Here is a 51,011-nt window from a genome sequence, read left to right as displayed (position 1 = left end):
AGGAAGTCCGGGGTCCTGCCGCCGAGATAGTGGTCGAAGGGCATCTGGGTGGTGTGGGTCAGCGGCACGCCCGCGCCGGCGCGTTTCCCGGCGTTGTCCGTGAGGGCGAGGGAGCCGAGGGACATGCCGTGGAAGGCGTTCGTGAAGGAGACGACCGTCTTCCGGCCCGTGACCTTGCGGGCGAGCTTCAGGGCCGCTTCGACGGCGTTGGTGCCGGTCGGGCCCGGGAACATCACCTTGTAGGGGAGGGCGCGCGGTTCGAGGACGGTGGAGCGGAAGGTCTCCAGGAAGCGGCGCTTGGCCGTCGTCGACATGTCGAGGCCGTGGGTGATGCCGTCACTGCCCAGGTAGTCGAGGAGCGGGCGCTTGAGGGCCGGGTTGTTGTGCCCGTAGTTGAGCGAGCCCGCGCCGGCGAAGAAGTCGAGGAAGGGGCGGCCGTGCTCGTCGAACAGGCGGCTGCCCGTGGCCCGTTCGAAGACCGTGGGCCAGGCGCGGCAGTAGCTGCGTACCTCCGACTCGACGGTCTCGAAGACGGTGGGCTCGGTCTCGGCGATGAGCGTCATGCGGGACTCCAGTACGTGGGGTGGTGAGGCGGGCGGCCGGGTCGCTCCGAAGCCGCGGCTCGAAGGGGCAGCGGCCCAGCGGCCCAGCGGCTCGAAGGATCAGCGGCTCGAAGGATCAGCGGCTCGAAGGCTCAGCGGCTCAGAAGGCCAGCGGTGCGATGCGGTGCAGCACTTCGGACGCGTGGCCGGGGGCCGGGAACGCGGCGGCCGGGAAGAGGACCGTGCGGCTCACCCGGGCCCCGTGCCGCCGGGCGTAGGCGCCGAACAGGCGCTCCGAGGCCTGGTTGTCCGGGGTGATCGTCGTCTCGACGGCGTCGAGCGGATGCGATCCCGCGACCCGCTCCGAGAGGTGGTCGAGGAGCGCCCCGGCGATCCCGAGACCCCGGTACGCCGCGTCGACGGCGATCTGCCAGACCAGCAGCGTCCCCGGCGCGTCCGGCCGGAGGTAGCCGGTCACGAAACCGACCGGGCGGCCGTCCGCGTCGCGGGCGACGGCGGACGTGTCGGCGAAGTCGCGGCACCACAGGAGGTAGCTGTAGGAGGAGTTGACGTCCAGGGTCTCGGACTCCCGGGCGAGCCGCCAGAGTTGGGCGCCGTCGCCGACCCTTGGCCGTCCGACGGTCCAATCCCGGGCGGAGACCGGCGCCGCGTCCCGGACGTGTTCCGGTGCTGTGTGAGCTGTGGTCATGGGCGCCGAAGTTACCCAGCGCAGCCGTGAACTTCCTCGTCACGAGGGGTTACGGAGAGGAGGGGGTCCATGTTATGGCGCGACGGCGGAGCATCGAAGACCGGACGATCACCTGGCGGATTCGAGGGTGCGAAAACGGAAGAAAGCGGGGCAAAAACTCGCTTTATAACGACGATGTAACACCTTCGGGCGGTCTCGTGTCGTCACCGGAGCGTTACCGCATCGTCCGGCGGAAGCCCGTTTGGCGGGGCCGTATCCGGTTAGGGATGCCTCGTATGGGCCCGTGTTCACGGAGCGTCACCGCGGCGGTGGCGCCACCCCGACGGCGGTCCGGACGGACCGCACCCGCAGGCGGAGCCGCCCGGGCCGGACTAGCGTGGTCAGAGTGAGCAGTCGGCTCCCCCGCACCCCGCCCCCCGCCACCGGCCGGGGCGCCCCAGGCGGCGACACCGCCCCCGCGGCGCTCCGCATCGCCGTCCAGGCCCTCGCCGCCGTGGTCGCCGGCTACGTCGCCATGGGAGTCACCGCCGGCCTCGGCCTCTGGGCCGCCGGCGCGGGCGACCTCCCCGGCGGCTTCACGGCCGTCCTCGCCGCCGTCGTGGTCATGGCCGCCGGCGGCCAGGTCGAGATCGCCGGCTCGGCCGGCTCCTTCGCCGGCACCCAGGGCGAACTCACCGCGATGCCCCTCACCGTCACCCTCGTCGGGGCGCTCGTCACCGGCGCGGTCTTCCTCCGCCCGCTCCGCCACCACGCCGTGGCCCGGGCCGGCGACCTCGCGGCCCGCGCCGCCGCCGTCACCGCCCTCTGGCTCGCCGCCCTCGCCGGACTCTGTGCCGTCGCCCGCCACGACTTCCCTCTGGCCCTCGACATCGGCGACCCCGAGGAGCCCCTCAGCGACCTCTTCGGCGAACTCCTCGACGCGGCCGACCCCACCGTCGGCTTCCGCACCCTCGTCGGCCCCACCCTCGGCTACGGCCTCCTGTGGATCCTCGGCGTCCTCCTCGTCGCCCTCCTCGTCTCCCGCCGAAGCCCCCTCCCCGCGCGCGTGCTCCGTCATCAGGAGGCCGTCAGGCCCGCCGCGTCGGCGATGCTCCTGCTGCTCCTCGCGTACGTGGCCGTCGGCCTCGTCATCGGCCTGGTCGTCGCCGCCACCAAGGGACACGCCGCCGAGACCTTCGCCGTGCTCCTCCTCGGCCTGCCCAACGTCAGCTGGCTCGCCCTCGGCGTCGGCATCGGCGGCTCCTGGGAGGGCCGCGTCGAAGGCCCCTTCGGCCTCCCCATGCCCCAGCTCCTCGACGCCGTCCTGCGCAGCGGCGGCGACAGCCCCGACCTGTCCACGGTGGACCTCTCCTCGCTCGCCGCCGTGGACGGGCGTGCCTGGTGGCTGCTGCCCATCGCCGCCGTCCTCGTCCTCGGCGCGGCCTTCGTCGCCGTCCTGCGCTCCCCGGCCCACGTCCGGCCGTGGCAGCACGCCCTGCACCTCGGCGTCGCCTTCGCCCTCACCATGCTCGCCGTCGCCCCCCTTACCCTCGTCGAGGCCCGCTTCGGCCTCTCCATCCTCGGCATCGGCGACCTGGCGGCCCTCGGCGGCGAGGTCGTGCTCCGCCCCGACCTCTGGCGCACCGTGGGCTTCGCCCTCCTGTGGGGCCTCGTCGCGGGCTTCCTGGCCGGCCTGCTCTCCGCCGGGGTACGACGCCGTGGACAGGTGTCACCGGAGGAGTGAGGAGTAGCGGTATCCGAAAGGGCCGGAAGGGCCGGAAGGGCCCGGTCGGCGTCAGGTGCGCCTGGCCCGGTGTCACGCCTCGCCCGGTGTCATGCCTCGCTCGGTGTCACGCCTCGCCCGGTGTGACGCCTCGCCCGGTGTCAGAGGCGCCGGAAGACCGGCCGCGCCCAGGCCGGAGGTTCCCGCGGGGGACCGGGCGTCCCGGGCGCGCCGTCGTCCGAACCTCCGGCCCCGGGCCCTCGTTCCGTCCCCCGCCCCGTGACCCCCACACCGCCCGGCACCCGCGCGAGGGCCCTGCGCAGCTCCGCGACGAACTCCAGGCACGTCCCGTACCGTTCCTCGGGTGCCTTCGCCAGCGCCCGCGCGAACACCGCGTCCGCCGCCTCCGGCAGCCCGGTTCGGTGCTCGGCCAGCGGCGGCGGAGGGTCGTACTGCTGGGCCCACAGCACCGCCCAGTCGGTCTCCCGGCGGAACGGCGGCACCCCGGCCAGCGTCTCGTAGACCACGCACGCGAGGCTGTACACGTCGCAGCGCCCGTCCACCGGCTTCCCGGAGATCTGCTCCGGCGCCACGTAGTCCAGCGTGCCGACGAACTCGCCGACCGTCGTGAACCCGGTCAGCGACAGCGACTTCTTCGTCAGCCCGAAGTCGGTCAGATAGACGTGCTCGGGGTGGTCGCGGTCCGTCCCCTCCGCGACGAGGATGTTGCCCGGCTTCACGTCCCGGTGCACCAGGTCGTGCGCGTGCGCCGCGTCCAGCGCCGAGGCGACCTGGGCGGCGATCCGGCCCGCCGTCGCGGGCGGCAGCGGGCCCTCCCGGGCCAGCAGCGCCACCAGGTCCTGGCCCGCGACGTACCGCATCGCGATGTACAGGACGCCCTCCGTCTCGCCCGCGTCGAAGACCGGCACGATGTGCGGGTGGTCGATCGACGCCGCCACCCGCGACTCGTGCGCGAACCGCTTCCGGAAGGTGTCGTTGCGGGCCAGCTCCGGTGCCAGCAGCTTCAGCGCCACCGTCCGGTCGAGCCCCAGGTCCCGAGCCCGGTACACGACGGCCATCCCGCCGCGCCCGATCTCCGCCTCCACCCGGTACCCCGCGATCTCCCTGCCGACCAGCCCCGAGGGCCGCCCGGCCGGGAATCCGGTGTCCCGCGCCCCGCCCGCCATCAGTCCTCATCCTCCTCGTCGCGCGGCCGGTTCACGATCCGCGTGCGCGGCGGACCGGAGGCCTTCGCCGGATCCACCTGCGGTACGACCTGTGTCGGCTCGTACGCGACGGGCTCCTCCGCCGGCCGCGCCTCCGACACACGCTCGGTGGACGTCGGCTCGGGCATCGGCTCGGGCGTCGGCTCGGGGCGCGGCTCGCCGGTGCGGGAGGGACCGGAGGCCGCCGCGTAGGTCGTCATCCCCGCCCCGTCGCAGTACACCCAGCGCTCGTGCTCCGCGTCGTACAGCCAGACGGACCCGCCGTCGACGACCATCCCGACCCGCAGCCCCCGCGTGCGCCACCGGAAGGTCTCCCCGTCGGCCCGCCCGGCCACCAGCTCCTCCACCGCCCGCCGGTAGCGTCCGAGGGCGTCCTCGGCGCGTGCGATGAGCGGGCGGGGGTCGGCCGTCCGCGAGAGCCCCGAGCCGGCCGCCGGAGGGTCCTCGGGGACCGCGACCAGGAGCCGCGCGTCCACCCAGGCCGACCAGCCGTTGGAGCAGAGCACCCGCCCCCAGTCGCCGGTCCGCTCCATGAGCCGCACCGGCAGGAAGGCGTCCAGGGGCACCGTCGGGAACGACGGGTCGGGCGCCTGCCAGGCGTCGAGGCCGTCGCGGGGGACGACGTGGGTGGGGCGGAAGTCGGCCGCGTACGAGGCGTCGGATCCAATATCCGACATGCTGGATCCAGGATCCGACATACGAGATCCAGGATTCTTCATGTTGGATCCAAGATCCGATGAGGGGTCGGGGACGCTCACAGCCTCACCTCCAGATCACACCGCCCACGCGCACGAGCACGCACCACGCACCCACGCTCAGCGACGCATCACGACCGGTTCGTGCCGCCGCAGCAGCCGGGACACGGCGACCGCGAGCACCACGCAGAGCACGACCATCATGCCCATGTCGAAGAGCCAGGCCGCCGCCGTGTGGTCCATCAGCGGATCCGCCGTCTTCTCGCTCGGCGAGACGGCCCCGATGTCGATGGTCGCGCCCATCGCGGCGAACGCCCACCGGGAGGGCACCAGCCACGCCAGCTGTTCGAGGACCGGGGTGCCGCGGACGTTCAGGAGCGCTCCGCAGAACACCACCTGGACGATCGCGAGGAGGACGAGCAGCGGCATCGTCACCTCCTCCTTGCGCACCAGCGCCGACACCAGCAGGCCGAGCATCATCGCGGTGAAGGCGAGGAGGGCGACGGCGAGCGTGATCTCGACGAGCGGGGGCATCAGCACGCCCTTGCCGTCGGGCACGTTGAGCGGCACGCCGATCAGGGCGACCAGGGTCAGCACCACGGCCTGCACGACGGTCACGGTGCCGAGGACGACGACCTTGGAGGCGAGATAGGCGGAACGGGACAGGCCGACGGCTCTCTCCCGGCGGTAGATCGACCGCTCCTTCACCAGTTCGCGGACGGCGTTGGCAGCGCCGGTGAGGACGCCGCCGACACACAGGATCAGCAGCACGTTCAGGGTGGACTCGGCGTTGAGGCTCCCTTCCGAGAGGGCCCGGGCCATGGCCCCCATCACGAACGGCAGCGCGATCATGATGGCGAGGAAGGTCCGGTCGGCGGCGAGCGCGGATGTGTAGCGCCGCACCAGGGTCCGCAACTGTCCGCCCCAGCTCTGCGCCTTGGGCGGCGGCGCGGGCACCGGCGCCCCCTGGGCGTCGCCGCCCGCCCCGCCCGCCACCGGCGCCAACGGCCGGACCGTGGCGTCCTCGATGTACCGCCGGTGGAAGCGCGAGCCCCGGTACTGCCCGGCCCAGTCGCGGTCCCGCTCGGTCTCGAACGCCTCGAAGGCCTCCGGCCACTGCGCGAAGCCGAAGAAGGACAGGGTGTCGTCGGGCGGCCCGTAGTAGGCGACCCGGCCGCCCGGGGCGAGCACCAGGAGCCGGTCGCAGACGTCCAGGCTGAGCACGCTGTGGGTGACGACGACGACGGTGCGGCCGTCGTCCGCGAGCCCGCGCAGCATGTGCATCACGGAGCGGTCCATGCCGGGGTCGAGCCCGGAGGTCGGTTCGTCGAGGAAGAGCAGCGAGGGTTTGGTCAGCAGTTCCAGGGCGACGCTGACGCGTTTGCGCTGGCCGCCGGAGAGGCTGTGGATGGGCTGGTCGGCGCGTTCGGCGAGCCCCAGTTCGCCGATGACCTCCTCCACGCGCGCGTGCCGCTCGGCGGGCGCGGTGTCCCCGGGGAAGCGCAGCTCGGCGGCGTACGAGAGGGCGCGCCTGACGGTCAGCTGGAGGTGCAGGATGTCGTCCTGCGGGACGAGCCCGATGCGCTGCCGCAGCTCGGCGAAGTCCCGGTACAGGTCGCGGCCGTCGTAGAGGACGGTGCCCCGGTCGGCGGGCCGCTGGCCGGTGAGCGCGCCGAGGAGCGTCGACTTCCCGGCCCCGGACGGCCCGACCACCGCGAGCAGCGTCTTCTCGCCGACGGGGAAGGAGACCTCGTCGAGCAGCGTCTTGCGCCCGTGGTCGACGGTGACGGCGAGACGCTGCACGTCGAGCGAGATCTCACCGGTGTCCGTGAACTCGACGAGCTGCCCGCCGGCCAGGCAGAACGCGCTGCGCCCGATGCCGACGATGTCGTCCGCCGTGACCCGTTCCGGCCCGACGACGGCCCGCCCGTTGAGGAAGGTGCCGTTGTGGCTGCCGAGATCATGGATCCAATAGGTGCCGTCCGATCGGGCGAGAAGTTCCGCGTGGTGCCGGGACACCACGAGATCCGCGACCACGACGTCGTTGTCCGGCGCCCGGCCGATCCGTACCCGGTGCTCCGGCAGCGGCCGCACCGCGGTGGGCCGCCGGAAGGTCCCCGTGGCCCCCGGCCGCGACACCCCCGCGGGCCGTGCCGCGTCATGTCCTCGTACGAGCTCCGCGTCGCCGGCGATCGCGGACGAGCCGGGTGGGGCGGCCCGATCCCCGTCGGCCGCGGGCCGTCGCTCCGAAGGCGGTGCGGGCGGCGGAGGGGCCGCCGCTTCGCCCGGGGGTGCGGCGAGGACCGCGCGGGGGCCGTCCTGAGGGTGGCCGAAGCGGAGGACGGAGCCCGGGCCGACGACCTGGGGGAGCCGGATCCGCACGCCGTTCGCGTACGTGCCGTTGGTGCTGTCCTCGTCGGCCAGCGTCCACCGGCCGCCGGCGGCGCGGAGCACCGCGTGGTGCCAGGACGCCCGGGCGTCCGTCAGCACGATGTCGCTGGTGGGGTCGCGCCCGACGCGGTAGACGCGGCTCGGGTCCATCCGCGTCGTGACCCCGTCGACGCGCAGGACCAGGCCGGGTGCGGCGGGCGCTACCGGCCGCTCTCCCATGCGTGAATCCTATCCGCCGGGGCCCCGGCCCGCCCGGCGCCGGGGCCTGGGGCGGGGCCGCCGGGCGCGGGTAGGGTGGGACCGGGCGGCGCGGGGAGCGGCGCCGGACGGACGACGGGGAGGCGGACGTGCCGAAGGGCGTCACGAGGCGGCGGCCGCGCACCCGGGCGGCGCTCCTGAAGGCCGCCCTGGAGGCCTTCGCGGAGCACGGTTTCCACGCCACCACCATCGAGCAGATCTGCGAGCGCGCCGGGTACACGCGGGGCGCGTACTACTCGAACTTCGCCAGCAAGGAAGAGCTCTTCCTCGCGCTCTTCGACGAGCACAGCGAGCGCACGGTGAGCCGGCTCGCGGCGTCGATCGACGCGCTCACGGCGGAGGAGTACACGCTCGCGCGGCTCGCGGAGCTGGCCGCCACGATCGAGCCGGACGAGCGCGACTGGTACCTGGTGACGACCGAGTTCACGCTGCACGCGATCCGTGACCCCCAGGCGGCCTGGGTGCTGGCGCGCCACGACGAACGGCTGCGGGCGGAGATCGCGCGCGGGCTGACCCTCGTGCTGCGCCGCGCGGGCCGCGAACTGACCGTGGACGCCGACCGGTTCGCCCGGCTGCTGATCGCCCTGCGCGAGGGGGGCCTCGCGCAGAGCTACGTGGAGCCGGCGGCGCTGCCGCCGGGCGACCTGGAGCGGGAGTTCCTGCCCCCGCTCCTGGAGGCCTCGACCCGGCCCGCGCGGCCGTCTCAGTCGAACAGGTCCGGGTCCGACGCCTCGATCTGATCCCACAGCGGCCGTGCCTGGAACCAGCCCGCCAGGTGGCCGCCGATCTGGCCGCGGGTGAGCAGCGCGGTCTCCCGGTCGATGAGGTGCGGGGTGCCGGCGGCCATGGCGAGCAGCTGCGCCTGGCAGGAGCGTTCCATGGTGACGAACCACCAGACGGCCTCGGCGACGGAGTGGCCCACGGTCAGCAGCCCGTGGTTCTTCAGGATGACCGCCTTGTGCTCGCCGAGCGCCTTGGCGACCCGCTCGCCCTCCTCGGTCTCGTTCACGACGCCGCGGTAGTCGTCGTAGACGCCGTGGTCCTCGAAGAACGCGCAGGCGTCCTGGGTGATCGGGTCGAGCGGGATCCCGAGGCTGGAGAAGGCCTTCCCGTGCAGCGAGTGCGCGTGCGCGGCGGCGATCGCGTCGGGGCGGGCCGCGTGGACGCGCGAGTGGATGACGAAGGCGGCCCGGTTCACCGGCCGGCGCCCCTCGAGGACCCGTCCCTCGTGGTCGACGAGGATCAGGTCGGAGGCCTTGATCTGGCTGAAACTCATGCCGAAGGGGTTGACCCAGAAGGCGCCGGGGTCACCCGGATCCCGCACGGTGATGTGCCCGGCGACCCCCTCCGAGAACCCGAACCGCCCGAAGATCCTGAATCCGGCGGCCAGCTGTTCCTTCCGGTACCGGCGCTCCTCCTCGACGCTCCCGAACGTCGGCGGCAGCGGCAGCTCCACCCCGTCGGGCAGCGGCCCCACGGCGGCGGCGAGGGCGGGCGGCACGGTGCTCATGGCGACTCCAGAGGGATGCGGCGGAGAGTGCGCGACGCCCGGAAAGATACCGGCGAGTATCCGATGCATCAATGCATCAATGCATCGAACGACTCCTCCCGTCCCCGACGCCCGCACTCGACGCCCGACGCCCGACGCCCGCACTCGACGCCTGATGCCTGATGCCTGACGCCCGCACCCGACCCCGACGCCCGCACCTCCCGCCCGCCGGAGGGCGCCGGTTCAGGAGGCGGGGGCGCCGAAGCGGGCCAGGTAGTGCCAGACCCTCTTGACGTCCTGGGGGTCGTACGCGCCCGAGAGGGAGGCGTCCTGGACGATGCGGGGGGTGAGGAGGCCGTCCTCGGCGATGCGGGTACCGAGGTCGACGTACTCGGGACCGCGGAAGGACGGGTGGCGGCGGAGTTCGGGGACGGTGAGGCGGAAGCCGGGGTGCCATTCGACGGGGCAGGGGAGGCGGCGGGCGGCCTCCTCCACCACGGTGCCCCGGTGGCTCGGGTCCAGGACCAGGGCCTCCACGTCCCGGGCGAGTTCGACCGGGCCGTGGACCTGCGCCTCGACGTAGTCGTCCAGCGCGTCCTGTTCGTCGGCCTCCGCGAGCGCCACCAGTGCCATCCGGGAGGCCACGCCGAAGTCCGTCGGCTCCAGGAAGCTGTCGGGGTAGCAGAAGCTCGTCCGGGCGGTGGCCTCCGGTGCGAGCCGCAGGTGGGCGGAGCCGAAGCGGGGCGCGGCGCCGTAGGACCGCCGGCGGAAGTCCAGGGCGCCGTACACGGGGCGTTCGTGCGCCGGTGCCCCGTCGTAGGCGCCGCCGAAGATCCGGCTCTCCCAGTTCCAGCGGTCGCCGCCGGGGCGGGCCGTCAGCCCGCCGTTGCCGGTGCCGGTCACGAACTGCGAGCGGTAGACGCCCTCGTCGGCCAGCCGGTCCAGGAAGTGCGGGTGGAAGTTGAGCGTGACCCGCAGGGCCGGGTCGACCGGGTCGCCCGACGAGCGGGCCTCCACGTGCGCCAGCGCCCGCCGTCCCGTGTCGTGGACCGGCGAAGCGGCGGGGCGGGGCGAGGAAGTCGTCGTCATGGGAGGAGTGTTCCCGAGGCCGCGGGCTTGCGGCACGCGGATTTCGCTGGCTACGGTCACCCCGCGACCAGATAGAAAGCGCTTGCTCGCCGGCTGTGGGCGGGACCCGTCCCCGCAGCCGTCCGCCCCACCCCAGGAGCCCCAGAGTGCCGCCCGCCCCCGACGTCCTCGTCTACACCCGCACCGCCGGCTACCGGCACGACTCCATCCCCGACGGCGCCGCCGCCCTGACCGAGCTCGCCGCCGCCCGCGGCCGCGCCGCCGAGACCACCGAGGACCCCGCCGCCTTCTCCGCCGAGGGGCTCGCGGGGCGCGCGCTCGTCGTGCTGCTCTCCACCACCGGCACCGTCCTCACCCCCACCGGCCGCACCGCCCTGGAGGCGTACCTGCGCGGCGGCGGCGCCCTCCTCGCCGTGCACGCCGCCGCCAACGCCGAACCCGACTGGCCCTTCTACGGCGAGCTCCTCGGCACCCGCTTCGCCGGCCACCCCCCGCTCCAGCCCGGCGCCGTCCTCGTCGAGGACCCCGCGCACCCGGCCTGCGCCCCGCTGCCGCCCCGCTGGGAGTGGACCGACGAGTGGTACGAGTACACCTCCCACCCGCGCGTGCCGGGCGCCCGCGTCCTGCTGCGCGCCGACGAGGCCGCGTACGAGGGCGGCACGCTCGGCGACGACCACCCGCTCGCCTGGTGCCGGACCGTCGACCGGGGCCGCTTCCTCTTCACCGCCCTCGGGCACACCCCGGAGGCGTACCGCGACCCCGCCTTCCGCGCCCACCTCGACGGCGCCCTCTCCTGGCTGCTCGGCTGACCCCCGCGCGCGTACGCCACCCCCGCGCGCGTACGCCACCCCCGCGCGCGTACGCCACCCACGCGGCGCCCCCGCCGCAGCCCCGCCGCACGCGCGCGTACGTCACCCCACCGCACCCGCCCCCCTTGCGCCCGCGCCCCGGAAGCGGGAGGTTTCCCGTGGGGGCCGAAGCAGGAGGAGAAGGCCATGGCCATCGCCACCGTGAACCCCGCCACCGGCGAGACGCTGCGCACCTACGACGCGCACGGACCGGAGGAGGTCGAGCGGCGGATCGCCGCCGCCCACGAGGCCTTCCGCCAGTGGCGTACGACCCCCTTCGCCGAGCGGGCCAGGCTGCTGCGCGCGGCCGCCACCCTCCTCGACGAGGACACCGAGGACATCGCCCGCACCATGACCCTGGAGATGGGCAAACCCCTCACCGCCTCCCGCGCCGAGGCCGGCAAGTGCGCCAAGGCCATGCGCTGGTACGCCAAGCACGCCGCGGAACTGCTCGCCGACGAGCATCCGGCCGAGAGCGACGTCCGCGACGCGGGCGCCGACCGCGCCCGCGTCCACTACCGGCCGCTCGGCCCCGTCCTCGCCGTCATGCCCTGGAACTTCCCCCTGTGGCAGGTGATCCGCTTCGCCGCCCCCGCGCTCATGGCCGGGAACACCGGCCTCCTCAAGCACGCCTCCAACGTGCCCAGGACCGCGCTCTACCTCGGCGACCTCTTCCGCCGCGCCGGCTACCCCGACGGCTGCTTCCAGACCCTCCTCATCGGCTCCGCCGAGGTCGAGGCCGTCCTCCGAGACCCGCGCGTGGCCGCCGCCACCCTCACCGGCAGCGAGCCGGCCGGCCGGGCCGTCGCCTCCGTCGCCGGCGACGTCGTCAAGAAGACCGTCCTGGAGCTCGGCGGCAGCGACCCGTACATCGTGATGCCCTCCGCGGACATCGTCCGGGCCGTGAAGACGGCCGTCACCGCGCGCGTGCAGAACAACGGCCAGTCCTGCATCGCCGCCAAGCGCTTCCTCGTCCACCAGGACGTGTACGAGGACTTCACCGAGCGCTTCACCGCCGCCATGAACGCCCTCACCGTCGGCGACCCCCTCGACGAGTCCACCGACGTCGGCCCGCTCGCCACCGAGAAGGGCCGCGCCGACCTGGAGGAGCTCGTCGACGACGCCGTCCGCAAGGGCGCCCACGTCCTGTGCGGCGGCGCCCGGCCCGACGGACCGGCGCTCGCCCGCGGCTGGTACTACCGCCCCACCGTCCTCACCGGCATCACCCCCGCCATGCGCATCCACCAGGAGGAGACCTTCGGCCCCGTCGCCACCGTCTACCCGGTCCGGGACGCGGAGGAGGCGGTGGCCGTCGCCAACGACTCGCCGTTCGGGCTGAGTTCCAACGTGTGGACGCGCCGCGACGAGGACGTCGACCTCTTCGTCCGCGACCTCCAGGCCGGCGGCGTCTTCGTCAACGGCATGACCGCCTCCCACCCCGCGCTCCCCTTCGGCGGCGTCAAGCGCTCCGGCTACGGGCGCGAGCTCTCCGGCCACGGCATCAAGGAGTTCTGCAACGCGACGACCGTCTGGCAGCGCGCCTGAACCCGCCGCCACGGGAACCGCCACCGGAACCGGCACCTCACGTCAGCGCCGCGTCCACGCCAGCAGCCGGTCCGCGTCCCAGGTGTTGACGACCCGTTCGGCCGGTACGCCGCACTCCTCGGCCCGGGCGCAGCCGAGGATCTGCCAGGCCAGCTGGCCGGGGGCGTGGGCGTCCGTGTCGACGGCGACGTACGCGCCCGCCTCCACCGCCTGCCGGAGCAGCCGGCGCGGCGGGTCGAGCCGCTCCGGGCGGCTGTTGATCTCGACGGCCGTGCCCGACTCCGCGCACGCCGCGAAGACCCGCTCCGCGTCGAACTCCGACTCGGGCCGCAGCCGCCCGCCCGCGACCAGCCGGCCGGTGCAGTGGCCGAGGACGTCCATCAGCGGGTCGCGCACCGCGGTCTCCATCCGCCGGGTCATCGCCCGCGCGTCCATCCGCAGCTTCGAGTGGACCGAGCCGACCACCAGGTCGAGCCGGTCGAGGAGTCCGGGTTCCTGGTCGAGGGAGCCGTCGTCGAGGATGTCGCACTCGATGCCGGTGAGGAGCCGGAAGGGCGCCCACCGCTCGTTCAGCTCCGCCACCACGTCCAGTTGCTCCCGCAGCCGGTCCGGCGACAGGCCGCGCGCCACCGTCAGGCGCGGCGAATGGTCCGTCAGGACCGCCCAGTCGTGGCCGAGCTCGATCGCCGCCCGGCCCATCGCCTCGATCGACGCCCCGCCGTCCGACCAGTCCGAGTGGAGGTGGCAGTCGCCGCGCAGCGCCGCCCGCAGCGCGCGCCCGAACTCCGGCCGCTCCGGCTCCACGTCCAGGGAGTCCTCCAACTCCCGCTCCAGGTCGGCGAGATAGTCCGGCACCCGGCCCTCAAGGGCCTCCCGCACCACGGCCGCCGTCTTCGGTCCCACGCCCTTCAGGGACTCCAGGGTGCCGGCCGCCGCCCGGCGCTCCGCCTCGCCCTCGGGCAGCGCCTCCACCGCCGTCGCGGCCGTACGGAAGGCCCGCGCCCGGTAGGCCGGGGCGCCGCCGCGCTCCAGGAGGAAGGCGATCCGGTTCAGCGCCGCCACGGGGTCCATGCCGGGCTCCTCAACCGCCCGGGCGCGCGGCGTCCGCGCCCACCCGCGCCGGCCCGATCTCGCACCACACCGCCTTGCCCTCGCCGCGCGGCTCCACGCCCCAGCGCGAGGCCAGCGCGTCCATCAGGAGCAGTCCCCGGCCCGAGGTCGCCGCCTCGCCCGGGGTGCGCCGCCGGGGCCAGGCGCTCGACCGGTCCTGCACCGAGAGCCGCACCCGCCGCACCGGCTCGGGCAGCACCTCCAGGGTGAGCACCGCGCCGCCCTCCGTGTGCAGCAGCACGTTCACGAGCAGTTCTCCGGTCAACAGCTCGGCGTCGTCGGAGAGCTCCGGCATGCCCCAGTCCCGCAGCGCCTGCCCCACCGCCGCCCGCGCGTCGGAGAGGCCCTGCGGGTCGGCCTGGTGGATGTACTGGTGGATGCGCGGCGCCCGCTGCGTACCGGGGTCGGGGCTCCGGCGCAGCACGAGCAGGGCCACGTCGTCGCCCGAGCCCCACCGCTCCCACAGCCGCTCCGACAGGTGGTCGGCCAGCGCCTCCGCCTGCGGCGGCCCGCTGCTCACCGCCTCCGACAGGGCGGCCAGCCCCGCCTCGATGTCGGTGCCCGGCTGCTCGACCAGCCCGTCCGTGCACAGCACCAGCGTCTCGCCCGGCACCAGGTCGAGCCGGGTCTCCGGGAACTCCTCCTCGCCGAACACGGTGGCGAGGCCCAGCGGCATCCCGCCGCGCAGCTTCGGCTGGCCGACCCGCCCGTCGGTGTGCCGGATCAGCGGCCCCAGATGCCCGGCCCGCACCGCCCGCACCGTGCCGCTCGCCAGGTCCACCTGTGCGTAGGTGCAGGTCGCGAAGCGGTTGGTGTCCAGCTCGGCGAGGAAGCGGGAGGCCCGGGCCAGCACCGTCGACGGGGCGTGGCCCTCGCCCGCGTACGCCCGCAGCGCGATCCGCAGCTGCCCCATGATCGCCGCCGCGTGGGTGTCGTGGCCCTGGACGTCGCCGACGACGATCCCGACCCGGCCGCGCGGCAGCGCGATCACGTCGTACCAGTCCCCGCCGACCTGCCGGCCGCTCCAGGCGGCATGGTACCGGACCGCGATCTCCCCGCCGGTGATCTCCGGGATCCTGCGGGGCAGCATCGTCTCCTGCAGCCCGGTGGCCAGCTCCCGCTCCTCGTCGAAGAGGGTGGCCCGCTGGAGCGACTGGGCGACGATCGCCGCCAGGCCGAGCGCCAGGTTCCGCTCGTCCGCCGTGAACGCCGTCCGGCCCCGGTAGAACAGCGCCATCCCGCCCAGCGAGCGCGCCTGCGCCACCAGCGGCAGATAGCAGGCCGCGCGGAACGGCAGCCGGTCCAGATACGGCGCAAGCTCCGGGAAGTCCCGGCCGAGCGCGGCGAACGAGGACGCGAACCTCGGCCGGCCGCTCAGCACGGCCTCCGCCAGCGGCAGCCCCGGGTCGAGGCGTCGCATCCGCAGCCCGTCGAGGACGTCCAGGGAGTCGCCACTGAGCGCGATCACGTTCAGCGAACCGTTCTCGACGAGACCGAGCGCGAGCCCGTCCGCGCCGAGCCGCGCGAGTCCGCCGGGACCGGTCAGCGCGGCCGTCACGTCGTCCACGGTCACCGCCCGCGACAGCGCGTGCGTGGTCCGCTCGACGATGCTCGTCTGCATCTCGCGGCGCTTCTCCAGCTGCTGCACGAAGGCCGCGTGCGACACCTCGGCCGTGGTGTCCCGCACCGCCCCGACGATCCGGTGCGCCCGCCCGTCCCCGTCCCGCAGGATCCGCGCGAGCACGTGCGTCCAATGGGGTGTCCCGTCGTCCTGCGGGATCGGGAAGTGGGTGCTGTACGAGGACTCCCCGCCGGTCACCGCCGCCCTCACGACGTGGTCGAGGCGCATCCGCTCCGCGGGTTCGAGCCGTGCCACCAGGGTCGTCGGCCGGCCGTCGAAGCCGTCCGGGGACACGCCGAAGACCAGCAGCCCGGACGCGTCGACATCGATGGTGCCCGTGTCGAGATCCCAGTCGAAACTGCCGGTCCGGTTCATGGCGAGCCACTCGGCGGGACCGATCCCGCCCTCGTGCGCCCGCGGATCGTCTTCGGTCATCCTCCCTATTGTCGAACCCGCGCCCCGCCGACGCCATGGCTGTGACACGGCGTGGCGCCCGGATGCGGGGCGGGGGAGGGGGCACCAGAATGGCCAGTGCCGGGACCCACCCGCAGAAGCATGGAGGAGACGGCATGAACGCTGAGCCCGACGAGATGTCCCGGGGGGACGTACCGACGCCCGACCGGCTGCTGCACTCCGGTTCGGAGGGCGAGTTCACGGCGGAGGACCTGGTGCTCGCCTCCGGCCGCGACGTGACGCCGGAGACCCTGGCCTGGGCCGAACGCCGGATGGCGGAGAAGGGCCGCGCCTCCCTGGACGAACTCCTTCCCTAGGTCGTCTCTCCCCGGTCCGGGAGAGACGCCCCGGCCGCACGAGGACGCACACGCGGGGCCCGGGCCGGTACGCACCCCGCCCCGGGCCTTCCGCATTTGTGGAACACGTTCTACCGTGACCGCCGTCGCGCCGGACACCGACACCGGCGCCGACAGCCGTCACGGGAGGCCGGGATGCACCTGCAGTACACGCCGGAACAGAACCGCCTGCGCGCCGAACTGCGCGCCTACTTCGCGGAACTCGTCCCCGAGGACGTGCACGGCCGGTACGGGGACCCGGCCGCCCAGAAGCGCTTCTACCGCGAGACGATCCGCCGCCTCGGGACGGACGGCTGGCTCGGCGTCGGCTGGCCCGTCGAGTACGGCGGCCGCGGCCTCACCCCGATGGAGCAGTTCATCTTCTTCGACGAGGCCGCCCAGGCGGGCGTACCGCTGCCGCTCATGGCCCTGAACACCGTCGGCCCGACCCTCATGCGGTTCGGCACGGAGGAACAGAAGGCGTACTTCCTGCCCCGGATCCTCTCCGGCGAGCTCGACTTCGCCATCGGCTACAGCGAACCCGACGCCGGCACCGACCTCGCCGCCCTGAAGACCCGCGCGGTGCGCGAGGGCGACACGTACGTCGTCGACGGACAGAAGATCTGGACGACCAACGGCGACACCGCCGACTGGGTCTGGCTCGCCGTCCGTACCGACCCGGACGCCGCCCCCCACAAGGGCATCACCATGCTCCTCGTCCCCACCACCGACCCCGGCTACTCGTGCACCGTCATCAACACCCTCGCCTCGCACGACACCACCGCCAGCTACTACGACGGCGTCCGCGTCCCCGTCTCGCGCCGGGTCGGCGAGGAGAACAAGGGCTGGCGGCTCATCACCAACCAGCTCAACCACGAACGCGTCACCCTCGCCGCCCACGGCACCATGGCCCTCCGCGCCCTCCACGACGTCCGCCGCTGGGCCGCCGACACCCTCCTCTCCGACGGCCGCTGCGTCCTCGACCTCCCCTGGGTCCGCCGCGCCCTCGCCCGCACCCACACCCGCCTCGACGCCATGCGCCTGCTCAATTGGCAGATGGTCAACGCCGTCCACCACGGCACCCTCACCCCCCAGGACGCCTCCGCCGTGAAGGTGTACGGCTCCGAGGCCCGCCGCGACGCGTACGCCGCCCTCATGGAGGTCGTCGGCGCGACCGGCGCACTCAAGGAGGGCTCCCCGGGCGCCGTCCTCCACGGCGAACTCGAACGCGGCTACCGCTCGGCCGTCATCTTCACCTTCGGCGGCGGCAACAACGAGATCCAGCGCGAGATCATCTCCTGGATCGGCCTCGGCATGCCCCGCGTCCGCCGCTGAGCCCCGCCCCGACCGGCCCCGCCCGGGATGCCCGCCGACGACGGCGCGGGCAGGCTGGTGCTTCGGCGTGGCTCGTGGGCGAGAGGGTCGGGTGAGGAAGCCATGGGTGGTGCGCACAGCGGCGGTACGGCCGGGGGCGCGGGGGCCGGCGGGACGGACCTCGGGGTCGCGCGGTTCTTCGCACGCCTCGCCCTGCTCGCGGCGGCCGGCTCGCTCGTCGTGCTCGTGCTCGCCTTCGGCGAGGGCGGTCTCCTCGTGGTCGGTGCCGGACTCCTCGGGCTGGTCCTCTGCGCCGTCGGCGTCTGGTGGTTCGTCGCCCACCGGGGCCCGCTGCGGCTGCTCGGGGCCCTCCTCGTCGTCCTCGCCCCGGTCGGGGTGGTGGTGCTCTTCGTCTGGGACGGGCTGTGGCTGACGGCGCTCGTCCTGTGCCTGTGCTGGGGGCTCGCCGTGTTCTGCGCGCGGGCCGCGCTGCGCCGCTCCCGGCCGGAGGAGCCGCAACGGGCGGTCCCGGCGGTCCGGCCGCGCGGCGCCGTGCTGATCATGAACCCGAAGTCGGGCGGCGGAAAGGTCGGACGCTTCGGGCTCGTCGAACGGGCGGAGGAGCTGGGCGCGCGGGTGATCCTCCTCGACCCGTCCGCCCCGGCCGACGTCGCCGCGCTGGCCCGGCAGGCCGTCGCCGACGGCGCCGACCTCCTCGGCGTCGCGGGCGGCGACGGAACCCAGGCGCTGGTCGCGGCGGTCGCCGCCGAGCACGACCTGCCGTTCCTGGTGGTCTCCGCCGGGACCCGGAACCACCTCGCCATGGACCTCGGGCTCGACCGCGACGACCCCGCGCGCTGCCTCGACGCCCTCACCGACGGCGAGGAGCTCCGGATCGACCTCGGCGACGTCTCGGGGCGGGCCTTCGTCAACACCGTCTCGTTCGGCGTGTACGCCGATGTCGTGCAGCGGCCCGAGTACCGCGACGACAAGGCCGGCACGGCGCTCAGCCTCATGCCGGACCTGCTCGTCGGCGACGGCGTACGACGGCTCGACTCCCTCGTCGACGGCGACCGGCTCGACGACCAGCAGGCGCTGCTCGTCAGCAACAACCCGTACTTCTCGCCCGACGAGGTCAGCGGCGCCGGCCGCCGCCCCCGGCTCGACGACGGCGAGCTGGGAGTGCTCGGGATCCGGGTGGAGGACGCCGCCCAGGCCGCCGACCTGGCCGTGCGCGGCTCCCAGTCCACCGGCCTCACCGTTCTGAGCGCCCACCGCGTGGAGGTGACCGCCGGCGACGCGACGGAACTCCCCGTGGCGGTCGACGGCGAGGCCCTCCGCATGCCCACCCCCGTCGTCTGCACCCTCCGCCCGGGCGCCCTCCGCGTCCAGGTCCCCCGCGACCGCCCGGGCGTCGTCCCGCCCCCGCCCGCCCTCGACTGGCGCCGCATCCGCGACCTCGCCCTCGGCCGCACCGAGCGCCCCCCGACCCGGTGACCGGACCCGGGGCCGGGGACAGGGCCGGGGACGGGGACGCGGACGGCCCCGGCGGGCAGGGAGCGGCCGTCCCGGCAGCCGGCGGGCGGGGCGCCGACGGTCCCGCCGTCCCGGCCGACGACGGAGCCACCGACCCCGCCACCGCCCCCGACCCCGCTGCCCACCCCGGCGCGCGCCCCACCGCGCGCCGCCACCGTCTGCCGTACGTCGGCCTCCCGGGCGCCTGGGGCGCGCTCGTGCTCGCCTGCCTGTCCTTCACGCCCTCCCTGCTGCCGCGCGGCGGGATCCTGCAGGGGGTCGTCACGGGGATCCTCGCCGCGATCGGATACGGGCTCGGCACGGTCGGCGCCTGGATCTGGCGGGCCTTCGCCGACCGGGAGGCCCGGCCCGCGAGCCGCCGGACCTGGCACACCTTCCTCATCACCGCGGTGGTGCTCCTCGCGGTCGCGTTCGGGCTCGGGCAGTACGGCCAGCACCGGATCCGCGCGCTGCTGGACGTGACGGAGTACGACCTCCTCCACTGGATCCTGTCGCCGCTCGTCGCGCTCCTGCTGTTCGCCCTGGTCCTCGCGGGCGCCCGAGGGGTCCGGTGGGTCTACCGCCGGGTCGCCGCGCGGCTGCGGCGCTGGATCGGCGCGCGGGCCGCGAAGGCCGTCGGCGGCATCCTCGTCGCCGTCACCGGAATGCTGCTCTTCAGCGGACTGCTCGTCGACGGCCTGGTCGAGGCGGCGAACCAGGCGTTCTCCCTGCGGGACACCGAGACCGAGGAGGGCGTCGAGCGGCCCACCAGCACCCTGCGCTCCGGTGGCCCCGAGTCGTACGTGCCCTGGGACTCGCTCGGCAGGACGGGGCGGACCTTCGTGGCCGGCGGGCCGTCGGCCGCCGAGATCGAGGACTTCACCGGCCGTGCCGCGCGGGAGCCCGTCCGGGCGTACGCGGGGCTCGACACCGCGCAGGACACCGAGGCGCGCGCCGCCCGCGCGGTGGCCGATCTGCGCCGGGCCGGCGGACTCGGGCGCGGCAACCTCCTCGTCGTGACGACGACGGGCAGCGGCTGGGTGGACCCCGCCGCGGTGGACAGCTTCGAGTACCTCACCGGCGGCGACGCCGCGACGGTCGCCCTGCAGTACTCGTACCTGCCCTCCTGGCTGTCGTACCTCGTCGACCAGTCGAAGGCGCGCGAGGCGGGCCGCGAGCTGTTCGACGCCGTCTACGAGGCCTGGTCGAAGCTGCCGCCGGACGCGCGCCCCCGGCTGTACGTGGCGGGGGAGAGCCTCGGTTCGTTCGGCGGGGAGACCGCCTTCAGCGGCGAGTACGACCTGCGCAACCGCACGGCCGGGACGCTCTTCGCGGGCCCGCCCCACTTCAACACGCTCTTCCGGCGCTTCAGCGACCACCGGGAGCCCGGCAGCCCCGAGATCGAGCCGGTCTACCGCGGCGGGCGCACCGTACGCTTCGCCAACGACGCCGGGGCCGGCATCCCGCCGCAGGACACGCCGTGGGAGGGGTCCCGCGTGCTGTATCTCCTGCACGCCTCGGACCCGATCGTCTGGTGGGGCCCGCAGCTCATCTACGACGAGCCGGACTGGATCGGCGAGACCCCCGGCGACGACGTGCTCGGGTCGATGTTCTGGGTGCCGTTCGTGACGTTCTGGCAGGTCACCGCCGACCTCCCGTTCGCCACCGGGGTGCCCGACGGGCACGGCCACACCTACCGCGCCGAGTACGTCGACGGCTGGAACGCCGTCCTGCGCCCCGAGGGCGTGACCGAACCGGACCTCGCCCGGCTGCGCACGCTCATGACGCGCGGCTGATCGGCTCCCTCCTCCAGGGAGCGCCTTCCGTTTGCGGAGCCGGAGCAACCGGGTTTCAGTGTGGATGACCCCCCCACGCCCTTTCAGGAGCACAGACATGTCGATGGCGTTCGGTTCCTCCTTCGGCCCCTCCGACCCGTTCGGCGACCTGCTGAACCGCTTCTTCGGAATGTCCCCGGCGTCGTCGCCACCGGCCGTGCAGCGGGTCCCCATCGGCCGTCTCCTCACCGAGTCGTCCCACGAACTCCTCAACACGGCGACCGCCAAGGCGGTCGCCGACGGCACGACCGACCTCGACACCGAACACCTCCTGTGGGCCACCACCCAGGTCGAACCCACCCGCCGGCTGCTCGCCCGCTCCGGCGTCGACCCCGACGCACTCGCCGACAAGATCGCCAAGGTGCTGCCGCGCGAGGCCGAGGAACCCTCCGCCGAGCCGGGGCTCACCCCCGCCGCCAAGCGGACCCTCGCGCTCGCCCACGCCACCTCGCAGGCCGCCGGCGTCTCGTACATCGGCCCCGAGCACATCCTCGGCGCCCTCCTCGGCGACGCGGACTCGGGCGCCTCCCGCTTCCTGCGCGCCGAGGACCTCGACGTCTCCAAGCTGCGCGGGATGACAGACCAGGCCGCCCGCGGCGGCGAGGCCACCGCGCCCGCCGCACCCAAGCAGCCCGCCACCACCCTCGACGAGTTCGGCCGCGACCTCACCGAGGAGGCGAAGGCCGGCAGGCTCGACCCGGTCGTCGGCCGCGCCGAGGAGATCGAGCAGACCATCGAGATCCTCTCCCGCCGCTCCAAGAACAACCCCGTCCTCATCGGCGAGCCCGGCGTCGGCAAGACCGCCATCGTCGAGGGCCTCGCCCAGCGGATCGTGGCCGGGGAGGTCCCCGACACCCTCAAGGACAAGCGGGTCGTCTCCCTCGACCTCTCCGGCATGGTCGCCGGCGCCCAGTACCGCGGCCAGTTCGAGGAACGCCTCAAGAAGGTCATCGAGGACGTCCAGAAGTCCGAGGGCGACATCATCCTCTTCATCGACGAGCTGCACACCGTCGTCGGCGCCGGCGCCACCGGCGAGGGCTCCATGGACGCCGGGAACATGCTGAAGCCCGCCCTCGCCCGCGGCGAGCTGCACGTCGTCGGCGCCACCACCATCGACGAGTACCGCAAGTACATCGAGAAGGACGCCGCACTCGAACGCCGCTTCCAGCCCGTCCTCATCCCCGAGCCGACCGTCGAGGAGACCGTCCAGATCCTCGAAGGCCTCCGCGACGCCTACGAGGCCCACCATCAGGTCCGGTTCGCCGACGGCGCCCTCGCGGCGGCCGCCGAACTCTCCGACCGGTACATCAGCGACCGCTTCCTCCCCGACAAGGCCATCGACCTCATGGACCAGGCCGGCGCCCGCGTACGGCTCCGCAGCGCGGGCCGCTCCACCGAGGTGATCGGCCGCGAGGACAGGCTGGCCAAGCTGCGCCGCGAGAAGGACCAGGCCGTCGCCGCCGAGGAGTTCGAGAAGGCCAAGCAGCTCAAGGAGGAGATCGCCGAGGTCGAGGGCGAGCTCGCCGGCATCGAGGAGCGCCGCGAGGGCGTCGTCTCCGTCACCGCCTCCGACATCGCCGACATCGTCGCCCGCCGCACCGGCATCCCCGTCAGCCAGCTCACCACCACCGAGAAGGACCGGCTGCTCAGACTGGAGCAGGAGATGCACGACCGGATCGTCGGCCAGGACGAGGCCGTCACCGCCGTCTCCGAGGCCGTCCGCCGCAACCGCGCCGGCATGGGCGACCCCGACCGGCCCGTCGGCTCCTTCCTCTTCCTCGGCCCCACCGGCGTCGGCAAGACGGAACTCGCCAAGACCCTCGCCGAGCTGCTCTTCGGCGACGAGGACCGGATGATCCGCTTCGACATGAGCGAGTTCCAGGAGAAGCACACCGTCGCCCGGCTCGTCGGAGCGCCTCCCGGGTACGTCGGCTACGAGGAGGCCGGGCAGCTCACCGAGAAGGTCCGCCGCCAGCCGTACAGCGTCGTCCTCTTCGACGAGGTGGAGAAGGCCCACCAGGACGTCTTCAGCACGCTGCTCCAGGTCCTCGACGACGGGCGCCTGACGGACGGCCAGGGCCGCACGGTCGACTTCCGCCACTGCGTCGTCATCATGACGTCCAACATCGGCGCGCACCGGATCCTCGCCCACGAGGGCGACGCGGCCGAGCTGAAGGACGAGCTGATGGAGGACCTGCGGGGCCGCTTCCTGCCCGAGTTCCTCAACCGCATCGACGACATCATCGTCTTCCACAGCCTCAACCAGAAGGACCTCACCGAGATCGTCGAGCACCTCCTCGACCGCAGCAAGCACCGCGTCCACGCCCAGGGGATGACCCTGGAGGTCACCGAGGCCGCGACGAAGCTCCTCGTCGCCCACGGCTATCAGCCGGAGTTCGGCGCCCGGCCGCTGCGCCGCACCATCCAGACCGAGCTCGACAACCGCGTCGCCTCCCTCCTCCTCGGCGGCGAGGCGGAGCCCGGCGACACGATCGTCGCCGACGTCGTCGACGACTCCCTGCACTGCACGATCCGCAAGGGCGAACCCGCGGCCGCGGAGACGGCCGCCGCCGCGGCCTGAACGGCGAACGGCCGGCCCCCGCCTCCCGGGAGAGGGAGGCGGGGGCCGTTCCACGTTTCACCCCGGTCAGCCCGTCGGCTCGATCACGACCTTGAGGTGCTTCATGATCGGCTGGTCGCTCTGGCTGCTGTAGTCGCCCAGGGCGCACAGCACGTTCATCTCCGGCATGTATCCCGCCGCGCAGCCGCGCGGGATGTCGTACGGCACCGCCAGATAGCCGTGCAGCGAGCGCCGGCTGCCGTCGCGGGCGGTCGCGGTGATGTCCACCGGGGCGAGTTCCGTGATGCCCCGCTCGCGCATGTCGGCACGGTTCATGAAGACCAGCGTGCGCAGCCCGCTCACGCCCCGGTAGCGGTCGTCGTCGGAGTAGATCGTGGTGTTCCACTGGTCGTGCGAGCGCATCGTGCCGAGCGCGAGCGTGCCCGGCTCGGGGACGACGTCCGGCAGCGGCGCGGCGGAGAACTCCGCCTTCCCCGACGGGGTGAGGAAGACCAGCTCGCGCGCGGGCTGCTTGATGCGGAAGCCGAGCGGCAGCCGCACCCGCCGGTTGAAGTCCTCGAAGCCGTCCAGGACGCGGGCCATCGTGTCCCGGATCCGGTCGTAGTCCTCCACGTACCAGGCCCACGGCGTCGCGCTGTCCGGGAGCGCGGCCCGCGCCATGCCCGCGACGATCGCCGGCTCGGAGAGCAGGTGCGGCGACGCGGGCTTCTTCATCCCGCGCGACAGATGGACCATGCTCATCGAGTCCTCGACCGAGGTGGCCTGTTCGCCCTTGCGCTGGTGGTCCTTCTCGGTGCGGCCCAGGCACGGCAGGATCAGCGCCCGCCGGCCGTGCACCACATGGCTGCGGTTGAGCTTGGTGCTCACCTGGACGGTCAGCTCGCAGTTCCGCAGCGCCTCGTACGTGACGGGCGTGTCGGGCGCGGCCAGCGCGAAGTTGCCGCCCATGCCGACGAAGACCTTGACGTCGCCCCGTCCCATCGCCTCGATGGTGTGCACGGTGTCGAGGCCGTGGGCGCGCGGCGGGTCGATCCCGCAGACCTCGCCGAGCCGGTCGAGGAAGGCCTCGGCGGGGCGGTGGTCGATGCCGCAGGTGCGGTTGCCCTGGACGTTGCTGTGGCCGCGCACGGGGGACGGGCCGGCGCCCTCGCGGCCCAGGTTGCCGCGCAGCAGCAGGAGGTTGACGATCTCGCGGACCGTGTCGACGCCGTGCTCGTGCTGGGTGACGCCGAGGCACCAGCTGACGATCGAGCGGTCCGCCTCCCGGTACACCCGGGCCGCCTCCAGGATCTCCTCGCGGGGGAGCCCCGACTGGAGCTCGATCTCCTCCCAGGGCGTGGCCTCGCACACGGCCCGGTACTCCTCGAAGCCGGCCGTGTGCCGCTCGACGAACTCCCGGTCGAGCGCCTTCGGATCGGACACCGACTGTTCCAGGATCGCCTTGGCCATGCCCCGCAGGAGGGCCATGTCGCCGCCGATCCGCGGCTGGAGGTTGAGCGTCGACGTCCTGGTGGAGTGGAAGGTCGCCATGTCCTTGAAGTCGTGCGGGATGATCGTCCGCGTGGCCGCGGCCTCCACCAGCGGGTTGACGTGCACGATCTGCGCGCCCCGGTGGTACGCCTCGGCGAGGGCGGTGAGCATCCGGGGCGCGTTGGACGCGGCGTTGACGCCGAGGATGAACAGCGCGTCGGCGGTCTCCCAGTCGGCGAGGTCCACCGTGCCCTTGCCGGTGCCGAGCGACGCCGTCAGGGCCCGCCCGCTCGCCTCGTGGCACATGTTGGAGCAGTCGGGGAGGTTGTTGGTGCCGAGCTCGCGGGCGAGCAGCTGGTAGAGGAAGGTCGCTTCGTTGCCGAGCCGGCCCGAGGTGTAGAACGACGCCTGGTTCGGGTCGTCGAGGCCCCGCAGGGCACTGCCGACCAGCTCGAAGGCGTCCTTCCAGTCGATCGGCACGTAGTGGTCGGTGTCGGGGTCGTACACCATCGGCTCGGTGAGCCGGCCCTCGTTCTCCAGCGCGTAGTCCGTCCATCCGGCCAGCTCGGTCACCGAGTGCGCGGCGAAGAAGTCCCGCCCGACCCGCTTCCGGGTCATCTCCCAGGTGACGTGCTTGATGCCGTTCTCGCAGATGTCCAGGTGGAGGCCCTTGGTGTCGTCGGGCCAGGCGCAGCCCGGACAGTCGAACCCGGTGCGCTCGTGGTTCATCTTCATGATCGCCCGGGGGCCGTCCACGGGGAGGGCGCCTTCCCGGACCATGAACCGGGTCACGCTCTTGGCGGCGCCCCAGCCGGCGGCCGGATGGTGGTACGGCCGGACCTCCGGCTCCCCGTCGGGGACGGGGCCCACCCGGGGTTCCAGGCCGTCCTGCTGCTGCTTGCGGTCGAGGCTCATGGCCTGCCACCTTTCCGGCGCACACGGGCGCGAGGGAACGCGTAGGACCCCCTCTCGGCAGGCTATGCCGGGCCGCACCTCGTCGCCATTCGGCCGCGCGGGGGAGCGGCGACGGGCTGCGGGGTCGCCCGACCCTGGATACGCTGGCGCCGATTTGCCCCTCTTCGACGGGAGTCGCATGGTCGCCCCCCAGCCCGTCCCCCAGCTCGTCCTCGGCCCGCCCACCAAGGCCGCTCTCTTCCTCACGCTCACCGTCGCGCCCGGCCGGGAGACCGACGTACGCGAAGCGCTCGGCGGCCTGTCCGGGCTCGCCCGCTCCGTCGCCTTCCGCGCCCGCGACGACGCCCTCGCCTGCGTCGCCGGCCTCTCCTCCGGCGCCTGGGACCGGCTCGTCGGCGGGCCCCGCCCCCGCGAACTGCATCCGTTCACCCCCCTCCAGGGCCCCCGGCACCACGCCCCCGCGACCCCCGGCGACCTGCTGCTCCACCTGCGGGCCCGCCGCGCCGACCTCTGCTTCGAACTGGCCCGGGTCGTCCTGGACGGCTTCGGCGACGCCGTCACCGTCGTCGACGAGGTCCACGGCTTCACCTACTTCGACGAACGCGACCTCCTCGGCTTCGTCGACGGCAGCGAGAACCCCACGGGGCCGTCCGCCGCCGGCGCCGTCCTCGTCGCCGACGAGGACCCCGGCTTCCGCGGCGGCAGCTACGTCGTCGTGCAGAAGTACCTCCACGACCTCGCCGCCTGGAACGCGCTCTCCACCGAGGAGCAGGAGCGGGTCATCGGCCGTTCCAAGGCCGACAACGTCGAACTCCCCGACGACGTCAAGCCGTCCGACTCGCACGTCGCCCTCAACACCGTCGAGGACGAGGACGGCGAGGAGCGGCAGATCGTCCGCCAGAACATGCCGTTCGGACGGCTCGGCGCGGGCGAGTTCGGCACGTACTTCATCGGGTACGCCCGCACGCCCGCCGTCACGGAACAGATGCTCCGCAACATGTTCCTCGGCGACCCGCCCGGCAACACCGACCGCATCCTCGACTTCTCCACCGCCGTCACCGGCGGCCTCTTCTTCGTCCCGAGCGCCGACCTCCTCGACGACCTCCCGGCCCCGGATACGGCCCTGGGCGCGGCCCGGGAATCCGCGGCGGAACCCGCGGCCGCGGCGGAACCCGCGACGGAAGCCGTGGCCGGATCCGAACCCGAACCCGAAGCCGTAGCCCCCGCTGCCGCCGCCGTGGGCCTGGGCATCGGCAGCCTGAAAGGAGTACCGGCGTCATGACCAGCCTCCCCGGCAACCCCACCCCCACCAGCAACCTGCACCGCGAACTCGCCCCCATCACCCCCGCCGCCTGGGCCGAGATCGAGGAGGAGGCCCGCCGCACCTTCCGCCGCACCGTCGCGGGACGCCGCGTCGTGGACGTCCCCGACCCCGGCGGCGCCACCCTCGCCGCCGTCGGCACCGGCCACCTCACCGACCTCGCCGCGCCCGCCGAAGGCGTCCGCGCCCGGCTGCGCGAGGCCCGCCCGCTGGTCGAGCTCCGCGTCCCCTTCACCGTCGACCGCTCCGCCGTCGACGACGTCGAACGCGGCGCCAAGGACTCCGACTGGCAGCCCGTCAAGGACGCCGCCCTCGCCCTCGCCCTCGCCGAGGACAGCGTCGTCTTCGACGGCTACGAGGCCGCCGGCGTGCGCGGCCTGCGCGCCGCCTCCTCCAACCCGGCCGTCGCGCTCCCCACCGAACCCCGCGACTACCCCGACGCCGTCAGCCGCGCCCTCACCGCCCTGCGGCTCGCCGGCGTGGACGGCCCCTACGCGCTGCTCCTCGGCGCCGAGGAGTACCGGGCCGTCAGCGAGACCTCCGACCACGGCTATCCGGTCGCCGCCCACCTCGGCCGGATGCTCGACGGACCGCCGATCTGGGCCCCCGCCGTCACCGGCGGCTTCGTGCTCTCCACGCGCGGCGGCGACTTCGAACTCCGCCTCGGCCAGGACGTCTCCATCGGCTACACCCGGCACGACGCCGACACCGTGGAGCTGTACCTCCACGAGACGCTCACCTACTTCACGTACACCGACGAGGCCGTCGTCGTCCTCGGCGGCGAGTGACCGGAGTGCACGCCTGGTCGTGGCGGTACGCGGTCCCCCGGCTGGCCGGCGCGGGCGTCGTCGGCGCCGCCGCCGGGGCGGTCACCGGCGCGCTCGCCGAGACCGCGCTCGGCATCCTCGCCGGGATCGCCGCCGCCGAGACCGTCTTCGTCGTCACCGGCTGGATCGTGCTGTGGCCGATGGACGCCACCGCGACCCGTCGCAACCTGCGGCGCGAGCAGTTCCGACCGGTCGTCGAGGAACTGGCGGTGGTCACGGCGGCCCTCTGCGGGCTCGTCGCCATCGTCGCGCTGCTCCTCGTCGACTCCGGCTACGACCGGGCCGCCGCCGCGACCGCCCTCTGGGGCGTCTTCATGGCCTGGGCCGCCCTCCACCTCATGTACGCGACCCGGTACGCGTACCTGTACTACGGGCCGCCCGAGGGCGGCATCGACTTCAACTCCGACGACCGGCCCCGCTACACCGACTTCCTGTACTTCTCCTACAACCTCGGCATGACGTACCAGGTCTCGGACACCAACGTCTCGGACTCCGGGATCCGGGCGGTCGTCCTGCGCCACTGCCTCCTCTCGTACGTCTTCGGCGCCAGCATCCTCGCCACCGCGATCAACCTCGTCGCCGGCATCGTCACCGGCTGACCCGGCGCGCGCCGGCCGACCGGGGCCCGGCCGACCGGGCCCGGCCGACCCGGTGTGCGCGGGCCCCGCGCGCCCCGGCAGACTCGCCCCATGAGCAGCACGCGTCAGCGCCCCGCCCGCCCCGCCGGTTCCACCCCGACCGCCGTCGTCGTCGGCGCCGGCCCCAACGGGCTCGCGGCCGGCGCCCTGCTCGCCGAGGCGGGCGTCGAGGTCACGGTCCTGGAGGCCGCGCCGACGATCGGCGGCGGCACCCGCACCGACGAGGCGATCCTGCCCGGGCTGCTCCACGACCACTGCTCGGCCGTCCACCCCCTGGCCGTCGCCTCGCCCGCCCTCCGGCACCTCCGCCTCGACCGGTACGGGCTGAACTGGCGGCTCCCCGAGATCGACTGCGCCCACCCCCTCGACGACGGCACCGCCGCCGTCCTGTACCGCTCGGTCACCGAGACCGCCGCCGGGCTCGGCGCCGACGCGGCCCGCTACCGGGCCCTGCTGGCCCCCTCGGTACGCCGCTGGGAGGCGCTCTCCGCCGACGTCATGGGCCCGCTCCTGCGCGTCCCCGACCACCCCCTCCTCCTGGCCCGCTTCGGCCTGCCGACCGTCCTGCCCGCCGCCGCCCTCGCCCGCCTCTTCCGCACCCCGGGCGCCCGCGCGCTGTGGGCGGGCGTCGCCGCACACGCCTACCGGCCGCTCACCGAACCCCTCAGCTCCGCGATCGGCCTCGGCATCCTGACCGCCGGGCACGCGGCCGGCTGGGCCGTCGCCGAGGGCGGCTCCCGCTCCATCACCGACGCCCTCGCGGCCGCCCTCCGCGCCCACGGCGGCCGGATCGAGACGGGCGTCAGGATCACCCACCGCTCCCAGCTGCCGCCCGCCGACCTCACGCTCCTCGACCTCGACCCGGCCCAGGCCGCGGCCGTGTACGGCGACGTCCTGCCGTCCCGTACGGCGGCCGCGTACCGCCGCTTCCGGCGCGGTCCCGGCGCCTTCAAGGTCGACCTGGCGGTGGAGGGCCGGGTGCCGTGGCGGGCGGAGGCCGCCCGCCGGGCCGGGACGGTCCACCTCGGCGGCCCGCTCGCCGAGGTCGTCCGCGCAGAGCGGGACGTCACGGACGGCCGGATGCCGGAGCGCCCCTTCGTCCTCGTCGGCCAGCAGTACCTCGCCGACCCCTCCCGCTCCGTCGGCGACGTCCACCCGGTGTGGACGTACGCGCACGTGCCGCACGGCTACGACGGCGACGCGACCGACGCGATCCTGGCCCGCCTGGAACAGTTCGCCCCCGGCGTCCGCGACCGCGTCGTCGGCCTGCGCGTCACCCGCCCCGCCGACTTCGCCGCCGCCAACCCCAACTTCGCCGGAGGCGACATCCTCACCGGCGCCAAGACCGTCCCCCAACTGGTCCTCGGCGCCCGCCCCGCCCTCGACCCCTACGCCACCGGCCTCCCCGGCGTCTACCTCTGCTCCGCCGCCACCCCGCCCGGCCCCGGCGCCCACGGCATGTCCGGCGCAGGCGCCGCCACGGCCGCCCTCCGCCACCTCGGCATCCGACCGCCCTGGCGGTAGGCGGGCGGCCCCGCCCCGGCCCGTCAGGGGCCCTCCCGCGGCTGCGCGGCGGGCACCGTGCCGGCGGGTTCCGTCAGGGAGTGCCGGTCCGGCCGAACGCCGGGCGCGCGTGGGCGAGGAAGGCGTGGACGGCCGGGTGGTGCGCGGGCTTCCAGACCAGGGCGAGGAGCGCCGGGACGTCCACGTCGTCCAGGGGGAGCGCGGTGAGACGGCCGGCGTAGGTGCCGGCCATCGAGGCGCTCAGCACGGCGACCCCGAGGCCCCGCGCGGCGAGGTCGGCGATCGAGTCGGCGGCCCCGGCCTCCAGGGCGATCGACGGCCGGAGGCCCTGCGCGTCGGACGCCTGGTCGAGCACCGCCCGCAGGCCGGTGCCGCGCGGCATGCAGATGACCGGATGGGCCGTCAGGTCGCGGAGGGCGAGGCGCTCCCGGCCGGCCAGGGGGTGCGTGGGCGGGACGGCCGCGACGAGCCGTTCGCTGACGATGATCATGGCGTCCAGGCCGTCGGGGGGCGCGCCGGCGGCGCCGACGAGCGCCAGGTCGACGGAGCCGTCGCGCACCCCCTCGACGAGCCGGTCCGAATCGTCCTCCCGCAGCAGGACGTCCACCCCGGGATGGGCCGTGCGGAAGGCGGCGAGGGCGTCGAAGAGCGGGGTGACCGTGCATCCGACGACCATGCCCAGGGTCAGCCGGCCGCGCACCAGCCCCGTCACCTCGTCGACCGCCCGGCCGACCGCCTCGGCCGACGCGAGCGCCGCACGCGCGGGTGCGAGGGCGGCCTCCCCGGCGACGGTCAGGGTGACCGCACGGGCCGAGCGGTCGAACAGCTCGGCGCCCAGCTCCTGTTCGAGCCGCCGGATCTGCGCGCTCACGCCGGACTGGCTGATGTGCACCCGCTCGGCGGCCCGGGTGAAGTTCCGCTCCTCGGCGACCGCGACGAAGTACTCCAACTGCCTGAGATCCATGACCATGGATTCTAGTAAGCAGAAGAACCATCTGTTGGACTTCTGATGCAGGGGGCCGCGAGGCTGGAGGAACGGAAACCGAGGACGCGTTCCCAGCCAGGAGGAACCCCATGCCGGAGTACGAGAAGGCCATGCGCCCCGAGGACATCACCCGTCTCTTCGTCGAGCGGTCCAACGCGGGCGACGCGGCGGGCGTCGCCGCGCTCTACGCCGAGGACGCAGTGCTCGCCTACCCGCCGGGCGAGGTGACGGTGGGACGGGAGGCGATCCGCGTCCTGTGGGAGAAGGTGCTGGTCCACCGGCCGCGCTTCGAGCCGGAGGAGCCGCTGCCCACCCTCCTGAACGGCGACATCGCCCTCACCTCCACCCCGCCGAAGGACGGCACCGGCGCCCGGGCCCAGGTCGTCAGGCGCCAGCCCGACGGAAGCTGGCTGCGCGTGCTCGACCAGCCCGAGTTCGTCCCATTCCCGGCACGCTGACAGGCGCGCGGGCGGGGGAGCCGGGGCCGGGCGGGGTGGCGTGCGCGGTCACCGGCGCCACCAGGGCTCCCGTACGTAACGGCTCTCTGTACCGGTACAGCCGAGGCCGTTGGAGATCTCCTCGGACTCCAGGTTCCAGCCCACCACGCCATTGCCCTTGCGGCTCAGCTCGATCAGGCGGGCGTCGGTGGTGCGGGTCCCGTCGGTCACCCGGCAGGCGACGATCGAGGTCCAGGCCTGGCCGTCGAGCGCGGAGACCAGGAACAGGAGCGGCAGGACGGCGGCGGTGAGGAGCAGGGCCACGCCCTGCTCCGCCGCCGCGGCCCGGCTCAGCCAGGCCGGCGGCCGGTAGTCCGGGTCGTGCGAGGGCCCGTCCGCGGTGCCGCGTCCGTGGTGCGCACGCCGCCGCCCCGTGCGGTACTCCACCACGACGCCCTTGCGGAGCGCGTACGCGGCGAGGGCCGTGCCCAGGCCCCACCAAGGGCCGAAGAGGCAGGCGTCGATGACGCCGACCGCCAGCGGATTGAGGACGGTGACCCCGACGCGGCGCAGGTGGGCGAGCCGGCCGCGGCCGGTCGGCACGGCGCCGCGCGCGGCGAAGACGGCGAAGACGACCCGTGAGATCACGACCGCGAGGACCGAGCCGAGCAGCGGGTCCGTGATCACCATGCCGAGCAGCACGTCCGGCCAGTTCCCCGGCTCCATGCCGACGAACACGTCCCGCACCGCGTCCCCGCCGCCCACCGTGTACGCGACCTTGGCCACGGGCACGGCCAGCGCCAGGGCGAGGAGCACGGTGTGCCCCGGGCCGCCCTTGCGGTCGGCCCGGCGCTCCTCCGCCAGGTCCGGGTCGGCGCGCGTCCCGGCCGAACCGGTCAGGAGCCGCCGCCCGGCGCGCCGACCGAGAGGACGATGGCGGTCGTACGGCCCAAGGGAGTGGCGTACGCGATGCTGTCACCGGCCGCGTGACCGAGCAGCGCCCGGCCGAGCGGACTGTCGGCGGTCACCAGGGCCGGATCGTCCGCGTCGGCCAGCTCGCCGACGTGCAGCGTCGACTCCGTGCCGTCGCCGAACCGCACCCCCACCGTGCTGCCCACGCCGATCGTGTCGGCCGACGGGGCGCCGGCGGCCGAGGCCTCCCGCAGCCGCCCCTCGATCTCCTCGATCCGCGAGTCCAGCCGGTCCGCCTCCGTGGCCCGCTGCAACTCGTCGGCCTGATCGGCCCGGTCGCCGGGCTCGTCGGCGTCGCCGAGCGTGGCGGCGACCTTCGCCCGTTCGGCGCGCAGCTCGGACAGTTCGCGGCTCAACGCCGCGCGGGCGGCCTCGCTGATGGGCTCCGGTCCAGCGGTCATGACTGCTCCCGTCGTGCGGTGGCGGGGACGAAGGACGACGTCTCCCATTCCGACATCACCGGAAAAGCCCGTCAAATCGCGCGAAACGTCCGTGGGGTCGCCGGGGAGGCGGGAAGACCGTCGACGGGGAGGCGAGAAGGCATGCGGTGGGGAAGCCGGGAGCACCCTCGACGGGGAGGCGAGAAGGCCTCCGACGGGGCAGTCGAGAAGACCTCCGGTGGGGAGGTCGAGTAGGCCTCCGACGGGGAGTCGGAAGGCCTCAGGGCCGGAACCCTGGAGGACCGACGTATGGCGCGGAGCCCTGAAGGCCGCGGTGCGGAGCCCTGGAGGCCTCCGGCGGGGGCGTTCGGAAGGTCTCCGGGACGGGGCCCGGAAATCCCCTGGCGTCCCCGGGGCCGGGCGCGTTAGCGTGCTCGTGATGATCACTCACTCCTCGTACCGATGGGGGGTCCTCACCGCGCACGGAGCGTCCTGATGGGCACGCCCGTGCGGGAGGACACCCGCCTTTCCCTCTGGCGGCGCGTGCGCGCCTACGCCGTGCCGCCCGCCATGATCGAGACCGCCACCGCCCGCCGCCTCGCCGGCGACTGGGCCGGTGCCTGCGCCGCCGCGCGCGTCGACCTCGACCTGACCCCCCGGACCCTGGCCCGGACCCACGGCACGGAACTCGCCGCACGCGTGCGTGCCGACCTCCGCCGCCTCGCCCCCGACCTGCTCCGCTGGCACCTCCCCAGAACCGCCCCCGACGGCCTGCTCCGCCCCGGAACGACCGTCACCCTGGCCGTCTACGCGGACCACGAGACACCCGGCGGGCGGGCACGGCGCCCGGCCCGCCCCGTCCACCTCGTGGCCCGCACCGCGCCCGCCTGGGCCGACGCCGGACAGCGGATCTCCCTCGCCCTGTGGGACGGGCCGCCCGCCGGCCCGCCGCCGCGCGCGTGGAGCGCGTACGCCCCCGCTGCCGCCGCGCACCCCCACCCGCACCCCAGCCGGCGCTTCCGGCTCGACCTCCACCGCCATCTGTGGGACGCCACCCGCGCCGGGGAGCTCCGCACCCGCTCCGGCGCCGACCTGCTGCCCGCCCTCCCGGCCTCGCCCGGCGAGCCGCCGGGCCCCGGCTGGGCCGTGGACCGCTGGGCCGCCGAGGCCCGCCTCCTGCTCGCCGCCGAAGGCCGGACCGCCGGTCCCGTCCTCGTACGCCTCGGATCCGGGCAGTGGCTCCTGCTCACCCCGGAACAGGACGGGCGGGCCAGGACCGAACCCGTACCGGCGGGGCGGGGACTTCACCGGCCCGGGGACGACCCGACCGGAGGCCCGCGGCCGGCCGTGCTCCCCGACGCGGCCACCTGGACCCCGCCCGATCTCGCCCTGCTCCGCGCCGGCCTCGTCACCCCCGGTGACCTGCACCCGCTCGTGGCCGAGGCACTGGCCCCAGGCGGCCGGGACGGCACGGGAACCCGATCCGGAAGCCCGGGGGACGGGGCGAGGTACGTGGACTGCCGGGGGAGCCGGCACCGCATCGGACTCGTCGACGGCGTCCTCGTGCCGCTCGACCACGACCCGGCCGAACTCCGCCGCGAGGAACTCCTCGTCGCCCTCTCCGGGACACCCCTGCCCTGCCTACGGGTGATCGACACGGCGCATCGCAGACCCGACAGCCTGACGGACGTGCGCGAGCGCCTCGCCCACGGCGACACGGCCGGCGCGTTCGCCGTCGTCGAAGGCCTCCTCGGAGCCGGCGCCGTCCTGCGCGACGGCCCGCTGCGCGACGCCCTCGAACGCGCCGCGGAACGGAAGGTCCTGCACGGTCTCTACCGCTCGGGGCTGCGCGCCACCGGCCCCGAGGGCGTCCCCGAACCCCCGCCCGCCCCCGCCCCCGACCCCGGCCGCGGCCCGGTCCACCGTCCCCGCGGCACCTGGTTCGGTGCCCGCGAGGCCCGCCGCGCCCTCGGCCACCGCGACCACCCCCGCCACGCGCTGGCCCGCTGACCCGCGCGCTTCCCCCATGGCCGTGCCGTCGACCGACGGCCCGCCGCCCTGCCCTTCCTCGCCCGTAGCCCTGCCCTTTCCCGCCCGCCGCCGTGCCCCGGCACGCCGTACCCACCCCAGGTGATGACACCCATGCGCACCCCTACGCCCACCCAGCCGACCGCGACCACCGCGACTGCTGCGGCCGCCGCGACCACTGCGACTGCCGCGACCACTGCGACTGCTGCGGCCGCCGCGACCACAGGGACCGCCGCAGCCGCGGCGGCCGGTATGCCCGCCGAACCCGGCACGCCCGCCGCGCCCGCCCGGCCCGTTCCCCACCCCGCAGGCCGGCTCGACGTCGCCGCCGAGCTCCTCACCCTCCTCGGCTCCACCCGCACCGAACCCCGCGCCGACGACCAGCTGGAAGCGCTGACGCTCGCGGTCGCCGCCGATCTGCCCGTCCTCCTGTGGGGCGAGCCCGGCATCGGCAAGACCGCGGCGCTCACCCAGCTCGCCGAAGAGCTCGACCTGCCGCTGACCACGGTCATAGCCAGCGTCCACGAACCCTCCGACTTCTCCGGCCTGCCCGTCCTCGGAGACGACCCGGCCGTACGCGGCGTGGCGATGGCCCCGCCCGACTGGGCCGTCCGCCTCGTGCGCGAGGGCCGGGGCCTGCTCTTCCTCGACGAACTGTCCACCGCCCCGCCCGCCGTGCAGGCCGCCCTCCTCCGGCTCGTCCTGGAGCGCAGGGTCGGCGCCCTCACCCTGCCGCCCGGGGTACGGATCGTGGCCGCCGCCAACCCGCGCGCGTCGGCGGCCGACGGCTGGGAGCTGAGCGCCCCGCTCGCCAACCGCTTCGTCCACCTCCGGTGGACGCACGAGCACGAGGTCGTCGTCCGCGGACTCGGCGGCACCTGGCCCCGCGCCACCCTGCCCCGCCTCGACCCCGGACGGCTCCCCGAAGCCGTCGACCACGCCCGGCGGGCCGTCTGCGGACTCCTCGGCAGCAGGCCGACGCTCGTCCACCGGCTGCCGGCGGAGGAGACCCGCCGGGGCGGGCCCTGGCCCTCGCCCCGCAGCTGGGACATGACGCTGCGGCTGCTCGCCTTCGCCACCGTCGCCGGCTCCTCCCGCGACGTCCTCTCCCTGCTCGTCCGCGGCACCGTCGGCGACGGCCCGGGCTTCGAACTCCTCGCCTGGCTCGACCGGATGGACCTCCCCGACCCCGAGGAACTGCTCGCCGACCCGGCCGGCGCCGTGCTCCCCGAACGCGGCGACCGCCGCCAGGCCGCCCTCGAAGCCGTCGTGACCGCCGTCCGCGAACGTCCCGCCAGGGACCGCTGGGACGCCGCCTGGGCCCTGCTCGCCCGGGCCGCCGAGACCGGCCCGCCGGACCTCGTCGTGGTGCCCGCCACCACACTCGCCGCCCTCCGCCGCGACGACTGGGACGTCCCCGCCGCCATCGAGCGCCTCGCGGGAGCCGTCGACCTCTCCCGGCGCGCCGCGACCGCCCGGGGACGCCGATGACCGCCCCGAACGCCTCGGCCTCCGCCACGGGTGCCTCCGCCGAGGCCGTGGTCCCGGCCGAGGAGGCGCTGGACCAGGACAAGCTGTACGCCGCCCGGCTCTACGCCGTCCGGGTCCGCCCGTACCTCGCCACCGCCCTCTTCGCCCTCCACGTCGTGCCCACCCGGGCCGTCCCCACCATGGCCGTCGACCGTCACTGGCGCCTGTACGTCTCCCCTGCCTTCGTCGACCGGACACCGATGAAGGACCTCGCCGGCGTCTGGGTCCACGAGGTCGCCCACCTGCTCCGCGACCACCACGGCCGGGGCGACCGCCTCGCCCGCGACCTCGGCCTCGAAGGCCCGGCCGAACGGCTCCGCCTCAACATCGCCGGCGACTTCGAGATCAACGACGACATCTACGACGACATCCACGGTGACTCCGACGACGGGCTCCCGCGCCCCGCCGACGCCATCCGGCCCGAGATGCTCGACCTCACGCCCGGCCGGCTCATGGAGGAGTACGTCCGCGCCGTACGCATCACCCCGCGCACCTCCGCGCTGGCCTGGCTCGACTGCGGCAGCGGCGCCGACGGCCACGCCCGCTCCTGGGAACTCGGCGCCGACGGAGCCGACGGCCTCACCCCGCAGGAGCGCGACGCGGTCGTGTACCGCGTCGCCCAGGGCATCAAGGGCCGCCCCGGCACCGCCCCCGAGGCCTGGCAGCGCTGGGCCGAACAGGTCTGCCACCCGCCCCAGCCCTGGCGCGAACTCCTCGGCGCCGCCCTCGCCGCCGCCGTCTCCGCGGCCGGCGCAGGCGAGGACTACACCTACCGCCGGCCCTCCCGCCGCTCCGCCGCCTTCCCCGGCGTCGTCCTGCCCAGCCTCCGCCGCGTCCCTCCGCACATCGGCGTCGTCATCGACACCTCGGGCTCCGTCTCCGACACCGAACTCGGCAGCGCCCTCCTGGAGGTCGCCGCCCTCACCCGCGCCGTCGACGGCCGCCGCGACCTCGTCACCGTCGTCGCCTGCGACGCCGCCGCCCACACCGCCCAACGCCTCTGCGCCGGCGCGGACATCCCCCTCGTGGGCGGCGGCGGCACCGACCTCCGCGCAGGCTTCGCCCGCGCCCTGCGCCTCAGCCCCCGCCCCGACGTCCTCGTCGTCTTCACCGACGGCCAGACCCCATGGCCCCGAACCGCCCCTCCCTGCCGCACGATCGTCGGCCTCTTCCCCCGCCCACCGGCCTCGGAGCCGGAGGACGAGGAGGTGGACGACCTGCTGCTCCGACCGCCGGGGTGGGCGCGGGTGGTGGAGATCGGTTGATGCCTCCAGGCAGTTGGATCCAACCTCCAGGATCCAACCTTCAGGATCTCGGATCCAACATCCGGGATCCAACATCCGGGATCCAGGGTCCGGGATCCAGGGTCCGGGATCCAGGGTCCGGGATCTTGGATCCAACATCCGACGTCCACCATGTTGGATCCAAGATCCAACGAGGTGGCTGGATCCGACATCCACCATGCTGGATCCAGCCGCGTAGCCTGAACCCCATGAGGCAGGACGCCGACCCCGGTCTCTTCGGACCCCGCTCCGTCACCTGGCAGCTGCACGCCGACCCCGTCATGTGGATCGCCGGCGTGCGAGCCCTCTACCTCCAGGCCCTCCACCCCGTGGCCGTACGCGGAGTCATGATCAACAGCAGCTTCCGGGAGGACCCCTGGGGGCGGCTGATGCGGACGGCGAGCTTCGTCGGCACGCTCAGCTACGGCACACGGGACGCCGCCGAGGCCGCCGGCGCGCGCGTCCGCCGGATCCACCGGCTCCTCAAGGTGGACGACCCCGCGCTGCTGCTCTGGGTGCACTGCGCCGAGATCGACTCGTACGTCTCCGTCGCCCACCGCTCCGGACTGCCGCTCACCGGGGAACCCGCCGACCGCTACGTGGACGAGCAGCGCACCTCCGCGCGGCTCGTCGGCCTCGACCCGGCCACCGTCCCCGGGAGCCGGGACGCCCTCGCCGCCTACTTCGACTCCGTACGCGGCGAACTCGCGGCGGGGGAGGACGCGCTCGCCGTCCTCGACTTCCTGCGCAAGCCGCCCGTACCGCCCGCGCTGCGCGCCGGACGGGCGCTGGTGTGGCGGCGGATCAGCTCCCTGGCGTACGACACCCTGCCGGACTGGGCCCATGCCCTCTACGGCCGGCCGGTACCGCCCGAGGCCGCCGTCACCCGGCGCCTCGTCACCACCGCACGCCTGCTGCGCGGCGTCCCCGCCGCCCTCCGCTGGCGGCTCCCACCCGGCCACATCCCGCGCGCCATGGACCGCCTCGGGCCCGACACCCGACCCGACCCGTACACACTGTCCGTGCCTGCGGCCATACTGGACGGGCCGGAGAGCGTGCACGAAGACGACGGGGGCGACGGCACACGATGGGGGACATCAGACTGATCCAGGGGCGCTACCGCCTGCACGAGGTCATCGGCCGCGGCGGCATGGGCGAGGTGTGGCGTTCCACGGACGAGGCGCTGGGCCGCGGGGTCGCGGTCAAGTGCCTCAAACCGCTCGGCCCGCACCAGGACGCGGGCGTGCAGACCGTGGTCCGCGAGCGGTTCCGCCGCGAGGCCCGGGTCGCGGCCGCGCTCCAGCACCGCGGCATCACCGTCGTCCACGACTTCGGCGAGTACGAAGGCGTGCTCTTCCTCGTCATGGAGCTCCTCGAAGGGCAGAACCTCAGCCAGCTCCTCGCCGCCAACGCCCGGAACCCGCTGCCCGTCCACGAGGTCGTCGACATCGCCGACCAGGTCGCCGACGCCCTCGAATACACCCACCGCATGGGCATCGTCCACCGCGACCTCAAGCCCGCCAACATCATGCGGCTGCGCGACGGCACGGTGAAGATCTGCGACTTCGGCATAGCGCGCCTCGGCGCCGACATGGGCTTCACCTCCCGTCTCACCGGCACCGGCATCGCCATGGGCACCCCGCACTACATGTCCCCGGAACAGATCGGCGGCGGCGACATCGACCACCGCAGCGACCTCTACTCGCTCGGCTGCGTCCTCTACGAACTCGCCACCGGCGCGCCGCCGTTCGACCTCGACGACTCCTGGGCCGTGCTCGTCGGCCACCGGGACACCGTGCCCAGCCCGCCGCGCGCCCTCCGCTCCGAGCTGCCCGACTACTTCGACCGGCTCGTCGTCGACCTCCTCGCCAAGGTGCCCGACCAGCGCCCGCGCGACGCCTCCGACCTGCGCCGCCGGATCGTCAGCGGCCGCACCCTCGGCGGCGACACCCGCCTCATGCCGCCCCTGCCGTACGAGCCGCCCCGCCCCGCCGACGGAGCCGTCGCCGTCCCCGTGGCGGAATCCGGCGCCACGCCCGCGTGGGCCCGGGCCCTCACCGGCGGGCCGAGCCCCGCCGCCCCCGGGGCGCCCCGCGTCGCCGGCCACGACCCCGCCGCCGCCGTGCTCACCACCGAGTGGACGACCGCCGGAGCCGGCGCCGACGGCCCCGCCCGCCCCGCGACGGACGCCACGCCCGAACTCCTCGCCGTACTCTCCGCCCGCCACCGGGCCGGCCTCGGCCTCGGCCGGCTCGGCCGCTGGGCGGAGGCCGAGGACCTGCACCGATCCGTCGCCGGCGACCGCACCCGGGTCCTCGGCCCCGACCACCCCGACACCCTCGCCAGCGCCTACGAGGTCGCCTTCGCGCTCGGCCGGCTCGGCCGCACCACCGAGGCCCTGGAAGCCTTCGAGAGGGTCGCCGACGCCCGCGCCCGCGTCCTGGGCCCCGACCACCCCGACACCCTGGCAGCCCGCCAGGAGCGCGCCTTCACCCTCGGCCGGCTCGGCCGCCACGCGGAGGCGCACGCCCTGTATGCCGACGTCCTCGCCGTCCGCGAGCGCACCGCGGGCGCCGACCACCCCGACACGCTGCGCTGCCGCCACAACCTCGCGTACACCCTCGCCCGGCTCGGCCGCCTGGAGGAGTCGTACCGCACGGCCCTGGCGGTCGCCGACACCCGCACCCGGCTGCTCGGCGCCGACCACCCCGACACCCTCGTCACCCGCCACGAACTCGCCCACACCCTGGGACGCCTCGGCCGCGCCGAGGAGGCCCTCGACCAGTACCGCGCGGTCGCCGAGGGACGGGCCTCCTCGCTCGGCCCCGACCACCCGGACACCCTCGCCGCCCGCTACGAGACCAGCGCCTGCCTCGGCCGGCTCGGCAGGGCCGCCGACGCGCTCGCCGTCTGCCGCGACCTGGTCGCCGTCCGCACCCGCACCCAGGGCGCCGACGCCCCCGAGACCCTGCGCGTGCGGCACGCCCTCGCCGTCCACCTCGCCCGCCTCGGCCGCTGGCAGGAGTCGCTCGACACCGCCCAGGCCGTCCACGCGGCCCGCCGGCGCGTCCTCGGCCCCGACCACCCCGACACCCTGCGCAGCCGCCGCGAGGCCGCCGTCGTCCTCGGCCGGCTCGGCCGCTGGGACGAGGCCCTCGCCCCGCTCCGCTCCCTCGCCGAGGCCCGGTCCCGGACCCTCGGCCCCCTGCACCCGGACACCCTCTCCGCCCTCGCCGACCTCACCCACTGCCTCGACCGCCTCGGCCGCCACACCGAGGCCGACGCCGTCCGCCGGGGCGGCACACCGACCCCCGACGGCCACGGCCCCGGCGGCCCCGGGGCGGGCGGGCTCGGCTCCGGCGGCCCAACTGCCGCCGGAACGTCCTGAGTCGGCACCCGTCCTGCTTGAATGACCATGTGATCACCGACCGCCACGACGAGCCCGTCCCCGGACCCCGCGCGCCCGCCCCCGACCCGGACACCGCCTCCGCCCGGGTCGACGTCGACCTGTGGCAGCTCCGGGTGGACCACCTCACCGAGGAGGACCTCGACCCCGCCGACCTGGACGCCGAGGAACGCGCCCGACTCGCCGTACTCCTCCGGGCGGCGGACCGGCTCCGGTATGGCATCGGCCACATCGCCCTGCGCCGCCTCCTGGCCCCCCGGCTGGGCGTGGCCCCCGCCGCGGTCGCGTACCGCCGCGAGCCCTGCCCGGGCTGCGGAGCCCTCCACGGCCGCCCGGCCGTCGAAGCCCCGCCCGGCTCCCCGCACTTCTCCCTCTCGCACAGCGGCGACGTCGTCCTCATCGGCATCGCCGCCCGGCCCGTCGGCGTCGACGTCGAGACCTTCCCCGAGACCGCTACCGTCCACGACGTCGCCTCGGCCCTCCACCCCCGGGAACGGGCCGAGATCGCCCGGGCCGGGCACGCGCCCGAGGCGTTCGCCCGCGTCTGGTGCCGCAAGGAGGCCTACCTCAAGGGCCTCGGCATCGGCGTGGCCCGCCCCCTCGACCTGGACTACCTCGGCGAGGACGACCCCTCCGCCCGCCCCGAGGGCTGGGCCGTCCAGGACGTGCCCACCGCCGGCGGACACGCGGCGGCCGTCGCGGTCGAGGGACCCCTGGGAATCGTCCGTTCGAGTTGGCTTCCGTCCTCCTTCGTGACCGCCTCCGCCACCGTCGAAGCCCCGGGCGGACGCCCCTGAACTGCGACGACGCCCCGGCGTGAAGCTGAACTGCGAGCGCGCTTAAGAAAACCTCGATGGACCGCGAGCCCCCGGTACGGAAGATTCGTCTCCGAGGATCTTGGGCACGCGCGCGTGCCTTGACCCGTACATCACAGGACACGCACGTCGGGAGCCGTGGCATTGAAGGCGTTGGTCAAGCTGAAGGCGGAGCCGGGACTCTGGCTCACGGACGTGCCCGAGCCGGAGACCGGCCCCGGGGACGTACTGATCAAGGTCAAGCGGACCGGGATCTGCGGTACCGACCTGCACATCCGTTCCTGGGACGGCTGGGCGCAGAAGACCATCGCGACCCCGATGACCATCGGCCACGAGTTCGTCGGCGAGGTCGTCTCCGTCGGCCGTGACGTCAGCGACATCGTCGTCGGGGACCTGGTCAGCGGCGAGGGCCACCTCGTCTGCGGCAAGTGCCGCAACTGTCTCGCCGGCCGCCGCCACCTCTGCCGCGCCACCGTCGGCCTCGGCGTCGGCCGCGACGGCGCCTTCGCCGAGTACGTGGCGCTGCCCGCCTCCAACGTGTGGGTGCACCGCGTCCCGGTCGACCTCGACGTCGCCGCGATCTTCGACCCGTTCGGCAACGCCGTCCACACCGCCCTCTCCTTCCCCCTGGTCGGCGAGGACGTCCTCGTCACCGGTGCGGGCCCGATCGGCATCATGGCCGCCGCCGTCGCCAAGCACGCCGGCGCCCGTAACGTCGTCATCACCGACGTCAGCGAGGAGCGCCTCGACCTGGCCCGCAAGACCGGCGTCTCGCTCGCCCTCAACGTGGCGGAGAAGACCATCGCCGACGGCCAGCGCACCCTCGGGCTGAAGGAGGGCTTCGACGTCGGCCTGGAGATGTCCGGCAACCCGCACGCCATGCGCGACATGATCGCCAACATGACCCACGGCGGAAAGATCGCCATGCTCGGCCTGCCGAGCGAGGACTTCGCCGTCGACTGGGCGAAGATCGTCACCTCGATGATCACCATCAAGGGCATCTACGGCCGCGAGATGTTCGAGACCTGGTACGCCATGTCGGTCCTCCTGGAGGGCGGGCTCGACCTGTCCCCGGTCATCACGGGCCGGTACGACTACACCGACTTCGAGGCCGCCTTCGACGACGCGGCCTCCGGCAAGAGCGGCAAGATCATCCTCGACTGGACTGCGGGAGCCTGACCCATGTTCGATTCCGTACGCGACGACATCCGCGCCACCCTCGACGAGATCCGGGCGGCCGGCCTCCACAAGCCCGAGCGGGTCATCGGCACGCCCCAGTCCGCGACCGTCGAGGTCACGGCCGGCGGCCGCCCCGGCGAGGTCCTCAACTTCTGCGCCAACAACTACCTCGGCCTCGCCGACCACCCCGACGTCGTCGCAGCCGCCCACGAGGCGCTCGACCGCTGGGGCTACGGCATGGCCTCGGTCCGCTTCATCTGCGGCACCCAGGAGGTGCACAAGGAGCTGGAGGCCCGCCTCTCGGCCTTCCTCGGCCAGGAGGACACGATCCTCTACTCCTCCTGCTTCGACGCCAACGGCGGCGTCTTCGAAACCCTCCTCGGCGCCGAGGACGCGGTCATCTCCGACGCCCTCAACCACGCCTCCATCATCGACGGCATCCGCCTCTCCAAGGCCCGCCGCTTCCGCTACGCCAACCGTGACATGGCCGACCTGGAGCAGCAGCTCAAGGAGGCCACCGAGAGCGGCGCCCGGCGCAAGCTGATCGTCACCGACGGCGTCTTCTCCATGGACGGCTACGTCGCCCCGCTCGCCGACATCTGTGACCTGGCCGAGCGCTACGACGCCATGGTCATGGTCGACGACTCGCACGCCGTCGGCTTCGTCGGCGCCGGCGGCCGCGGCACCCCCGAGCTCCACGGCGTCATGGACCGCGTCGACATCATCACCGGCACCCTCGGCAAGGCCCTCGGCGGCGCCTCCGGCGGCTACGTCGCCGCCCGCGCCGAGATCGTCGCCCTGCTGCGCCAGCGCTCCCGCCCGTACCTCTTCTCCAACACCCTCGCCCCGGTCATCGCCGCCGCCTCCCTCAAGGTCCTCGACCTCCTGGAGTCCGCCGGCGACCTGCGCGACAAGCTCAACGCCAACACCGCGCTCTTCCGCAGCCGCATGACCGAGGAGGGCTTCGACATCCTCCCCGGCGACCACGCCATCGCCCCCGTCATGATCGGCGACGCGGCCGTGGCCGGGAAGATGGCCGAGCTCCTCCTGGAGCGCGGCGTCTACGTGATCGGCTTCTCCTACCCGGTGGTCCCCCAGGGCCAGGCCCGCATCCGCGTCCAGCTCTCGGCCGCGCACTCCACGGAGGACGTGAACCGCGCGGTGGACGCGTTCGTGGCGGCCCGGGCGGAACTGGGCGCCTGAGTCTGGATCCGGGATCCAACCTCCGGGATCCATCCTCCGGGATCCAACCTCCGGGATCCCGGACATTGGATCCGATTTGCAGGATCCAATGTTCTGGATCCGATGTTTTGGATCCGAATGATTGGATCCAAGATCCCAGGCCACGGGCACAAGCCCCGCCCCCGGCCTGGGAGACTGGGCACATGATCGAAGCACGGCGGTTGCACATCCTCCGTGCGGTGGCCGACCACCGCACGGTCACCGCGGCGGCCGCCGCGCTCTACCTCACCCCCTCCGCGGTCTCCCAGCAGCTCGCCGCCCTGGAGCAGGAGACCGGCCACCGGCTCGTCGACCGCAGTGCCCGCGGCGTGAGGCTCACGTCGGCCGGCGAGATCCTCCTGAGCCACGCCAACGCGGTGCTGGCGCAGTTGGAACGGGCGGAGGCGGAGCTCGCCGCGTACGGCTCGGGGGAGGCGGGGACCGTCACGGTCGCGGCGTTCGCCACCGGCATCGGCCTCGTCGTCGCCCCCGCCATCGCGGACCTCGCCACCACGGCACCAGGCATCAGGGTCAGGGTGCGGGACGCCGAGGGCGACGCGAGCCTGCTGATGGTGCTCGACCGGCAGGTGGACGTGGCGGTGGCCGTCGAGTACCGGGGAGCGCCGGGCGAGGACGACGACAGGCTCACCCGGGTCCCGCTCTACGCGGAGCCCTTCGACGTGGTGCTCCCGCCCGGCCACGCCCTTGGCGGTACCGAAGGCGTCGCGCTCGCCGATCTCGCGAAGGACGCCTGGATCGGCCAGTCCATGGGCAACCCCTGCCACGACGTCACCGTCCTGGCCTGCGAATACGCGGGTTTCGAGCCCCGTTTCGAGCACGTCTCGGACGACTTCCGGGCCGTCGTCGCCCTCGCCGCCGCGGGTGCCGGTGCGGCCCTCGTGCCCCGCTCGGCCCTGCGCGGCATGGACCTCAGGGACGTCGCGGTCCGCCCCGTCGACGGCGTCGCCCCCACCCGCCGCGTCTTCGCCGCCGTACGCCGGGGCTCCGAGGACCATCCCCTCATCGCCCCCGTGCTCACCGCCCTCCACGCGGCCGCGGCCGTCGGCCTCGGCGCGCCCTAGGCGTATCGACCCGCAGGGTCGTCGACGCGGGGGTGGTGGTCGACGGCGGTGTGGACGGAGCGGGGCGGTGGAATCGCGTAGCAGCGGGCGGTGGCCTGCGGATACGGTCCTGGCTGTGGCGCGTTGAATCATGCACGCGTCACATCAGGGAGGGAATTCATGCGTATACCCCTGTTCCGGCGTCTGGCCTCCACGGCCGCCGCGCTGGGACTCACTTCGCTCGGCCTGCTCGGCGCGGGCGCCGCGCCCGCACAGGCCGCGGTGAGCGACTGCCCCACGGGGTACTTCTGTGCGTGGGCGAACACCGACAGCACGGGTTCGATGTTCACGACGCAGTCGAGCAAGGCGACACTGGGCACGTGGGACAACAAGTTCCGCCTGATCATCAACCGCACGCCGGGTTTCGCCTGCACCTTCGACGAGCCGAACTACGGTGACGCTGCCGGGCGGTACGGGAACGACGGCTATGCCACCGGCATCGCCAGCAGGTCCGTCAGTTCGGTGAAGATCGTCCGCACGATCCGGGAGTGCGAGGGGCCCGCGTACCCCTACTGGCTCACGGAGACCTCGCCCAAGGCCGCCGGCTTCGGCGACATGAACGGCGACCGGAGGGCGGACGTCCTCGTCCGCGACCTGGTCGGACGTCTGTGGTTCCTGCCCGGTGACGGCAGCGGCCGGCTGGTCGGTACGGGCGGGTGGAACGCCTTCAACGCCATGGTCCGGCACGGCGACTTCAGCCGGGACGGCCGCGAGGACGTGATCGTCCGCGAGGCGTCCACCGGCAGACTGTGGCTCTACCCCGGCACGGGGTCCGGTGGCCTCGGCACGCGCACGTTGATCGGTTCCGGTGGCTGGAACGCCATGAGCCGGATCGCCGCATTCGGCGATCTGACCGGCGACGCGCGGGCCGACCTGATCGCGGTGGAGAAGTCCACCGGCAGGCTGTGGCTGTACCCGGGCACCTCCACGGGCGCCCTGGGCGCACGGAAGCTGCTCGGCACCGGCGGCTGGAACGGCATGAACGCCTTGGCGGGCGTCGGCGACATGAACGGCGACGGCCGGGCCGACCTCTACGCCCGCGAGGCGTCGACCGGCAAGCTCTGGCTCTACCCGGGCAGGGCCGGAGCGCTCGGTTCGCGCGTGCTGGTCGGCAGCGGCGGCTGGAACGGCATGCCGACGCTCATCGCCAACGGCGACTGGTCGGGCGACGGCCGGCCGGACCTCGTCGCGACGAAGGCCGGCGACGGCATGCTGTACCGGTACGCGGGTACGGGCAGCGGCGGCCTCGGAGCCGGCGACTGGCTCGGCGGCGGCGACTGGTGGGACCTGAACGGCGCCTTCTGACCCTCGAAAGGGCCTTCGCCTCCGGGCGGGGCCCTTTCTCGCACCCGGCGAAGACCGTGCCGTACCCGGACGCGCATCGAAGCTATTTCCGGAATGGTTGCCGGGTCGCTTCGCTAGGGTGCGGCCATGGTGAACTACGTGCTGGTTGCAGGTGCGCGGCTCGGATCGTGGGCGTGGGACGAGGTGGTGCCGCAGCTGCGAGCGGCCGGCCACGGCGTCCACCCGCTGACGCTGTCCGGTCTCGCCGAGAAGCGGGGCGTGCCGGCCGGGCAGCAGACCCACGTCCAGGACATCGTCGACGAGGTGGAGCGCCGGGATCTGCGCGACGTCGTCCTGGTGGGCCACAGTTACTCGGGCATCCCGGTCGGTCAGGCCGCCGGGCGGGTCGGCGACCGGCTGGCAGGCGTGGTGTTCGTCGACTCCAGCGTTCCGGCCGATGGCGCATCGTTCCTCTCCGGCTGGCCGGACGGCGGGGCGATGGTGAGGGCGTCGATCGCCGAGAACGGAGGATTCTGGCCGGTCGCGCCCGCGGCCCACTTCGAGGGCCACGGCCTCGCCGACGAGCAGATCGCACGGATCGTGGACGGCGCGACGCCGCACCCGGGTGCCACGCTGACCGAACCCGCCGTGCTGGAACGGCCGCTCGGTGACCTCCCGGTCACGTACGTCAAGTGCACGCTCGGTGACCCGGAGCCGAGCGACGACGTGGCCGAGCTGCTGACCAGCGAGCACTGGCGGCTCGTCGACATGGACACCGGCCACTGGCCGATGTTCTCCCAGCCGCGCGAACTGGCGCGGATCCTCCTCGACGCAGCCGGGAAGTGACCGCAGTCTCGTGCCAGCGGACTCCTTGCCGGTGTGTACCGCGTGCGATCGTCACGGCCACTCGTTGATGTAGGTGCCGTCGACGAGCTGCGGCCTCGTCCACGCCGGCGGGCGTCCCGGCTCGCTCCCCGCCGCCGGGGATTGGCCAGTTCTGGTCTGCCGTGCACGGTGCCGCGGGCGCTTAATGGGGCTCCCGCGAGGCGCGGGGTGAGCGACGAGTGCGACGAGTGCATGGGGGAGCACATGGCCACCACCGGGAGTCCTGGACCGCCGCCGGGAACACCGCCCGCGGGCCCGCCGACCCCACCGCCCGCGCCGCCGGCCGGGCAGCCGCCCGTACCCCAGGCCGCACCACCGCCCGTACCGCCCGCCGCACCACCGCCCGTACCACCGCCCGTGCCGCCACCCGCACCGCTGGGTGCGCCCCCGGCCGGATCTCCGCACGCACCCCGACCCGCATTCCCACCCACGCCCCCGACCGGGTCGGCGGGGCCGCTGCTGGTGCCTCCGGCCGTCGTGGTGCCGCCGCGGTTCCCCGCGCCGCCGCGTCCGAAGGAGGACCTGGAGATCGCGGTGCGGCGTCGGATGCTCTGGGTGGGATCGGCGGCGTTCCCGTTGCGGAACATCACACGGGTCGAGGCGTCGAGGGCCAAGCCCTACCGTGACACGCCGTTCGTCGGCTTCCTGAAGTGGCTGGCGTTCGCCGTCCTCGCCTATCTCGTCCTCGGCGTGGTGGACGGCGGAAGGGCGTGGCGAGGGACGGAGGGTGACGCGTTCCTCCTCGCCGCCGTGATCGGTCTCGTCCTCCTCGTCCTCGGTGGACTGTTCAGACCGCCGCGGCCGGTGCTCGTCGTGGAGACGGCCGCCGGCTCCGTGACGGTCGTGACCCTGCCGAACATGGACCAGCTGCGGGTGATCGCCGGGCAGATCGTCCATGCGATCGACCATCCGGACGCCGACTTCGCGGCGTACGTACGCCGGTTGGACAACGCCAACGGGAACGTCGTCCACCAGCGTGGCGGGAACAACGGGAGGAACGGGTGGTGACCGCGCGGCCCGCGCCGGGCTAGACGGCCGCCGTCACCCGGTCTCCGGTGGCTCCCCGGAGCAGGAGAGGGGTGGCGAGCAGGAGGACGCCCGCGGCGGCGAGGGCGGTACGGGGGCCGGTGACGGCGGCGAGCAGGCCCCAGAGGGCCGTGAGGGCGGCGATGGAGAGGCTCGCGCTGACCGACCAGGCGGCGAGGGTGCGGGCGAGGCGCGTGGGGTCCGTGTGGCGGAGGCGGTGCGTGGCGAGCAGGGGGTTGAAGACGCCGCAGGACGCCACGAGCCCGAGCTGCACGCCCATCACCACCACCATGCCGGCGGCGCCGGACGGTACGAACGCGAGCCCCAGCGACCAGCAGCAGCGCAGCACCCCGGCGGTACGGAGCACCCGCGCGTCGCCGTACCGGGCCACCAGCCGGGGCGCGAGGCGCGAGCCCACGAGCCCGCCGACGCACGGGGCGGCGAAGACGAGACCGTACTGCCAGGGGGAGAGGCCGAGGTCGCGCAGGAGCAGGACGGCGAGGAGCGGCTCCGAGGCCATGATCAGGCCGTTGACGGCGATCGCGTTGAGGAAGAGCGGGCGCAGAACGGGGTGGCGCAGGATGTGGCGCCACCCCTCCGACAGCTCTTCCGCGCGCGGCCGTCCCTCCGGGCGCCGCGCGGGCTCCGGTTCCGAGCCGCCGACGGAGCGGATGCCGAGGGCGGAGAGGAGGTGACTGCAGGCGTCGGCGAGGATCGTCGCCACGGGCCCGAGGAGCGCGATCGCGGCCCCGCCGAGCGGGGGACCGGCCATGGACGCCGTCCAGTTCGTCGCCTCGAAGCGGCTGTTGGCGAGGAGGAGGTCCTCCGGCGGCAGGATCCCCTTCAGGAAGGCGCCGCTCGCGGCCCGGAACGCGATGTCCGCCGTCGCGACGACCACCGACACCACCAGCAGCTGGACGAATCCCAGCCACCCGAGGAGGTACGACACGGGGACGCTGGCCAGGGCCGCGAACCGGACCAGGTCCATCGCCACCATGACGGGCCGCTTCCGCCGGAACTCCACCCACGGCCCGAGCGGCGCCGCGAGCACCGCCCCGACCGCCCGCCCCGTCGCCGCCAGCGCGGCCACCTGGGCCGGGCCCGAGTCGAGCACGACCACCGCGAGCAGCGGAAAGGCGCCGAAGCCGAGCCAGGTGCCGTACGTGCTCACCGCGTACGCGGCCCACAGGCGCCCGAACCGCCGCCCCAGTGACCGCCGCGCCGCCATGACCCGTCCCACCGCCCTCTCCACACGTTCCCGGTCGCTCCGGTCGCTCCGACCGAGCCGCCGACTTTACCCCCGGGATCCTCTAGGTTCTCCTCATGCCGGAGACAGAGAAGACAGAGCCCATCAGGCCGCTGCGGTTCCACGAGACGCCCGGCCTCCAGGACTGGCGGGTCGTCGGGGAGGGGGCCTGCGCCTACTTCCGCACGGAGTCGTTCGCCGCCGGGGCCGCGTTCGTGGGCGCGCTCGCCGGGGCACTGCCGGGCGGGTCGGGGCCCGACGGGGCGGGGCCCGATGTGGACCTGCGGCCCGGCGGCGTCCTCGTCCGGCTGATCACGGTCACCGACGACTACTACGGCCTCACCGAGCGGCACCTTGAGGCGGCCCGCCGCGTCTCGGCGCTGGCCCGCGACCACGGCCTGACCGCCGATCCGTCGGGCATACGGACGGTTCAGGTGACGGTGGACGCGCTCGTACTGCCGGAGGTGCTGCCGTTCTGGCGCGCGGTGCTCGGCTACGAGAACCGCGCGGGCAGCGACGAGGACCTGATCGACCCGCTGCGCCGCGGCGCGCCCTTCTACTTCCAGCGGATGGACGCCCCGAGGAGCGGGCGGAACCGGATCCACGTCGACGTCTGGGTGCCGTACGACGAGGCCGACGCCCGGATCGCGGCGGCGCTCGCCGCCGGAGGCCGGATCGTGAACGACACCGACGCGCCCTCGAACGTGGTCCTCGCCGACCCCGAGGGCAACGAGGTCTGCGTCGGCGTCGCGGGCCCGCCGACAGCGTAGGCGGGGCGCCGGCCCCCGTGCTCAGTCCGCCGAGCGGTGCCAGCCCGCGGCGGCGACGCGGGAGGCGTCCGACGGGAGGGATTCGTCGAACAGGGCGCGGCCCGTGCCGTCCAGGACCCGGACCCCGGTCACGTACACCCCGCGTCCGACGGCGCGGCCGGCGGTGGAGTACCGGAAACGGAGCCGGAGGAAGGGCCGGGGGAGGGGCCCGGCGGGGGGCGCGGGCACGGGGGCCGGCGGGAGGACGGCCGTGAGGCGGTGCCAGCGACGGCCGGACCACCCGGAGGCCGTGCCGTCCGGGTGGTCGCGTTCGTCCTCGGTCCGGTCGAGCGGGGCGGTGCGGAAGGGGACGGGCCGCCAGGCCACGTCGCCGTCGGGCGCCGCCTCCAGGACCAGGGGGTCGGTGGCCGGCACGGTGTCCCACCAGAGGAGGCAGGTGAGACGGTCGGCGTCGGGGCCCGCCGCCGGGAGGGTGAGGGTCGCGCCGTCG

At 74.4% G+C, this 51,011-nt stretch carries 42 protein-coding genes (1 of these 42 running past the window's edge); 27 read left to right on the top strand and 15 right to left on the bottom strand.

The window, feature by feature from the left end; genetic code table 11:
• A partial coding sequence (locus tag AB0E19_RS16080; RefSeq protein WP_362179422.1) for an aminotransferase class III-fold pyridoxal phosphate-dependent enzyme occupies positions 1-563 on the bottom strand: 563 nt, incomplete at its 3' end.
• Positions 564-702: 139 nt separating this feature from the next.
• A complete protein-coding gene (ectA, locus tag AB0E19_RS16075; RefSeq protein ID WP_362179419.1) occupies positions 703-1,251 on the bottom strand; it encodes a diaminobutyrate acetyltransferase in 549 nt (182 codons plus the stop codon).
• Between the two features lie 376 nt (positions 1,252-1,627).
• On the opposite strand from ectA, the gene AB0E19_RS16070 reads away from it, so the two are divergent.
• Positions 1,628-2,974 (top strand): streptophobe family protein, encoded by a 1,347-nt coding sequence (locus AB0E19_RS16070; RefSeq protein ID WP_362179471.1) that lies wholly within the window; start codon positions 1,628-1,630, stop codon positions 2,972-2,974.
• A 140-nt stretch (positions 2,975-3,114) separates the two neighbouring features.
• On the opposite strand, the gene AB0E19_RS16065 is transcribed toward AB0E19_RS16070, so the two are convergent.
• From AB0E19_RS16065 to AB0E19_RS16055, 3 genes are all read right to left on the bottom strand, one after another.
• Positions 3,115-4,140 (bottom strand): serine/threonine-protein kinase, encoded by a 1,026-nt coding sequence (locus tag AB0E19_RS16065; protein WP_362179416.1) that lies wholly within the window; start codon positions 4,138-4,140, stop codon positions 3,115-3,117.
• Positions 4,140-4,877: a hypothetical protein gene (locus tag AB0E19_RS16060; protein ID WP_362179413.1), complete on the bottom strand. Its 738-nt coding sequence runs from the start codon at positions 4,875-4,877 to the stop codon at positions 4,140-4,142. The genes AB0E19_RS16065 and AB0E19_RS16060 overlap by 1 nt, the downstream gene beginning before the upstream one ends.
• Positions 4,878-4,994: 117 nt before the next feature.
• A complete protein-coding gene (locus AB0E19_RS16055) occupies positions 4,995-7,484 on the bottom strand; it encodes an FHA domain-containing protein (RefSeq protein ID WP_362179410.1) in 2,490 nt (829 codons plus the stop codon).
• A gap of 128 nt (positions 7,485-7,612) precedes the next feature.
• Here AB0E19_RS16055 and AB0E19_RS16050 point away from each other — a divergent pair, with 128 nt between their 5' ends.
• Entirely contained in the window at positions 7,613-8,263 is a 651-nt protein-coding gene (locus AB0E19_RS16050; RefSeq protein WP_360599070.1) for a TetR/AcrR family transcriptional regulator, read from the top strand.
• Here the strand turns inward: AB0E19_RS16050 and AB0E19_RS16045 are convergent.
• Complete coding sequence (locus AB0E19_RS16045; RefSeq protein ID WP_362179406.1) at positions 8,227-9,033, bottom strand: class II aldolase/adducin family protein; 807 nt, start codon at positions 9,031-9,033, stop codon at positions 8,227-8,229. The genes AB0E19_RS16050 and AB0E19_RS16045 overlap by 37 nt on opposite strands.
• A 222-nt stretch (positions 9,034-9,255) precedes the next feature.
• The gene (locus tag AB0E19_RS16040; RefSeq protein ID WP_362179403.1) at positions 9,256-10,101 is read right to left on the bottom strand and encodes a DUF3626 domain-containing protein; all 846 of its coding nucleotides are present in this window, start codon (positions 10,099-10,101) and stop codon (positions 9,256-9,258) included.
• Positions 10,102-10,247: 146 nt separating this feature from the next.
• Between AB0E19_RS16040 and AB0E19_RS16035 the strand changes: the two genes are divergently transcribed.
• Positions 10,248-10,910, top strand: a complete 663-nt coding sequence (locus tag AB0E19_RS16035) for a ThuA domain-containing protein (protein ID WP_362179400.1) — start codon at positions 10,248-10,250, stop codon at positions 10,908-10,910.
• A gap of 186 nt (positions 10,911-11,096) precedes the next feature.
• Positions 11,097-12,494: an NADP-dependent succinic semialdehyde dehydrogenase gene (locus AB0E19_RS16030; protein WP_362179397.1), complete on the top strand. Its 1,398-nt coding sequence runs from the start codon at positions 11,097-11,099 to the stop codon at positions 12,492-12,494.
• A 42-nt stretch (positions 12,495-12,536) separates the two neighbouring features.
• On the opposite strand, the gene AB0E19_RS16025 is transcribed toward AB0E19_RS16030, so the two are convergent.
• Complete coding sequence (locus AB0E19_RS16025) at positions 12,537-13,565, bottom strand: PHP domain-containing protein (protein WP_362179394.1); 1,029 nt, start codon at positions 13,563-13,565, stop codon at positions 12,537-12,539.
• A 10-nt stretch (positions 13,566-13,575) separates the two neighbouring features.
• On the bottom strand, positions 13,576-15,660 hold the full coding sequence (locus tag AB0E19_RS16020) for a SpoIIE family protein phosphatase (protein WP_362179391.1): 2,085 nt from the start codon (positions 15,658-15,660) through the stop codon (positions 13,576-13,578).
• Positions 15,661-15,794: 134 nt separating this feature from the next.
• Between AB0E19_RS16020 and AB0E19_RS16015 the strand changes: the two genes are divergently transcribed.
• From AB0E19_RS16015 to AB0E19_RS15995, 5 genes are all read left to right on the top strand, one after another.
• A complete protein-coding gene (locus AB0E19_RS16015) occupies positions 15,795-15,995 on the top strand; it encodes a hypothetical protein (protein ID WP_360599084.1) in 201 nt (66 codons plus the stop codon).
• A gap of 174 nt (positions 15,996-16,169) precedes the next feature.
• A complete protein-coding gene (locus AB0E19_RS16010) occupies positions 16,170-17,348 on the top strand; it encodes an acyl-CoA dehydrogenase family protein (RefSeq protein WP_362179386.1) in 1,179 nt (392 codons plus the stop codon).
• 102 nt (positions 17,349-17,450) lie between these two features.
• Entirely contained in the window at positions 17,451-18,824 is a 1,374-nt protein-coding gene (locus tag AB0E19_RS16005) for a diacylglycerol kinase family protein (protein ID WP_362179383.1), read from the top strand.
• Complete coding sequence (locus AB0E19_RS16000; RefSeq protein ID WP_362179379.1) at positions 18,821-20,638, top strand: alpha/beta-hydrolase family protein; 1,818 nt, start codon at positions 18,821-18,823, stop codon at positions 20,636-20,638. The genes AB0E19_RS16005 and AB0E19_RS16000 overlap by 4 nt, the downstream gene beginning before the upstream one ends.
• A 97-nt stretch (positions 20,639-20,735) precedes the next feature.
• Entirely contained in the window at positions 20,736-23,258 is a 2,523-nt protein-coding gene (locus AB0E19_RS15995) for an AAA family ATPase (RefSeq protein ID WP_362179376.1), read from the top strand.
• A gap of 66 nt (positions 23,259-23,324) precedes the next feature.
• Here the strand turns inward: AB0E19_RS15995 and AB0E19_RS15990 are convergent, their stop codons facing one another.
• Positions 23,325-25,643, bottom strand: coding sequence for an FdhF/YdeP family oxidoreductase (locus AB0E19_RS15990; RefSeq protein ID WP_362179372.1), 2,319 nt, complete (start codon positions 25,641-25,643; stop codon positions 23,325-23,327).
• Between the two features lie 178 nt (positions 25,644-25,821).
• Here AB0E19_RS15990 and AB0E19_RS15985 point away from each other — a divergent pair, with 178 nt between their 5' ends.
• From AB0E19_RS15985 to AB0E19_RS15970, 4 genes are all read left to right on the top strand, one after another.
• Positions 25,822-26,925, top strand: coding sequence for a Dyp-type peroxidase (locus AB0E19_RS15985; RefSeq protein WP_362179369.1), 1,104 nt, complete (start codon positions 25,822-25,824; stop codon positions 26,923-26,925).
• Complete coding sequence (locus AB0E19_RS15980) at positions 26,922-27,752, top strand: family 1 encapsulin nanocompartment shell protein (RefSeq protein WP_362179366.1); 831 nt, start codon at positions 26,922-26,924, stop codon at positions 27,750-27,752. The genes AB0E19_RS15985 and AB0E19_RS15980 overlap by 4 nt, the downstream gene beginning before the upstream one ends.
• The gene (locus AB0E19_RS15975; RefSeq protein WP_362179363.1) at positions 27,749-28,390 is read left to right on the top strand and encodes a DUF1345 domain-containing protein; all 642 of its coding nucleotides are present in this window, start codon (positions 27,749-27,751) and stop codon (positions 28,388-28,390) included. Before AB0E19_RS15980 ends, AB0E19_RS15975 begins: the two co-directional genes overlap by 4 nt.
• Positions 28,391-28,480: 90 nt before the next feature.
• Positions 28,481-29,953, top strand: a complete 1,473-nt coding sequence (locus AB0E19_RS15970; RefSeq protein ID WP_362179360.1) for an NAD(P)/FAD-dependent oxidoreductase — start codon at positions 28,481-28,483, stop codon at positions 29,951-29,953.
• Positions 29,954-30,026: 73 nt separating this feature from the next.
• On the opposite strand, the gene AB0E19_RS15965 is transcribed toward AB0E19_RS15970, so the two are convergent.
• The gene (locus AB0E19_RS15965; protein ID WP_362179358.1) at positions 30,027-30,917 is read right to left on the bottom strand and encodes a LysR family transcriptional regulator; all 891 of its coding nucleotides are present in this window, start codon (positions 30,915-30,917) and stop codon (positions 30,027-30,029) included.
• A gap of 110 nt (positions 30,918-31,027) precedes the next feature.
• Between AB0E19_RS15965 and AB0E19_RS15960 the strand changes: the two genes are divergently transcribed.
• A complete protein-coding gene (locus AB0E19_RS15960; RefSeq protein WP_362179355.1) occupies positions 31,028-31,396 on the top strand; it encodes a nuclear transport factor 2 family protein in 369 nt (122 codons plus the stop codon).
• Between the two features lie 48 nt (positions 31,397-31,444).
• On the opposite strand, the gene AB0E19_RS15955 is transcribed toward AB0E19_RS15960, so the two are convergent.
• Together AB0E19_RS15955 and AB0E19_RS15950 are read right to left on the bottom strand one after the other, a co-directional pair.
• The gene (locus tag AB0E19_RS15955) at positions 31,445-32,275 is read right to left on the bottom strand and encodes a hypothetical protein (RefSeq protein WP_362179468.1); all 831 of its coding nucleotides are present in this window, start codon (positions 32,273-32,275) and stop codon (positions 31,445-31,447) included.
• Positions 32,272-32,748, bottom strand: a complete 477-nt coding sequence (locus AB0E19_RS15950) for a GreA/GreB family elongation factor (RefSeq protein ID WP_362179352.1) — start codon at positions 32,746-32,748, stop codon at positions 32,272-32,274. Before AB0E19_RS15950 ends, AB0E19_RS15955 begins: the two co-directional genes overlap by 4 nt.
• A 474-nt stretch (positions 32,749-33,222) precedes the next feature.
• On the opposite strand from AB0E19_RS15950, the gene AB0E19_RS15945 reads away from it, so the two are divergent.
• From AB0E19_RS15945 to AB0E19_RS15890, 12 genes are all read left to right on the top strand, one after another.
• Entirely contained in the window at positions 33,223-34,737 is a 1,515-nt protein-coding gene (locus AB0E19_RS15945; protein WP_362179349.1) for a hypothetical protein, read from the top strand.
• Between the two features lie 270 nt (positions 34,738-35,007).
• Positions 35,008-36,246 carry an AAA family ATPase gene (locus AB0E19_RS15940; RefSeq protein ID WP_362179345.1) on the top strand — a complete coding sequence of 413 codons (1,239 nt, stop codon included), beginning with the start codon at positions 35,008-35,010 and terminating at the stop codon, positions 36,244-36,246.
• Complete coding sequence (locus AB0E19_RS15935) at positions 36,243-37,550, top strand: VWA-like domain-containing protein (protein WP_362179342.1); 1,308 nt, start codon at positions 36,243-36,245, stop codon at positions 37,548-37,550. The genes AB0E19_RS15940 and AB0E19_RS15935 overlap by 4 nt, the downstream gene beginning before the upstream one ends.
• A 227-nt stretch (positions 37,551-37,777) precedes the next feature.
• Entirely contained in the window at positions 37,778-38,674 is an 897-nt protein-coding gene (locus AB0E19_RS15930; RefSeq protein ID WP_362179339.1) for an oxygenase MpaB family protein, read from the top strand.
• A complete protein-coding gene (locus AB0E19_RS15925) occupies positions 38,656-40,956 on the top strand; it encodes a serine/threonine-protein kinase (protein ID WP_362179335.1) in 2,301 nt (766 codons plus the stop codon). Before AB0E19_RS15930 ends, AB0E19_RS15925 begins: the two co-directional genes overlap by 19 nt.
• Before the next feature lie 29 nt (positions 40,957-40,985).
• A complete protein-coding gene (locus AB0E19_RS15920; RefSeq protein WP_362179332.1) occupies positions 40,986-41,771 on the top strand; it encodes a 4'-phosphopantetheinyl transferase superfamily protein in 786 nt (261 codons plus the stop codon).
• Between the two features lie 162 nt (positions 41,772-41,933).
• Positions 41,934-42,968, top strand: a complete 1,035-nt coding sequence (tdh, locus tag AB0E19_RS15915; RefSeq protein ID WP_362179329.1) for an L-threonine 3-dehydrogenase — start codon at positions 41,934-41,936, stop codon at positions 42,966-42,968.
• A gap of 3 nt (positions 42,969-42,971) precedes the next feature.
• The gene (locus AB0E19_RS15910) at positions 42,972-44,171 is read left to right on the top strand and encodes a glycine C-acetyltransferase (RefSeq protein WP_362179326.1); all 1,200 of its coding nucleotides are present in this window, start codon (positions 42,972-42,974) and stop codon (positions 44,169-44,171) included.
• Between the two features lie 182 nt (positions 44,172-44,353).
• Positions 44,354-45,271: a LysR substrate-binding domain-containing protein gene (locus AB0E19_RS15905; RefSeq protein WP_362179322.1), complete on the top strand. Its 918-nt coding sequence runs from the start codon at positions 44,354-44,356 to the stop codon at positions 45,269-45,271.
• 159 nt (positions 45,272-45,430) lie between these two features.
• Positions 45,431-46,615 (top strand): FG-GAP-like repeat-containing protein, encoded by a 1,185-nt coding sequence (locus AB0E19_RS15900; protein WP_362179319.1) that lies wholly within the window; start codon positions 45,431-45,433, stop codon positions 46,613-46,615.
• 126 nt (positions 46,616-46,741) lie between these two features.
• On the top strand, positions 46,742-47,440 hold the full coding sequence (locus AB0E19_RS15895) for an alpha/beta hydrolase (protein WP_362179316.1): 699 nt from the start codon (positions 46,742-46,744) through the stop codon (positions 47,438-47,440).
• 501 nt (positions 47,441-47,941) lie between these two features.
• Positions 47,942-48,487, top strand: coding sequence for a DUF6232 family protein (locus AB0E19_RS15890; RefSeq protein ID WP_362179313.1), 546 nt, complete (start codon positions 47,942-47,944; stop codon positions 48,485-48,487).
• Positions 48,488-48,506: 19 nt separating this feature from the next.
• On the opposite strand, the gene AB0E19_RS15885 is transcribed toward AB0E19_RS15890, so the two are convergent.
• The gene (locus AB0E19_RS15885) at positions 48,507-49,733 is read right to left on the bottom strand and encodes an MFS transporter (RefSeq protein ID WP_362179465.1); all 1,227 of its coding nucleotides are present in this window, start codon (positions 49,731-49,733) and stop codon (positions 48,507-48,509) included.
• A gap of 95 nt (positions 49,734-49,828) precedes the next feature.
• On the opposite strand from AB0E19_RS15885, the gene AB0E19_RS15880 reads away from it, so the two are divergent.
• Positions 49,829-50,521, top strand: coding sequence for a VOC family protein (locus tag AB0E19_RS15880; protein ID WP_362179310.1), 693 nt, complete (start codon positions 49,829-49,831; stop codon positions 50,519-50,521).
• 21 nt (positions 50,522-50,542) lie between these two features.
• On the opposite strand, the gene AB0E19_RS15875 is transcribed toward AB0E19_RS15880, so the two are convergent.
• Positions 50,543-51,011 carry the end of a serine hydrolase domain-containing protein gene (locus AB0E19_RS15875; RefSeq protein ID WP_362179307.1) on the bottom strand. Its footprint extends 1,259 nt past the window's final position, so 469 of the gene's 1,728 nt are visible here — the last part of the coding sequence; the start codon falls outside the window, past its right edge; its stop codon occupies positions 50,543-50,545.

Source organism: Streptomyces sp. NPDC047974 (assembly GCF_040653375.1).
Taxonomy (GTDB): Bacteria; Actinomycetota; Actinomycetes; order Streptomycetales; family Streptomycetaceae; genus Streptomyces.
Note: the sequence above shows the minus strand (reverse complement) of the source record. Positions and strands in the feature narration are given on the sequence as shown.

What these genes read in the sequence shown, in the direction of transcription:
- AB0E19_RS15985 (WP_362179369.1), top strand. Translation starts at nt 25,822, where the DNA reads ATGGTCGCCCCCCAGCCCGTCCCCCAGCTCGTCCTCGGCCCGCCCACC.
- AB0E19_RS16045 (WP_362179406.1), bottom strand. Translation starts at nt 9,033, where the DNA reads ATGAGCACCGTGCCGCCCGCCCTCGCCGCCGCCGTGGGGCCGCTGCCC.
- AB0E19_RS15960 (WP_362179355.1), top strand. Translation starts at nt 31,028, where the DNA reads ATGCCGGAGTACGAGAAGGCCATGCGCCCCGAGGACATCACCCGTCTC.
- ectA (WP_362179419.1), bottom strand. Translation starts at nt 1,251, where the DNA reads ATGACCACAGCTCACACAGCACCGGAACACGTCCGGGACGCGGCGCCG.
- AB0E19_RS15930 (WP_362179339.1), top strand. Translation starts at nt 37,778, where the DNA reads ATGAGGCAGGACGCCGACCCCGGTCTCTTCGGACCCCGCTCCGTCACC.
- AB0E19_RS16020 (WP_362179391.1), bottom strand. Translation starts at nt 15,660, where the DNA reads ATGACCGAAGACGATCCGCGGGCGCACGAGGGCGGGATCGGTCCCGCC.
- AB0E19_RS16055 (WP_362179410.1), bottom strand. Translation starts at nt 7,484, where the DNA reads ATGGGAGAGCGGCCGGTAGCGCCCGCCGCACCCGGCCTGGTCCTGCGC.
- AB0E19_RS15905 (WP_362179322.1), top strand. Translation starts at nt 44,354, where the DNA reads ATGATCGAAGCACGGCGGTTGCACATCCTCCGTGCGGTGGCCGACCAC.
- AB0E19_RS16015 (WP_360599084.1), top strand. Translation starts at nt 15,795, where the DNA reads ATGAACGCTGAGCCCGACGAGATGTCCCGGGGGGACGTACCGACGCCC.
- AB0E19_RS16010 (WP_362179386.1), top strand. Translation starts at nt 16,170, where the DNA reads ATGCACCTGCAGTACACGCCGGAACAGAACCGCCTGCGCGCCGAACTG.
- AB0E19_RS15940 (WP_362179345.1), top strand. Translation starts at nt 35,008, where the DNA reads ATGCCCGCCGAACCCGGCACGCCCGCCGCGCCCGCCCGGCCCGTTCCC.
- AB0E19_RS15895 (WP_362179316.1), top strand. Translation starts at nt 46,742, where the DNA reads ATGGTGAACTACGTGCTGGTTGCAGGTGCGCGGCTCGGATCGTGGGCG.
- AB0E19_RS15935 (WP_362179342.1), top strand. Translation starts at nt 36,243, where the DNA reads ATGACCGCCCCGAACGCCTCGGCCTCCGCCACGGGTGCCTCCGCCGAG.
- AB0E19_RS16025 (WP_362179394.1), bottom strand. Translation starts at nt 13,565, where the DNA reads ATGGACCCCGTGGCGGCGCTGAACCGGATCGCCTTCCTCCTGGAGCGC.
- AB0E19_RS16005 (WP_362179383.1), top strand. Translation starts at nt 17,451, where the DNA reads ATGGGTGGTGCGCACAGCGGCGGTACGGCCGGGGGCGCGGGGGCCGGC.
- AB0E19_RS15950 (WP_362179352.1), bottom strand. Translation starts at nt 32,748, where the DNA reads ATGACCGCTGGACCGGAGCCCATCAGCGAGGCCGCCCGCGCGGCGTTG.
- AB0E19_RS15880 (WP_362179310.1), top strand. Translation starts at nt 49,829, where the DNA reads ATGCCGGAGACAGAGAAGACAGAGCCCATCAGGCCGCTGCGGTTCCAC.
- AB0E19_RS15995 (WP_362179376.1), top strand. Translation starts at nt 20,736, where the DNA reads ATGTCGATGGCGTTCGGTTCCTCCTTCGGCCCCTCCGACCCGTTCGGC.
- AB0E19_RS15980 (WP_362179366.1), top strand. Translation starts at nt 26,922, where the DNA reads ATGACCAGCCTCCCCGGCAACCCCACCCCCACCAGCAACCTGCACCGC.
- AB0E19_RS16060 (WP_362179413.1), bottom strand. Translation starts at nt 4,877, where the DNA reads ATGTCGGATCCTGGATCCAGCATGTCGGATATTGGATCCGACGCCTCG.
- AB0E19_RS16040 (WP_362179403.1), bottom strand. Translation starts at nt 10,101, where the DNA reads ATGACGACGACTTCCTCGCCCCGCCCCGCCGCTTCGCCGGTCCACGAC.
- AB0E19_RS15970 (WP_362179360.1), top strand. Translation starts at nt 28,481, where the DNA reads ATGAGCAGCACGCGTCAGCGCCCCGCCCGCCCCGCCGGTTCCACCCCG.
- AB0E19_RS15945 (WP_362179349.1), top strand. Translation starts at nt 33,223, where the DNA reads ATGGGCACGCCCGTGCGGGAGGACACCCGCCTTTCCCTCTGGCGGCGC.
- AB0E19_RS15900 (WP_362179319.1), top strand. Translation starts at nt 45,431, where the DNA reads ATGCGTATACCCCTGTTCCGGCGTCTGGCCTCCACGGCCGCCGCGCTG.
- AB0E19_RS16030 (WP_362179397.1), top strand. Translation starts at nt 11,097, where the DNA reads ATGGCCATCGCCACCGTGAACCCCGCCACCGGCGAGACGCTGCGCACC.
- AB0E19_RS15965 (WP_362179358.1), bottom strand. Translation starts at nt 30,917, where the DNA reads ATGGATCTCAGGCAGTTGGAGTACTTCGTCGCGGTCGCCGAGGAGCGG.
- AB0E19_RS15925 (WP_362179335.1), top strand. Translation starts at nt 38,656, where the DNA reads ATGGGGGACATCAGACTGATCCAGGGGCGCTACCGCCTGCACGAGGTC.
- AB0E19_RS16065 (WP_362179416.1), bottom strand. Translation starts at nt 4,140, where the DNA reads ATGGCGGGCGGGGCGCGGGACACCGGATTCCCGGCCGGGCGGCCCTCG.
- AB0E19_RS15910 (WP_362179326.1), top strand. Translation starts at nt 42,972, where the DNA reads ATGTTCGATTCCGTACGCGACGACATCCGCGCCACCCTCGACGAGATC.
- AB0E19_RS15885 (WP_362179465.1), bottom strand. Translation starts at nt 49,733, where the DNA reads ATGGCGGCGCGGCGGTCACTGGGGCGGCGGTTCGGGCGCCTGTGGGCC.
- AB0E19_RS15990 (WP_362179372.1), bottom strand. Translation starts at nt 25,643, where the DNA reads ATGAGCCTCGACCGCAAGCAGCAGCAGGACGGCCTGGAACCCCGGGTG.